Below are 41017 nucleotides of genomic sequence, written 5' to 3' on the forward strand. Positions count from 1 at the left end.
TCAACGTCCAGAGTCGGTGAAACATGTTTGCTCCTTAAAACGATCCTGACGACCTTGTAGGCCCGGTAAGCGTAGCGCCACCGGGCAAATCCCGCCGGGCGGCACGTTGTTTGCCCGGCCTACGTGTCCCGTAGGCCCGGTAAGCGCAGCGCCACCGGGCAAATCCCGCCGGGCGGCACGTTGTTTGCCCGGCCTACGTGTCCCGTAGGCCCGGTAAGCGCAGCACCACCGGGCAAATCCCGCCGGGCGGCACGTTGTTTGCCCGGCCTACGTGTCCCGTAGGCCCGGTAAGCGCAGCGCCACCGGGCAAATCCCGCCGGGCGGCACGTTGTTTGCCCGGCCTACATGTCCCGTAGGCCCGGTCAGCGCAGCGCCACCGGGCATAATCAATCCAGCCGCCGTTTGGTTTTCATCCACGTCAGGCCGATAAACATCGCCGCCGAGGCCACCAGAAACAGCGTATTGATCACCAGCACCGTCGGGATGTTTCCCGCCAGAAACAGGCTTTGCAGGGTACTGGCGAAATAACGCGCCGGAATAATGTAGGTCACCATGCGGATGGCGGCGGGCATACTGTCAATCTGAAAGATAAAGCCGGACAGCATTACCGAAGGCAGAAACGCGGCGTTCAGCGCCACCTGCGCGGCATTAAACTGGTTGCGGGTAATGGTCGAAATCAACAGCCCCATGCCGAGCGTGCTCAGTAAAAACAGACTGGTGATCAAAAACAGTATCAACAGCGAGCCGCGGTAGGGCACGCCCAGCACGAACACCGACACCAGCATGCACAGCAGCATCGCCAGCATGCCGAGAAAATAGTAGGGGATCAGCTTGCACAATAGCAGCTCGCCGCGCGTCACCTCGGTGGAGAGCAGCGCCTCCATAGTGCCGCGCTCCCACTCCCGCGCCACCACCAGCGAGGTAAGAATTGCGCCGATCACCGTCATAATGATGGTCACCGCGCCGGGAATAATAAAATGCTGGCTGATGGCCGCCGGGTTAAACCAGTAGCGCATCTGCACGTCGATCAGCGGTTCAAAGGTTTCCCCACGATCGCTGGCGCGCTGGGTCTGCCACAGCTGCCAGATGCCCTGCACATAGCCCTGCACAAAGTTGGCGGTATTCGGCTCGCTGCCGTCGGTGATCACCTGCACCGGCGCATCATCGCCGGGGCGCGCCATTTTTTCGGCGAAATCCACCGGGATCACCACCAGACCGCGAATGCGTCCCGCCTGCATCATTTCAATCAGCTGCGGACGGCTGTTGCTGATGGTGGCGTCAATATAGGGGGAGCCGGTCATTGCATGGGTGAAATCCAGCGCCTCTTCGCTGCGCTGCTCAAGCAACACGCCGACGCGCAGCTTGCTGGAATCAAGGTTAATGCCGTAGCCGAAGATAAACAGCAACAGCAGCGGAATGACAAAGGCGATCAGCCAGCTACTGGGATCGCGCACGATCTGCCGCGTCTCTTTCACGCACAGCGCGCGCACCCGCCGCCAGCTTATAGCGGAACTACTCATTGGCGTGCTCCTCGTCCCAGTCGTTGATCAGGCGGATAAACGCCTGCTCCATGGTCGGATCCGGCTGCTCCTCGTCGGCGGCCTGCGCTTTAAGATCGTCCGGCGTACCGCTGGCGATCAGCTTGCCGCGATACACCAGGCCAATACGATCGCAGTACTCCGCTTCGTCCATAAAGTGCGTGGTCACCATCACGGTGACGCCTTTTTCCACCATGCTGTTAATGTGCAGCCAGAATTCACGGCGGGTGAGGGGATCGACGCCGGAGGTCGGCTCATCCAGAAACAGAATATCCGGCTCGTGCATCAGCGAGCAGGCCAGCGCCAGCCGCTGCTTAAAGCCGAGCGGCAGAGAGTCCGTCGCCTGTCCGGCCAGCGTTTTCAGGCCGAACGCCTCGCTCATACGGTTGATTTTCTCCTCCTGCGCCCGCCCGCGCAGGCCATAGACGCCGGAGAAAAAGCGCAGGTTCTGTTCAACGCTCAGGTTGCCGTACAGCGAGAATTTTTGCGCCATATAGCCGAGATGCTGCCGCGCTTTGCCGGAGCTGACTTTCAGATCCATCCCCAGCACCAGTGCTTTACCGGACGTCGGCACCAGCAGGCCGCACATCATTTTAAAGGTGGTGGATTTCCCCGCGCCGTTCGGCCCGAGCAGGCCGAAGATCTCCCCGCGCTTCACGCTGAAATCCACGTGATCGGTGGCGGCGAAATCGCCGAATTTTTTGGTAAGCTGTTGCGCTTCGATCACCGTTTCGTCCGCGCTGCCAGTAACGGTGTGCAGAATAGCGCCGAGCGGGGATTCTGACGCCCCCGCGCCGCCGAGCAGGTCGATAAAGGCATCCTCAAAGCGCGGCGCGGTTTCAGCGATCTCAATGTCCGGCATACCGGGCGCCTGGCGAATGTCATCGGCAGTGGCCTCTTTTTTGAGGATCAGGCGTACCGATTTGCCCTGGATCATGCCGTCGCTCACCTGCGGTAGCTTCAGCGCGCGCTGCAACAGACGACGGTTATTTTCCTGCGGGCTGTGCAGCAGAAAACTGCGTCCGGCGATGGTTTGCGTCAGCGCTTTTGGCTCGCCCTGATACAGCAGTTCGCCTTCGTTCATCAGCAGCACATCGCGGCACTGTTCCGCCTCGTCCAGATAGGAGGTGCTCCACAAAATCAGCATGCCGTCCCCGGCCAGCTCATGCACCATCTGCCACAACTCCCGGCGGGAGATAGGATCGACGCCGACCCCCGGCTCGTCCAGCAGCAGCACTTTCGGCTCGCCCACCAGCGTGCAGGCCAGCCCCAGCTTCTGCTTCATACCGCCGGAAAGTTTTCCCGCCAGCCGCCCGGTGAAGGGGCCAAGGGCCGTAAATTCCAGCAGCCGGGCAAAAGTTTGTTTTCGCGCTTCGCCGGTGACGCTGCGCAGATCGGCATACAGATTGAGGTTTTCCATCACCGTTAAATCTTCGTACAGGCCGAATTTTTGCGGCATATAGCCCAGCACCGCATGCAGAGCGCGGTCGTCCTGGACAGGATCGAAGCCCAGCACCCGCGCTTCCCCCTCATCAGGCTTCATCAGCCCGGCCAGCATCCGCATCAGCGTGGTTTTGCCCGCGCCGTCCGGCCCGACCAGGCCGGTGACGTAGCCGGAGGCGATCCCGCAGTCCAGCCGCGCCACGGCGGGCTTGTCCATCCCGGCAAAGCGTTTAACCAGGCCGCTTAACTGGATCCCGTCATTACTCATGCGCCGCGGCATCCTGGAAGGTGGCGGTGATCGGCATCCCCTGGCGCAGGTTATCGTCGGCATCGGTGACGATAATGCGCAGGCGATACACCAGGTCGGTGCGCAGATCCGGCGTCTCGACGGTTTTCGGCGTGAACTCCGCCGTTGGCGAAACAAAGCCGATTTTGCCGTGATACGGCTTATCCGGGCGGCTATCGGTATAGAGCAGGATTTCGCGGCCAGGTCGCGCCTCGCCGAGGCTCTGTTCATTGATATAGGCGCGCACCCACACCGGGCGGGTGAGGGACAGGGTTAACACCGTGCTACCCGCATTCAGCATACTGCCCGGCTCCACGGCGCGGGTCAGCACCGTGCCGTCGGACGGCGCCACCAGCGTGGTGTCATGCAGATCCAGCTCCGCCTGGGCCAGCTGCGCCTGTGCCTGTTCAAGGCCCGCTTTCGCCTGGGCGATTTCCTGCGGCCGGTTCCCGGCGCGGAACTGGCTGAGCTTATCCTGCGCCGATTTCAGGCTGGCCTGCGCCTGATCCCGTGACGAACGGGCGTTCTCCAGATCGTTGGCGGAGATCACCCGGCTTTTCCACAGCCCCTGCTGGCGCTGATAAAAGTTTTGCGCATAGTCATAGGCCGCGCGCGCCTGATTGACCGCCGCCACCGCCTGGGCGATCTCCTCATCACGGTAGCCCGCAATGGTCAGATCGTATTTCGCCTGCGCGGTGGAGACATTGGCCTTCGCCTGCAACAGCGCGTTCTCATAAGGGGCGCGATCCAGCACGCCGAGCGTCTGGCCCGCTTTCAGCCGGTCCCCTTCATCGACGTTCAGCGTCTGCAAACGGCCGCCGACGCGAAAGCTGAGATTCACCGTGCGAATATCCACGTTGCCGTACAGCGTCAGCGGCTGATCCTGACGGCTCTGATACCACAGCGTGCCCGCGCCGATAACAGCGAGCACCGCCACCATCGCCAGCGCGATAATCACCGGTTTTTTCATGACTCCTGACTCCTTAACGTTAATCCTTCGAGGATAAGATCGAGATGGCAGCAGATGACTTCATAGATTTGCGCGCACTTCCCGGCGTCAAACGCCTGCCAGCCTGCGCGCAGTAAAATGGTTTCCCGTCCGAGACGGAAGGCGAGGATCTCGCCGAGCAGGGCGTGAGTGTGCAGAATCGTGCGCGTATCCCCGGCGTCGCGCCCGGTAAAGGCGGCGATCAGGCGCGTTAAATGGCTGTGCAGCGGATCGATCACCTGCTCATGGATCAGATGATAGGCGCGGGTGGGGGAGAGCTGCTCCCGGGAGATAAATTTGCTCAGCGGCAGGGTTTCATCTTCGGTCAGCAACTGGATCATATTGTTGCAGGCGCGGAGGATCAGCTCGCGGATGGCGGCTTTATCCGGTGCGGGCTGCGCCAGCAGACGCTCGGCGGCCTCGGCATGGGCACGGAAATTCTCGCCGATAAAGTCGGCAATCGACTGGGCGCAGGCGAGGTAAAGATCCTCTTTCGAACCAAAATAGTAAGGGATGGCGGCAATGTTTTGCCCGGCCTGCGCGGCGATCTCACGGGTGGTGGCATTCAGGCCATACTCACCAAACTGCGCCAGCGCTGCTTTGATCAGCAGGCCTTTTGCCTGTTCGCCTTTACTGGTTTTCAGGGATGCATTCATGGCGTCATTAAAAATTAATCAATCGATTGATTAACATTATGCTTGTTTTTTGACCTTGTCCAGTACAGTGATTTATTTTGCTGACAACCGCCTTCGGGATAATTTATGCGGTATGTCACAAAAGCTGCTACACTCCGCCTCTTCATGACATTGTGGTTTTTGTCATCCGTCACGTTACTGATCTCCCTGAAAACTACACCGGTAACGGTCGGGGCGGTTCGGAGTTGTTATGTCTTTTGATGAACTGGGTTTAAACCCTGAGATCCTGCGCGCCGTTGCCGAGCAGGGCTACCGCGAACCTACTCCTATTCAGCAGCAGGCCATTCCGGCCGTGTTGCAGGGGCGCGACCTGATGGCCAGCGCTCAAACCGGTACCGGCAAAACCGCAGGCTTCACGCTGCCGTTACTGCAGCACCTGGTGAACAACGAGCCGCACAGCAAAGCCCGCCGTCCGGTGCGCGCGCTGATCCTGACGCCAACCCGTGAGCTGGCGGCCCAGGTGGGCGAAAACGTCCGTGAATACAGCAAATACCTGAATATCCGCTCGCTGGTGGTCTTCGGCGGCGTGAGCATTAACCCGCAGATGCTGAAACTGCGCGGCGGCGTGGACGTACTGGTGGCGACACCGGGACGCTTACTGGATCTGGAACACCAGAACGCCGTGAAGCTCGACAGCGTGGAGATCCTCGTGCTGGACGAAGCAGATCGCATGCTCGACATGGGCTTCATTCACGACATCCGTCGTGTGCTGGCGAAGCTGCCGAAAAAGCGTCAGAACCTGCTGTTCTCCGCCACCTTCTCGGATGAGATCAAGGGTCTTGCGGAAAAGCTGCTGCATAACCCACTGGAAATCGAAGTGGCGCGTCGCAACACCGCCTCTGAGCAGATCACCCAGCACGTTCACTTTGTGGATAAAAAACGCAAACGGGAACTGCTGTCACAGCTGATAGGCCAAGGCGACTGGCGGCAGGTGCTGGTGTTTACCCGTACCAAGCACGGCGCGAACCATCTGGCGGAGCAGCTGAACAAAGACGGCATCCGCAGCGCGGCGATCCACGGCAATAAAAGCCAGGGCGCACGTACCCGGGCGCTGGCTGATTTCAAATCCGGCGATCTGCGTGTACTGGTGGCGACGGATATCGCCGCCCGTGGACTGGACATCGAAGAGCTGCCGCACGTGGTGAACTATGAACTGCCAAACGTGCCGGAAGACTATGTGCACCGTATTGGCCGTACAGGCCGTGCTGCCGCCACCGGCGAGGCTCTATCGCTGGTGTGCGTCGATGAGCACAAACTGCTGCGCGATATTGAACGTCTGCTGAAAAAAGAGATCCCGCGTATCGCCGTACCGGGCTATGAGCCGGATCCGTCCATCAAGGCGGAACCTATTCAGAACGGTCGCCAGCAGCGTGGCGGCGGCGGTGGACGCGGGCAGGGCGGCAATGGCCGCAGCCAGCAGCCACGCCGTAACGACAGCGCAGCGCCTGGCGCGCGCCGCAGCAGCGAAGCAAAACCGGCCGGTGAAAAACCGCGTCGTCCGCGTCCGCGCAAACCGGCGGCCCAGTAACCGGAACGCCCTCTCCTGCGGGAGAGGGAAAATCCGCGTTGTCACTTTGTCAGCGGATCGCTAACATACGCTTCACTCTGTGCGGAGCGCTCTGATGATCGATAAACATTCTGCCGTCCCGGTATATTTACAGCTTGAACAGTATCTGACCCGCCGTATCTGCGCCGGTGATTTACGTCCGGGCGACGTCATTCCGTCGGAAAATGAACTCTGCCAGCAGTTTTCGGTGTCGCGCATGACGGCGCGCAAAGCCGTGGATTATCTGGTGCGTCAGGGAAAAGTCGAGCGCCGTCGCGGGCAGGGCACCTTTGTCGCCCATCCGAAAAAAATCCTCCGCATTCCGTTACCTCTCGATCGTCATCTCTCCTCCAGCGAAGCCACGCTCGGTCTTGAAGAGCCGGTGATAAACCGCCTGATCTGCCTGTCGCGCCAGCCTGCGCCCGGCGATATTGCCGACAAGCTGCAATTGCAGGCCGGGGAAGAGGTCTGGTTTATGAAACGCCTGCGCCTGCTGGATGACATCCCCTTCGTGTTTGAGCAGTCGTGGATGCTGCTCGCCCCGTTTCGCGATCTGAGCGAAGCCGATCTCAACGCCTCGAAATACGCTTACATCAGCCGCAAGGGGCATACCGTCGCCCGCTCAGAAAAAGAGATCCGCGCCGAGCTGCCGTCTCAGGACGTGCGGGATATGCTCGGTATTAATCGTGACGAACCCGTACTCCATGCCACTTCCGTCGCCTGGCTTGCGGAAGGCATTCCCTTCGAAGTTTCTGAAATCTATTACAACCAACAGCATTACCGCTTCACGCTGACCGCTGAACGGCCGTAAATAACGGCGAATTTGTGATCCATCTCTGGTTATAAAATAAGTGGGCTAGACAACTATACATGTTGGCTGGCTATACTCATGGCAGGTTTTCGATCCGTAAATCACTTACTTCAATAAGGATCACGCTATGAGTCGCGCTGGCGAGTTTTTACAAGATTTAGGAAAGGCATTAATGATGCCGATTTCGGTGATTGCCGCCGCCGGAATATTTCTTGGCCTTGCAGCGGCATTGCAGAATCCGGCGATTGTCAGTGCCGAGATGATGAATGCGCAGATGATGCAGCACATCATCGGCTTTATACGCAAAGTGGCCGGATCGCTGTTTGCTAATTTACCCCTGCTCTTTGCCATTGCCGCCGCCATCGGGCTGGCGCGGGATGAAAAACCTACCGCGGCGCTGGCAGCGGTGATCGGCTTTATTACCTTTCACGTCGGCGTCAATTTCAGCCTGCTGGTGCAGGGCTTAACGCCCGCCACCACCTCTGTAGCCGCCTTTGTTGAAAAAGGTTACAGCCAGACCGAAGCGGTGATGTATTCCGCGGAATTCGCCAGCACGCTGGGGATATTTTCCTATCAGATGAGCGTACTCGGCGGGGTGATTGCCGGCATGGTCACGGTATTGCTGCATAACCGTTTTTATATGATTAAACTCCCGGCGGCCATCGCCTATTTTGGTGGCCGCCGCTTTGTCCCTATTATTACCGTGGTGGTCCTGCCGCTGGTCGGCGTCTTAATGTCGTTAATCTGGCCAGTTATTGCCACGGCGATTATTCATATCGGCGAATTTATTGGCGAGTCCGGGCCGTTCGGCACCTTTGTTTATGCCTTTACCGAACGCATTCTGATCCCGACCGGCCTGCACCATATTCTTAATGAAACCGTGCGTTTCACCCCGGTCGGCGGCATGGTGCATGTCGATAACGAAAGCGTGATCGGCGCGCTCTCTATCTTCAACTACGCGCTGGCGCATCCTGGCGCGCTGGCAGATGACATTACCCGCGAAGCCACGCGTTTCCTAGCGCAGGGCAAAATCCCGGTGATGATGTTCGGTTTACCTGCTGCCGCGCTGGCTATTTATCGCTGCGCCCGTCCTGAGCATAAACAGCGGGTTAAAGCGCTGATGATGGCGGGCGCGCTGGCCTCGTTTACCACCGGCATCACCGAGCCGCTGGAATTCAGCTTCATCTTTGTCTCACCCATTCTGTTCATATTCCACGCCATCATGTCCGGGCTTTCTTTTGCCAGCGCGCAGTTGCTGGAGGTGATGATCGGCAATATTCAGGGCGGCTTTATCGACTTTATGGTGTTCGGCGTACTGGGCGGCACGAAAACCCACTGGTGGTTCAGTCTGCTACAGGGCGCTATCTGGGCACCGGCGTACTACTTCGTTTTCAAATGGGTCATTTTGCGCACCAATGCCAGAACGCCGGGGCGTGAGGATGAAGAGAGCGTGCGCAGCGTACTGGCAGGGGCAGGGGAGCCGTCCGGTGAAACCGCGCTGATCGTGAAAGGTCTGGGCGGCAGCGAGAATATTCAGCACGTTGACTGCTGCTTTACCCGTCTGCGCGTGAAACTGCGCGATATGGCGAAAGTGGACGAAGCCGCGCTGAAACAGAGCGGGGCCAGTGGGTTTATTCGTACGACGGAGAACGATCTTCAGGTTATTTACGGACCGCAGGTGGAAAGCATCGCCAGCGCCGTAAAACAAAATTTAATTCAACAGACGCAATAAGAGAACTGATGATGAAAAACACTTTTAATATCGTATTAGTTGGCGGTGGTTCCACCTGGACGCCGGGTTTATTAAAAGCATTATGCAAACTCAAGGCGCGTCTGCCGCTGAAGAAACTGGTGATGTTTGACGTTAATGAAGAGCGCCAGGCGGTCATTGGCGAGTATGCGAAAGTGCTGTTCCGGGAAGAATACCCGGAACTGGAATTTACCTACACCACGGATAAAGACGTGGCCTTCACCGATATGGATTTCATCTTCTGCCAGATGCGCACCGGCGGCTACGCGATGCGCGAAAAAGATGAAAAAATTCCGCTGAGCCTCGGCGTGATCGGTCAGGAAACCTGTGGGGCAGGCGGCTTCGCCTACGGTATGCGCTCGATCCGCGACATGATCCAGCTGGTGGAAGATGTGCGCGCCCGCTCACCGAAGGCGTGGATCCTCAACTATACCAACCCGGCGGCAATTGTCGCCGACGCGCTGAACCAGCGTTTCCCGGACGACGATCGCATCATGAATATCTGCGACCAGCCGGTGAACCTGCTGCGCTCCTACGGTCGCCTGCTGGGACGCAATCCGGAAAACTTCGAGCCGGTCTATTTTGGTCTTAACCACTTCGGCTGGTTCACCCACCTGTACGATGAAAACGGTGTCGATCTGGTGCCGGAACTGAAAGCCATTATTTCCGACAACGGCTTTAAACCGGCGGATGCCGAGCAGCGCGATCAGTCCTGGCTGGATACCTACGCCGCCGTCGCCGATATGCTGCGCGATTTCCCGGATTATCTGCCGAATACCTATTTGCAGTACTACCTCTATCCGGAATACAAATTCTCGAAGCTGGATCCGAACTTTACTCGCGCCAACGAAGTGATGAACGGTCGCGAAAAACGCGTGTTTGAGGAGTGCCGCACGGCGGTGGCGGAAGGCACCACCCAAAACGTTAAAGTCGTGCATAACGACGCGCATGGCGACATGATTGTTGAGCTGGCGGAAGCCATCGCCTTCAATCTGAAGAAGAAATTTATCGTCATGCTGGAGAACAACGGTCTGGTGGAGAACCTTGACGACGACGTGATGGTGGAAGTGGTGGCGGAAATCGGCGTTAACGGCGCGCGTCCGTATGGCGTCGGCAAAATCCCGACCTTCTATAAAGGGCTTATTGAGCAGCAGTTTGCCTATGAGCGACTGACGGTGGAGGCCTGGTTTGAAGGCTCTTACACCAAAGCGTTGCAGGCGCTGACCCTCAACCGCACCATTGTGGATGCGAAAAAAGCCCGCAAAGTGCTGGATGCGCTGATCGAGGCCAACAAAGAGTACTGGCCTGAACTGCGCTAAGCGGAGCGGGAGAAGGTAACTTCTCCCGTTTTTACGAGCCGCCTTCCGGAGGCGGCAAAAAAAGGTACTGCCTGAACGCTAAAAATGCCACAATAGTGGCTGTTTATACAGTGTTTCAGGTTTCCCGATGGCCTTATCCGCCGCGCTAAAAACGCAGATTGCCGCCTGGTACAAGGCGCTACAACAACAGATCCCGGATTTTATTCCCCGCGCACCGCAACGGCAGATGATTGCCGATGTGGCGAAAACCCTCGCCGGTGAAGAGGGGCGGCATCTGGCGATCGAAGCGCCCACCGGCGTCGGTAAAACCCTCTCCTATCTGATCCCCGGCATCGCTATCGCCCGCGAGGAGCAAAAAACGCTGGTGGTCAGTACCGCTAACGTGGCGTTGCAGGATCAGATCTTCAGTAAAGACCTGCCGTTGCTGAAGAAAATCATCCCCGATTTGCGCTTTACTGCCGCCTTCGGGCGCGGGCGCTATGTTTGTCCGCGTAACCTTGCGGCCCTTGCCAGCAGCGACGCCATGCAACAGGATCTGCTGGCCTTTATGGATGACGAGCTGACCCCCGGCAGCAAAGAAGAGCAGCAGCGATGTGCCAGGCTTAAAGCCGATCTCGACAGCTACAAATGGGACGGCCTGCGCGATCACACCGATCAGAACATTGAAGACGCGCTCTGGGCGCGGCTCTCTACCGATAAAGCCAGCTGTCTGAACCGTAACTGCCACTACTACAAGGAATGCCCGTTCTTCGTCGCGCGCCGGGAAGTGCAGGAAGCGGAAGTGGTGGTGGCAAACCACGCGCTGGTGATGGCGGCGATGGAATCCGAAGCCGTGCTGCCGGAGCCGAAAAACCTGCTGCTGGTGCTGGATGAAGGCCATCATCTGCCGGATGTAGCGCGGGATGCGCTGGAGATGAGCGCGGAGATCAGCGCGCCCTGGTACCGTCTGCAGCTGGATCTGTTCACCAAACTGGTGTCCACCTGCATGGAGCAGTTCCGCCCGAAAACCACGCCGCCGCTGGCGACGCCGGAGCGGCTGAATGCCCATTGCGAGGAGCTGTATGAGCTGATCGCCTCGCTGAACAATATTCTGAATCTGTACATGCCCGCAGGCCAGGCGGCTGAGCATCGTTTTGCGATGGGCGAGCTGCCGGATGAAATCATGGAGATCTGCCAGCGGCTGGCAAAGCTCACCGACATGCTGCGCGGGTTAGCGGATCTCTTCTTAAGCGATCTGAGCGAGAAGACCGGCCAGCACGACATCGTGCGTCTGCACCGGGTGATCCTGCAAATGAACCGCGCCCTCGGCATGTTTGAAGGCCAGAGCAAGCTGTGGCGGCTGGCGTCTATGGCGCAGGCGTCCGGCGCGCCGGTATCGAAATGGGCGACGCGCGAGCTGCGCGACGGCCAGCTGCATCTGTTCTTCCACTGCGTAGGCATTCGCGTCAGCGATCAGCTGGAAAAGCTGCTGTGGCGCAGCGTGCCGCATATTATCGTCACTTCCGCCACGCTGCGCTCACTGAACAGCTTTACCCGGCTTCAGGAGATGAGCGGCCTGAAAGAGAAAGCGGGGGACCGTTTTGTGGCGCTGGATTCGCCCTTTAATCATGTCGAGCAGGGAAAAATTGTTATCCCGCAGATGAAGTACGAACCGCTGATGGAGCATGAAGAGCGGCACATCGCGGAGATGGCGACCTATTTTCGGGAACAGCTGGAGAGCAAAGTCCATAAAGGCATGCTGGTGCTGTTTGCCAGCGGGCGCGCCATGCAGCTGTTTCTGACCTTTGTCACCGACCTGCGGCTGTTGCTGCTGGTGCAGGGGGATCAGCCACGCTACCGGCTGGTGGAACTGCACCGTAAACGCATCGACGGCGGCGAGCGCAGCGTGCTGGTCGGCCTGCAATCCTTTGCCGAAGGGCTGGATCTGAAAGGCGATTACCTGACGCAGGTGCATATTCATAAAATCGCCTTCCCGCCTATCGACAGCCCGGTGGTGATCACCGAAGGCGAATGGCTGAAAAGCCTCAACCGCTACCCTTTTGAAGTGCAAAGTCTGCCGAGCGCTTCCTTTAACCTGATCCAGCAGGTGGGGCGACTGATCAGAAGCCATAGCTGTCACGGCGAAGTGGTGATCTACGATAAACGTCTGCTCACCAAAAGCTATGGCAAGCGTCTGCTTAACGCGCTACCGGTATTTCCTATTTCACAACCGGCCGTCCCGGACGTTATAGTGAAAAGTAAACCAAAAGCAGACGCAAAACAGAGCCGTCGCCGACGACGCTAACCTGGGGCACGGGAAGGAGATTTCATGGACTATCGCAAGATCATCAAAGAGGTCGGGCGCGGCAAAAATCACGCCCGCGATCTGGATTTTGATACCGCACGCGCGCTGTACACGCACATGCTGAACGGCGAGGTGCCGGAGCTGGAAATGGGCGGCATTCTGATCGCGCTGCGCATCAAAGGCGAGGGCGAAGCGGAAATGCTCGGCTTCTATGACGCCATGCAGCAGCAGACCATGCGCCTGACGCCGCCGGTGGCAAAGCCGATGCCGATTGTTATTCCGAGCTATAACGGCGCGCGTAAACAGGCCAACCTGACGCCGCTGCTGGCGATCCTGCTGCATAAACTCGGTTTTCCGGTGGTGGTGCACGGCGTCAGCGAAGATCCCACCCGTGTGGTGACGGAAACGATTTTCGCGTTGCTCGGTATTGAGGCCACGCATCTGGCGGGTCAGGCGCAGGCGAAGCTGGACGGTCATCAGCCAGTTTATATTCCCGTCAGCGCCCTCTGTCCGCCGCTGGAAAACCAGCTGGCGATGCGCTGGCGCATGGGGGTGCGTAACAGCGCCCACACACTGGCGAAGCTGGCGACGCCGTTCGCCGAAGACGCCGCCCTGCGCCTCTCCAGCGTTTCCCATCCGGAGTATGTGCCGCGGGTGGCGAAATTCTTCAGTGATATTGGCGGACGCGGCCTGCTGATGCACGGCACTGAAGGGGAAGTGTATGCCAACCCGCAGCGCTGCCCGCAGATGACATTAATAGACAGCCAGGGCGCGCGCGTCATCCTTGAGCGCCAGGCCGAAGAGCAAACCGGCGTCTCGCTGCCAGACGCCAAAGATCCACACACCACCGCGCGCTGGATCGAGCGCTGCATTGTAGGCAGCGAAGCGGTGCCGCAATCACTGAAAACGCAAATGGCCTGCTGCCTGTATGCCGCAGGTCAGGCCGATTCCATTGAGGCGGGGCTGGCGCAGGTCAACGCCCGTTTTTAAGGCAAAAAAAAGCCCGTCCAGGGCCGGACGGGCAACAAGGGTAATAACACTCTGGTATTGCAAAATACAACATATGATGAGGGTAAAACGCACCGGCGGGCGGGTAACCCGCAGGTGTAAAGCATTCAGTCGATTATTTGTAGATAACCGCGGTGCCGCTCATTTTGTTACTGGTGTTAGCGGAAGTGATGCTGTAACCGGTCGCGCCAGCTTCAGCCGCTTTCTGCGCCAGCTGTGCTTCCAGACCATCCAGCGTGGTCGCGCCGTCGGCAGCAACAACACCGATTTTGTTCATATTCTGCGCCTGTTCAGCAGTCACTGCCTGGGCGGCAAACGCGCCGAATGACAGGGTGGAAAGGGCGATGGCGGCAACAGCATATTTAATGGTTTTCATTGGTAATCTCTCGCAGATAATTCTGTTAAGGGGACGATGTTCCGTCGATGTGATAAGTATCACAGTATTTTGCGAAAGATAAAATCGAAGAGAATTGACGACCTTGTTCTAAAAAATTGAACGATCGTTAATTAATTGATAAACAATATATTTTTCAGATGAATGGGTACAAAGCCGGGCAGGACGACGCGACAGCGGCGTTAGCGGCACGATTTGCTACTTTCTGAGCGATTTTTTGTGGTCTCACCCGCAACCGCTTGCGCTGTCATATTACGTCAGGAAAGGTCAACGTAACTGGCTGTCCTTGGAACCTCTGCGATTATATCCTGAGTTAGCCTGATTTTTTAAATCTTTCTTCTGCTGACAGTTCACACACAGACGCACGCCGGGGATCGCCTTACGACGCGCGTCCGGAATAGGTTCGCCGCACTCTTCGCACTCCTTCAGGCTTTCGCCCTTCGGCAGATCGCGCCGTGCACGTGCCACGGCGTCTTCAACAGTGCTGTCGATTTGATCCTGCACTGCACCATCATTTGCCCAACCGGATGCCATCGCCTTCTCCTTCTCTCTGTACATACCTTAAGTTTAGACCATGTACAGACAAGCCAGGACGACAGGCTTAGCGCGCGTCGGGTCGAACCAGGTCGAAGCGCTGGGATTCGTCGATGGTATAGTAAGCCGACGGGCCGCCTGCACGCAGTACCGGACGGGCTTTAGCCGTCTGATAAATCCCGTTTTCCAGCAGGGATTCATCAATATGAATGCCGACCACTTCGCCCAGCACCAGCCAGCTGTCAATAGGCGTACCGTCGGCGGCGGTCAGCTGAATACACTGGGACAGGCGGCATTCGAAATTGACCGGGCTTTCGGCGACGCGCGGTACGCTCACCACCTGGCTTGCCACCGGCGTCAGACCGGCGCGCACAAACTCGTCCTCGTCGTGGGGCAGGGACGCGGAGCTTTCATTCATCCGCACCGCCAGATCAAAGGTGGTCAGGTTCCAGACGAACTCTTTGGTTTCAGTAATGTTTCGTACGCTGTCTTTCCAGCCGGTGCTGGAGAAGCCAATGATCGGTGGGCGATAGTTAAAGCAGTTAAAAAAACTGTAGGGCGCAAGATTACGCTGCCCCTGGCTATCCTGCGACGCGATCCAGCCGATGGGACGCGGGCCGATAATGGCATTCAGTGGATCGTGCGGCAGGCCGTGCCCCAGTGCTGGCTGATAAAAATACATAGTTCACCCGTTTTTACGATTAAATCAGAATAGCGAGCGTCACTTATTTACCGCGCCGCCGTCAACGGGTATCTTACGCCGCTGTTGAAAGGAGAATGCCATGACTGCCCAGAAGCCGGGATTACACCCGCGAAACCGCCATCACAGCCGCTACGATCTTGATGCCCTTTGTCAGGACTGCCCGGAGCTGCGTGGCTATATTATTGCCACGCCAACGGGTGAGGCGACGGTGAACTTTGCCGATCCCCTCGCCGTGAAAGCCCTGAATAAAGCGCTGCTGGCGCATTTCTATGGCGTCGCCCACTGGGATATTCCGCAAGGGTTTCTCTGTCCGCCGGTGCCGGGCCGCGCGGATTATATTCATCATCTGGCGGATCTGCTGGCGGAAAGCGCCGACGGTGCTGTGCCGCGTCAGGCGAGCGTGCTGGACGTGGGCGTGGGCGCGAACTGCATCTACCCGCTGATCGGCCATCACGAATACGGCTGGCGCTTTACCGGCACGGAAGTCAACAACGAGGCTTTTGCCAGCGCCCAGGCGATTATTAACGGCAATCCTGGCCTGACCCGCGCCGTGCGTCTGCGTCGTCAGAAAGATCCTGCGTCTGTTCTTAACGGGATCATCCACAAAAACGAACAATATGACGCCACGCTCTGTAACCCGCCGTTCCACGACTCGGCTGCCGCTGCCCGCGCCGGCAACGAGCGCAAGCGCCGGAATCTCGGTCAGAGCAGCGACGCGCTGAACTTTGGCGGTCAGCAGCAGGAACTGTGGTGCGAAGGCGGGGAAGTGGCTTTTATCACGCAGATGATCGCCGAAAGCCAGGCCTTTGGACGTCAGGTGCTGTGGTTCAGCTCGCTGGTGTCACGCGGGGAAAACCTGCCGCCGCTGTACCGCGCGCTGACCGAAGCCGGGGCGGTGAAAGTGGTGAAAAAAGAGATGGCCCAGGGGCAAAAGCAGAGTCGCTTTATCGCCTGGACCTTTATGGATGACGCCCAGCGTCGCCGCTGGGCAAATACCCGCTTTAAAGCGTAGGGGCGGCGGGCGGCGGCAGTTCCTGCGACGCGGCAGATGGCGGCGTGGCAGGCTGCGCCAGCACCTGGTAAGTCTGCACTGGCGGGCGTACCCCTGCCAGATCGAAGTATTTCTTCACCATGCTGTCCAGCGCAAAGCGCACCGTCCACTGCTTGAGCGGCTGCGTGGTGAAGGTCACGCGCAGGGTAAAGGCGGTGTTGGTCAGACCGACGATGCCGACAAAAGTTGGTTCGCCGATGATCAGCCCGCGAATATCCTCCCGCGCCATCAGTTCCCCCACCGCATCCTTCAGCGCCTGATTCGCTTTATCCGCATCTTCATGGCGATCGACATCGTAGTTCGCCACTATCGAGCCGATGCCGCGCACGAAGTTGGCGAAGGTGGTGATCGAGGACCAGGGAATAATGTGGTACGCGCCGGTATCCTGGCGCACGCCCACCGAGCGGATCGACATGCGTTCCACCGTGCCGGTCAGCGGCCCGATGGTCACCAGATCGCCGGTGTTCATCCCGTTTTCAAACTGAATAAACACCCCGGTAATAATATCTTTCACCAGCGTCTGCGAACCAAAAGAGATCGCCAGACCCAGCGCCCCGGCACCCGCCAGCAGCGGCGCGATGTTCACGCCAATCTCCGACAGCACAATCATCACCGTGATGGTGCTGATCACCACCGCCAGCGCATTACGGAACAGCGTCAGCAGGGTACGGGTACGGGCGCTCGGCAGCGGGCGGCCGTGAATATCGGAAGACAGGCGGTTTTCGATAAGACTGGCCAGCACCGTCCAGCCGACGGCGGAGAAGAACAGGATCAGCGCGATGCGGATCAGAATATCCACGGTTTTCTCGCCTGCGCCGTTATGCAGCCAGTTCCAGAAATCAAACAGACCCCAGGCATTGAGCAGCAGCATGATCGCCACGCAGACCACCAGAATACGCGCCACTTTCAGCGAGGCGGAGATCCAGCCATTAACGCGCTTTTGCAGCTCCGGATAGTTACGTTGCACATGGGGCGACAGGGTGATGGTCTTGGTGAGCCAGCGCGACAAAATTCCCGAAGCAAAGGCGGCAACGCTGATGATAGCCAGACTGTGCAGCGACGCGCTCATCATAAACTTCAGGCTGTTGCCGGGATCGAACAGCGAGAAGAAGAACAGCACCACGAAGTAAGCGCTGGCCAGCCAGTGCCACACCAGTGCAAAGGCGCGGATAAAGAGGCTGAAAAACGACAGCGAGCGATCCGCCAGATGGATGAGATTTTGCTGGACGGTGATCCTGTTATGAAAGATCAAATACAGCGCCCAGCTGGTGATGCAGAGCATGATAATGACGTTCGCCACCGCGCCCACCTGCACATTCACCTGATTGGAAATGATGGGCACCGCCACCAACAGGCCATAGCCGATCAGGCTGCTTAAGGCGCTCAGGCGCAGATGCCAGTATTTTGCCGCCTCATCTTTCACCGGAAACGGACGCAGATCGGGAAAGCGCGGGCAGAAAATCAGCCGCAGTATGGCTTTGAAAAACTCAATCAGTGCAAAAGCGTTCAGGAACAGTCCCTGCTGGAAGGCGATAGTGCGGTTGCCGCCGTTGAGGTTATCACTCAACAGCTGGCCGACAAACAGCGTCAGGGCCAGCAGCATGATGTCGATAATAAACGCGCCTATGATCATTGCCGGTAACTGTAACCAGTTGGCGTGCTCGCGGTTTTTACGCCGCGCCCAGGTGCCCATTTTGCGGTACAGCGGCGAGACGCTAAAGCGCACCACCCAGAAGAAGACGAACACGCTCACCGCCAGCATCAGAAAATGCGAGGCGGCGTTGTAAAAGGTCTGCGGATTAAACGCTTTATGCGGCGAACCGGTAATGTTGCGATACAGCTGCGCGAAACGGGAGGCCAGTTCATCGCCGTAATGGCGGGTGACGGCGGTGACGTTCTCCAGCACGGTGGTTTCTTCGACTACTACCGGAGGCGTGATGGTCGGCGCTTGCCCTGTGGCTGGCGTGGCGGCCGCATTACGTAACTGACCGATCAACTCCTCCCGCGACGCGCTGTTTTCCAGCACATCCGCCAGCGCGCCATAGGCGGCTTTTTTTTGCTCGGCATCTGGCTCTGCGGGGGTGGTTTCGGCCGGGGTGGCAGTAGCGCCTGACGTGACGCCAGGAATTGTCGCCGCGTGCAGCGGCATGAAGAACAGGCTAAGCAGCAACAAGATCCACTTCACGGACTCCTCCTGAGAAAAGCACAACAAAAGGATAAGTATAGAGGATGGCAGGGCGGCGACGGGAAATGGGAGAAATCCAGGCGGGGTGGAAAACAGCCCTCTCCGGGAGAGAGGGCCGGGCAGTTACGACACGTGCTGTAAGAATTCCTGCAGACGCGGGCTTGGCGGATTTTCAATCAGCGCCTGCGGATTGCCGTCTTCGGCAATGCGGCCTTTATCAATGAAGATCAGGCGTGAGGCCACTTTTTCAGCAAAGCCGATTTCATGGGTCACGATCACCATCGTCATGCCTTCTTCCGCCAGATCCTGCATCACCTTCAGCACTTCATGGCGCAGCTCCGGATCCAGCGCTGAGGTTGGCTCATCAAACAGCATCATTTTCGGCTTCACCGCCAGGGCGCGGGCGATAGCAACACGCTGCTGCTGCCCACCGGACAGCTCCGACGGGTAGTGATGCGCACGTTCAGCAAGGCCGACTTTCGCCAGCAGCGCTTTGGCCTGCACTTCGGCGTCTTTTTTGTTCGCGCCACGCACGCGCAGCGGGCCGAACATCACATTTTCCAGCGCGGTCAGGTGCGGGAACAGATAAAACTGCTGGAACACCATACCGGCTTCCTGACGGATCAGCCGCTCATCCACCTTCGGATCGTTCACTTTCAGACCGTCAACAATCAGATCGCCACTGGTGATCTCTTCCAGCTTGTTAATGCAGCGTAAGAGCGTCGATTTACCGGAGCCGGACGGCCCGATAATCACCACCACTTCACCCTGTTTGATGTTCAAATCGATATTGTGCAGCACCTGGGTCTGGCCAAAGTGCTTGGAAACATTTTTAAATTCAATCACAGGATTTTCATCCTTCTTTCAAGACGACGCAGAATAAAGCTCAGCACCAGGGTGATGATCAGATAGAAGACCGCAACGGCGCTCCAGATTTCCAGCGCACGGAAGTTGCCGGCGATGATCTCCTGGCCCTGACGTGTCAGTTCGGCGACGCCGATAACAATAAACAGGGAGGTATCTTTAATGCTGATGATCCACTGGTTGCCCAGCGGCGGCAGCATACGGCGCAGCGCCAGCGGCAGGATCACGTGGCGAATGGTTTCGCGGCGCGACAGCCCCAGCGCCAGACCCGCTTCGCGGAAGCCTTTATGGATAGACAGCACGGCGCCGCGGGTGATCTCGGCAATGTAGGCGCCGGAGTTGATCATAATGGTCACGACGGCGGCGCTGAACGGATCGATACGCAGGTCGTTAAACGCCATGGGCAGCGCAAAATAGATGAACATCACCTGCACGACGATAGGCGTGCCGCGGATCACTTCGATAAAGACCAGCGCGATGTGGTTAGCCAGCCAGCCGCCGAAACTGCGGGCGAAACCGGCGGCAAGACCGATAAGCAGGCCGCCAGCGAGACCGAGGACCGAGATCCACAGCGTCATTTTGGCGCCTTCTAAGAGAAGCGGAATGGCAGGCCAGATGGCACTCCAGTCAAACTGCATGATGAATTCCTGTAAACCGTGGTTTAAAAACAGCAGGGGCGAATGGCCGCCCCTGAACTAACTTGTTAAAACTTATGATTATTATTTAGGCTCGGTACCGAACCATTTTTTGTAGATTTCGTTATAAGTGCCGTTCTCTTTCAGGGTTTTCAGCGCGCCGTTAACTTTGTTACGCAGATCGTCGCTGCCTTTCGGGAATGCGATACCGTACTGCTGCGCTTCCAGAGAATCGCCTACCGCTTTGAACTTACCGTTACCGGCGGTTTTGATGAAGTAGAGAATGTTCGGGGTGTCATGCAGCACCGCGTCGGCACGGTTGGTGCCCAGTTCCATATAGGCATTGTCGATGTTAGGGAACTGACGCAGATCTTTGGTTTTGATGTTGGCTTTTGCGTAGTCAACAGAGCCGGTACCGCCTTTCACGGCAACGACTTTACCGTCCAGATCTTTTACGCTCTTCACGTCGTTGTTGTCGGCTTTCACCATCACCAGCAGACCGCTCTTGTAGTAGCCATCAGAGAAGTCGATCGCTTTTTTACGTTCTTCAGTAATAGTGATACCCGCCAGCGCCACGTCGACGTTTTTGGTTTGCAGAGCCGGGATAATGCCGCTGAAATCCATAGGTTTCAGCTGGTAATCCAGCTTCAGCTCTTTCGCCACGGCAGCCCACAGATCCACATCGAAACCAACGTATTTATCGCCTTGTTTGAATTCGAACGGAACGAAAGCAGTATCTGTTGCCACAACCAGTTTATCGGCGGCGTGAGACGAAACCGCAAATGCCAGGGTCAGAGCAGCCAGGGAAACTTTTAATACAGACTTCATAGCATTTCCTTTTATATCCACGGGGCGATCCCCTGAGAGAACCTGTGCAGTATGAAAAAATCGTGCCAGGTTTACAACCTGTTGTTTTGTAAAGACGTGTCATCGCCGGGGTGCACTAAAAGCAGCGCAACGGCAACGGAATGCACCATGATGGGGCGCTATTTTAGTGCAGTTACACCGGGCACCGGGAGACGTCTATTTTTAACGCAGGAAATGGGCAGGAAACAATCTTTTATTAACGATTGTGTGAAGTGATTATTACATCTTTTTCACGATTGACGGCGGGAGGGAATGAAAGGATGCACCATAAATGTGCAAAACCCCCCGCCGGGGCGAGGGGTCATAGCAAATCACAATACTTATTCGATATTGGATTCAATGAACCACAGATACTGATCCAGGTCGCGTGATGCGGCGGTCAGAATGTCAGCGGTGTCTTCATCCTGCGCTTCGCTGATGGCTTTACGCACATCGTTTGCCACTACCGCGTAGCGGTCGGCCAGCTCTTTCAGGTGTTCCTGAACGGAATGAATGTCCAGCGGGTAGCTTTTCAGCGGGGTTTTGCTGTTGATAACCTGAGTGGTACCCAGCGCAACACCGCCCAGCTGTACAGCACGTTCTGCCATGGTATCCAGATGATCCACCAGACCTGTACGGAAGCCATCCAGCATTTCGTGAACAGCGATAAAGTTTGCGCCGCGCATGTTCCAGTGCGCCTGCTTGGTGATCAGAGACAGGTCAATGAACTGGGCCACCTGACGATTCAGCAACTCGATAGTCGCTTTCTTATCGTTATCAGAGACATCATTGCGGGTATAAAGCAGATCGGAAGCTTTCGTTTTTACCAGTTTAGCGGTACTCATAATCTCATATCCTCTTGATGTTTATGTCCCGGGTAATTACTGGAACTAAGTATAGCAGCGGATCCTGGCTTTGCTTTTCGTCTCTGCCTATCGGTTTAATAGCGACGATGATAAGAAAAAATAAATTACATTCAATTTCAGTGTGTTGAGGATTTTTTTAGGAATGATTCTTAATTCTGTGCGGGACGGGAGAGTGTGAGTAAATATTACTGAAAATAAAGCGAAACAGCGCAGGGATTATTCCGGGCGCTTCGCCTGGCGCCCGGAAATATAATTTAACTGATATCCACTTTCTCAATTTTCGCTTCACGGCGCAGCGTCAGGGTCGATCCCATGGACGCCGTAATGATAGCGAGCAGAGCCAGCCACTGGGTCAGCGTCAGGTTTTCCCCCAGGAAAACCATGCCCGACAGCGCCGCCAGTCCGGGTTCCATACTCATCAGCGTACCGAAGGTGCGGGTCGGCAGACGGGTTAGCGCCACCATCTCCAGCGAGTAGGGCAGCGCCGTAGAGAGGATCGCCACGCCCAGTCCCAGCGGTAAGACCGACCAGTGCCACAGGGCATCGCCCGCCTGCCAGACGCCGACCGGCACAAACACCAGCGCGGCGATCAGCGAACCAATGGCCACCGTTGCCGGACCGTGTTCTTCCCCGGCACGCTGGCCGCTTAATATATAGATAGCCCAGCAGGCTCCCGCGCCAAGGGCCAGCGCCGCACCGGTCAGATCAACATGTGAGACATCCTGGCCGAGGGGCAGCAGAAACCACAGTCCGAGCACCGCCAGCGCCACCCAGATAAAATCCACCGCGCGCCGGGACGCAAAGAGCGCCACCGCCAGTGGGCCGGTGAACTCCAGCGCCACCGCGATCCCCAGCGGCACCGTCTGGATAGATAAGTAAAAGAGATAGTTCATCGCCCCGAGGGATAATCCATAAAGCAGCAGCGGCTTGCGCTGCGCTTTAGTAAAACGTAAGCGCCACGGCTTGAAGATGATCACAAGGATGAGCGTGCCGAGAGCCAGACGCAGGGCGGTGACGCCGGGCGCGCCAATTAACGGAAAGAGCGATTTCGCCAGCGAAGCCCCGCTCTGAATAGAGAGCATGGCAATAAGGATCACCAGTACGGGCATCCATACCGGCGTTTTACGGGACAATCCAGGCATCCTTTCTCCTGTCAATTTATGTCAAACGAAGTAAAAGAAGGCAGTGTAATGGAAATACCTGCCCACGGTTGAACCTTCGTTGAAAAAAAGTCGCCGCAAATCCGTACAATAGGCCATAGTTGATGGATTAATCGCCGTTTGATTAGGATTAATCTGGATGAATATGTTGCGTTTCTCGCGTAAAAATAGCGTCCTGTGTGGGAAAACCGCTGCATTTTGAAAGAGATAGTCAGTGCTGGAAACGTTCTGTTACAGGAAAAGAGCCCTTAGACAACGTAAACCGCCAGGAGTTTCCTGACTATTTTTGATATATTTAAAACTTAGGATTTACTTGAAGCACATTTGAGGTGGTTATGAAAAAAATTGCATGTCTTTCAGCGCTGGCCGCGATTCTGGCCGTTACCGCAGGTTCCGCAGTAGCTGCATCCACCGTTTCTGGCGGTTACGCTCAGAGCGATGCGCAGGGCGTAGCGAACAAAACAAACGGTTTCAACCTGAAATACCGTTACGAAAATGATACTCCGCTGGGCTACATCGGTTCCTTCACTTACACCGAAAAAGATCGTACCGAAGACGGCGCTTATAACAAAGCACAGTACTACGGCGTGACCGGTGGTCCTGCTTTCCGTATCAACGACTGGGCCAGCATCTATGGCGTAGTGGGTGTTGGTTACGGTAAATTCCAGCAGCGCGAAGATGGCTTCAAAACCGCTGACACCAGCGATTATGGCTTCTCTTACGGTGCAGGTATGCAGTTCAACCCGATGGAAAACGTTGCTCTGGACGTGTCCTACGAGCAGAGCCGTATCCGTAGCGTTGACGTTGGCACCTGGATCGCAGGCGTTGGCTACCGCTTCTAATCACTTCTGTGATGATAAAAAATCCGCCCACGGGCGGATTTTTTTTGCTCTATGGAAACGAATGGCTACGGTCACAGCGTTTACCGCGTTTTGGTCTCAAAAATATCCGTGCCCAGATGGGTGTAATCCACTTTCTGCAATTTGAAATTCGTCACCCAGGTGGTGCCGCTTTTTTGCGAGGACATAAAACGGTATTTATTGGTGATCTCTTTTGCGCTGATGCCGGTCCACTGTGAGAAAAAGTTCAGGAAATCATTGGCCGAGCGACGGGCTTTGATCACGCGATGGGTCTTGTCATCGCTGGAAAGCACCATAAAGGGCACCTGGAAGTTCTGCTGGAAGGTGTCGCCATGGGCCAGATACTGCACATCTTTGCCGCGCTCTTTAATGGCAAGGCCATGATCCGAGAAATAGACCATCGAGAAACTGTCCCCCGCGCCCTGCAACTGCGCATAGAGTTTGCCGAGCAATTCATCGGTCTGGGTGATGGAATAGAGGTAGCAGGAGGTCTCTTTCGACTGCACAAACACCTTATATTTACCTTCGGTGCGATCGCAGGCCTGCGGGTGAGAACCCATCAGGTGCAGGACGATCAGCTGCGGCTGGCTGCGCGGCGTGGACAACACCTGGGCCGTCATTTTCAGCAGCGCCTCATCCTTGACGTTTTTATCCGCTTCGAAATCGCCGTTTTTCAGGAACTGCACTTCATCGGCGCGTTTCGCGATGCTGGCGATGGCGGTATCGTATTCGCCAATTTGTCCCTGATTGGAGAACCACCAGGTCTGGAATCCGGCGCGGTTCGCCAGGGTGACGAAGTTATCCTGGTATTGCGGTTTATCGTCCACCACGCGGTTTAGCGTCAGGCCGAGGGATTTTTGCGTCGAGCCGCTGGCGGCCACGTAGTCGGTAAAGAAGGTGCCGTTAACCTGGCTGGCGAAGGGCGTGTTATTCCAGTACCCGCCAAAGGCGCCCATCGCGTCGCGACGCACGCTTTCGCCGATCACCACCACATAAGTGTGATATTTCGGCTTCACGCCCAGCACCGTCCAGGTATCTTTCATGCCGGACAGTTCCGCCATGCGGGTCTGTTCTTCCCGCACTTCGCGGTTATTCACCACCACATCTTTCACGAAGCGCACCACCGGATAACCGGTGTCTTTCAGGTGGAAGCCCCAGCCGTAGTAAAGATTACTTACCGGCTGCACGAACACCACCGCGAGACAGAAGGCGACACCCAGATGATCCCATTTACCCCAGGCCGCACGTTCCGCCGCTTTGCGGCGCACGGCGATCACGCCCAGGCCAAAAATAAACAGGCCTATCACGTAGTTGTACCACGGGAAAATCGTCAATATTTCCGTGGACTCTTCCATATTGGTGGAGTGCAGCGCCAGCAGGGTATTAAAGTTTGGCGCGCCATAAGCCTGACCGAACGGATAGTAGGACGCCGCCACCAGGGTACAAAGGCCGATCAGCACTTTCTGTACCCGCGGGGCGTGACGCCATAGCAGCTGTAAGACCAGGGCAAAGGCGACGGCATACAGCAGGCTGAAAGGATAGCCAAGGGCGTAGTTAATAAGTAAGGACTGCAAAAAATAAAAACCTGTCCACGGGCTGATGTTCAGCCCGCGCGCAGCGAGGGTTTCTTTTATGATTAAATTCATATGACACTATCGCGAAAACGCCATGTGCTCACCCTGGCGTCGAGGGTCAAAACCTGCGGGACAATGCGTGAAGAATGAGGAGGGGGCCGTCATCCGCAAGCCGCATTTGTGCAGGGCTGCGAGAAGATAGAGCGAGCCGTCATTAAGGTCAACAGGCGTCAGGGCAATGTTTTGCGATAATGGTTACAAAAGCGACAAATAATAAGAAAATTCTATAGAAACGATCAGTATGACGGGGGGATGTGACAGAAAAATGAAGCGGCGTACCGCGACGCCGCGTTAGCGTGAAGGTTTATCGTCCGGCTGCGGTTTGCTGTGGAACATGTCACACAACAGATTAACCAGCAGTAAACGCACTTTAAAAGGGGAGTGACTGAACACGGCCATACATCTCCTGAATTCGTTCATTAGTTACCTCCTGTCCAGATAAAAACCATTCCGTCCGTGAAGGGTGACTGCATTACATACAGATATAGCATAGGCTATATTTTATAGCTATGGCTAATGCGTTAATTTTTTGTACTCCTCAGGCGATGGTTTACAATGGCCGCTCGCTTAGAGGATGCGGTATTCGCGTCACGTCAATGAGGAAGCACTATGAGTCGTCGCGCAGGTACGCCAACAATAAAAAAAGTGACGCAACTGGTTAATGTTGAAGAACATGTCGAAGGATTTCGCCAGGTTCGCGAGGCGCATCGCCGCGAGTTAATCGATGATTATGTTGAGTTGATTTCCGATCTGATCCGCGAAGTGGGCGAAGCGCGTCAGGTGGACATGGCGGCGCGGCTGGGCGTTTCGCAGCCGACGGTAGCCAAAATGTTAAAACGACTGGCCAGCGTCGGCCTGATCGAACAGATCCCCTGGCGCGGCGTGTTCCTGACGCCGGAAGGGGAGACCCTGGCGCAGCAAAGCCGTGAGCGTCATCAGATTGTGGAAAGTTTTCTGCTGGTGCTCGGCGTCAGCCCGGATACCGCCCGCCGCGATGCGGAAGGGATGGAACACCACGTCAGTGAAGAAACCCTTGAGCGTTTCCGTCTGTTTACCCTGCAACAGGGCCAGAACGCAGAATGACGCTGCCCTTCGTGCGTGCGCTGGCCCGCGACCGATTCTTTCATCTGTTACTGCTGGTGGGCGTACTCCTCAGCTTTTTCGTCCCCTTTGCCCCGGCGGGCTGGGGTAAAGCCATCGACTGGCACACCATTATTACCCTCAGCGGGCTGATGCTGCTGACCAAAGGCGTCGAGCTGTCGGGCTATTTCGATGTGGTGGGGCGTCGCATGGTGCGCCGCTTCGCCACCGAACGCCGTCTGGCGATCTTTATGGTGCTGGCAGCCGCGCTGTTGTCGACCTTTTTAACCAACGATGTGGCGCTGTTTATTGTGGTGCCGCTGACCATCACGCTGAAAAAACTCTGTGAGATCCCGGTCAACCGGCTGATCATCTTCGAAGCGCTGGCGGTAAACGCCGGCTCGCTGCTTACGCCCATTGGCAACCCGCAAAATATCCTGCTGTGGGGACGCTCCGGCCTGTCGTTTGCCGCCTTCTGCGCGCAGATGGCGCCGCTGGCGCTGGCGATGATGCTGACATTACTGGCGCTGTGCTGGTTTGCCTTCCCGAAAAAAGCCCTCAATTACCACAGCGGCACCCAGGCTACAGACTGGCAGCCGCGGCTGGTGTGGAGCTGTCTGGCGCTCTATATCGTGTTTCTTATTTCACTGGAGCTGAAACAGGAGCTGTGGGGGCTGGCGGTCATCGCTGTCGGTTTTCTGATCCTCGCCCGCCGCGTGGTGCTGAGCGTCGACTGGACGCTGCTGCTGGTGTTTATGGCGATGTTTATCGACGTGCACCTGCTGATCCAGCTGCCGGTGTTGCAGGGGGCGCTGAACGATGTTGGCAACTTATCCGCGCCCGGCCTTTGGCTCACCGCCATTGGCCTGTCGCAGTTTATCAGCAACGTTCCGGCCACCATTTTACTGCTCAACTATGTACCGCCGGATCAGCTGCTCGCCTGGGCGGTTAACGTCGGCGGTTTCGGGCTGCTGCCCGGCTCGCTGGCGAATCTCATCGCGCTGCGCATGGCGCAGGATCGCCGCATCTGGTGGCGTTTTCACCTCTGGTCGCTACCGCTGCTCGTCTGGGCGGCGCTGGTCGGCTACGGTCTTTTTATTCTCAGTTAGTGCTCAATTGTCAGTTTTTCCTGGCAAATGTATAGCAACCTCCTAACTTTAGTTAACGGCGCACCTGCCGCGCCGTTAACTGACAGGAACGTTGTAACGCTATGGCTGAGAACATGAACGCGTCTGACGAGACGCACAAAGACGACAATAAAACCGACAATAATAACGAAAAAGCAGAACGTAAACGCCCCGGCAAAAAGCCGATTATTATCCTTGGCATCGTGGTGATCGTCATGGTGGTCGGCGCACTGGTGTGGTGGCTGCTGACCCGCAATGAAGAAACCACTGACGACGCCTTCACCGATGGCGATGTGGTGACTATTGCGCCCAAGGTCGCGGGCTACGTGACCGAGCTGCGCGTGAAAGATAACCAGCGGGTGAAGAAGGGCGATCTGCTGGTGACCATCGATCCGCGCGATACCCGCGCCCAGCGCGATCAGGCGCAGGCCCAGCTGGGTCTGGCGACGGCGCAACTGCATCAGGCGCAGGCGCAGCTGGCGCTCTCGAAAGTGCAGTATCCCGCCCAGCGGGATGAAGCGCGCGCCCAGGTACTGAAAGCGCAGGCGGATCTGGCCAATGCCGAGGCCGCGTACCGCCGTCAGCGCGGCGTCGATCCCCGCGCCACCACGCAACAAAATATTGATACCGCCAACGCGCAGCTGCGCAGTGCCCAGGCTCAGCTGGCCAGCGCTAAGGCGCAGGCGGAAGTGGCCGAGCAGGTGCAGCTGCAAATCCGTCAGCAGGAAACCAACGTCGAAGCGCGCCAGCGTCAGGTCGATCAGGCGCGGGCGCAGCTGGAAAACGCCGAGCTGAATCTTTCCTATACGGAAGTGCGCGCGCCTTTCGACGGTTACGTCACCAAACGTAACGTGCAGACCGGCACTCTGGTGCAGGCGGGCAGCGCGTTGTTCTCGCTGGTGTCGCCGGACATCTGGGTGGTCGCTAACTTTAAAGAGTCGCAGCTGGAGCGTATGCGCCCCGGCAATAAAGTCACCATCAGCATCGATGCCTGGCCGGATATGGAGCTGGAAGGGCATATCGACAGTATTCAGCAGGGCAGCGGATCGCGTTTCTCCGCCTTCCCGGCAGAAAACGCCACCGGTAACTTTGTGAAGATCGTCCAGCGCGTGCCGGTGAAAATCGTCATCGACAAAGGGCTGGATCCCAACAAGCCGATGCCGCTGGGTCTGTCCGTTGAGCCGAAGGTTACGCTGGAATGACCGATCACAACCATGAAAGCTGGAAACCCGCCAGCAATCCGTGGGCGGTGGCGATTGTCGTCACCCTGGCGGTTTTTATGGAGATCCTCGACACTACTATCGTTAACGTGGCACTGCCGCACGTCGCCGGATCGCTCTCCTCCAGCTACAGCGAATCGACCTGGGTGCTGACCAGTTATCTGGTGGCGAACGGTATTGTGCTGCCCATCTCGGCGTTTTTAAGCCGGGTTTTTGGCCGTAAACGCTTCTTCCTGATCTGCATCGTGATGTTTACCGTCTGCTCGTTTTTGTGCGGTATCGCCACTGAACTGTGGGAAATCATCCTGTTCCGTATCTTGCAGGGCTTCTTTGGCGGCGGTTTGCAGCCGACGCAGCAGTCGGTGCTGCTGGATTACTTTAAGCCGGAAGATCGCGGCAAGGCGTTCGGCCTGTCATCCATCGCCATTATCGTCGCGCCTGTGCTTGGCCCGACGCTCGGCGGCTGGATCACCGATAACTACTCCTGGCGCTGGGTATTCTTTATTAATATCCCGGTGGGGATTATTACGGTGCTGGCGATCTATCAGCTGCTGGAAGATCCGCCGTGGGAGCGTAAATCGGAAGAAAAACTCTCCATCGACTGGACGGGCATTGGCCTTATCGCGCTGGGTCTGGGCTGTTTACAGGTGATGCTGGATCGCGGCGAAGATGACGACTGGTTTGCTTCCGGCTTTATCCGCACCTTTGCAGTGCTGACGCTGGTGGGCATTATCGGCGCTATCTACTGGCTGATTTATGCCAAAAAACCGGTGGTCAACCTGCAGTGTATGAAGGATAAAAACTTTGCGGTGTCGAGCCTGCTGATGGCGGGCATGGCGATGATCCTCTACGGCAGCTCGGTGGTGATCCCGCAGCTGGCGCAGCAGGATCTGGGCTATACCGCCACCTGGTCGGGGCTGGTGCTGTCGCCAGGGGCGATACTGATCGTGCTGACCATTCCGCTGGTGCTGAAGCTGATGCCGGTGGTGCAGACGCGCTGGATCATCGCCTTTGGCTTTGCCTGCCTCGCGCTGTCGTTCTTCTGGTCGCGCACCCTGACGCCGGACATCGATTTTGAAACCCTGGTGCTGTTCCGCAGCGCCCAGTCGATTGGCCTCGGCTTCCTGTTTGTACCACTGACCACCATTGCCTTTATCACCATACCCCGGCAGCTGAACGCCGACGCCGCGGCGCTGTTCACCATGTTCCGTAACGTCGCGGGATCAATGGGCATTTCGCTCTCCACCGCCGCCATTACCGAACGATCCCAGGTGCACAGCGCCTATCTCAGCGAACATGCCTCGCCCTTTGACGAGCAGTTCCAGCAAGCGATCCGCAGCTCAGCAGAGGCGATACGCAATTTCACCTCGCAGGTGGGCGATCCCACCGCCATTGCCAGCGGGCAGATGTACCAGACCTTAATTGAGCAGTCGCGCTTCCTCGCGTATGTGGATGTCTTCACATTGCTCAGTCTGGTGGCCGTTCTGTTGATCCCATTTTGTTTACTGCTTTCGCCGGTGAAAAGCGAAGGCAGCGCAGGAGCACATTAAGATGCACAGGAAAACTCATCCCACTCTCACCCTGCTGGCGCTGTTGCTGGCAGGCTGCGCCGTCGGGCCGGATTATCAGCAGCCCGCCGCCCCGGCGGTCAGCCACTGGAATGACCAGGGCGACCGCAATGTGAAATCCCGGACGGCGTCCCAGGCGGTCAATCCCCGCTGGTGGACGACCTTCAACTCCCCGCAGCTCAACAGCCTGATCGAGCGGGCAATTGCCGATAACCTGTCGTTGCAGCAGACCGTGCTGCGCATCGCCGGGGCGCGGGAGCAGATCAATCAGGCGGGCGGGGCATTGCTGCCGGCGGTAAACGGCAGTCTGAAGGCCACCCGTCAGCAGCTCGGGCTGGAAGGGGAGCTGAAATCCCATGACGTTTACGGCCAGCTGAATGACGTTGATCCCGAATTGCAGGGGGCGCTTGGCACCCTGACGCAGCCGGTGAATCTCTATCAGGGTAGCTTTGATGCCCAGTGGGAGATCGATCTGTGGGGCAGAGTGCGCCGCCAGGTGGAAGCGGCGCAGGCGCAGCAGCAGGCGGCCATTGAACAGCGCAACGACGCGCTGGTATCGCTGGAAGCGGAAGTCGCCCGCGCCTGGCTGCAACTGCGCGGCGCGCAGAGCATTATCGCCACCATGAATACGCAGATTGCTACCGCCCAGGAAACCTTCACGCTGACGGAAAACCGCCAGCGCGGGGGATTGGCACCGCAGCTGGATGTGGAAAACGCCCGCGCCCAGCTTGGTAATCTTGAGGCGCAGCTACCGCAGTATCAGGCACAGGAGCGGCAGGCGATGAACGCGCTGGCGATCCTGCTCGGCAAGCCGCCGGGCGCGCTGGACGCTGAACTGCGCAACCCACAGCCGCTGCCGAAACTGCCGGATCTGGTGGCGACCGGCATTCCGTCCACCCTGGCGCGGCGTCGTCCGGACGTGCGCGAAGCGGAAGCGAATTTACATGCCGCCACCGCGCAGATCGGCGTGTCGGTGGCGCAGCTGTTCCCCAGCCTGTCGCTGACCGGCCAGTTTGGCCTGCGCAACAGTGAAACCAACTGGCTCACCGACTGGAGCAGCCATTTCTACAGCTTTGGCCCGCAGGTTTCGATCCCGATTTTCCAGGGCGGACGGCTGGTTTCCAGCGTCAAACTGGCAAGGGCGCAGCAGGGCGCGGCGGTGCTCAACTATCGCCAGACGGTGCTGACGGCGCTGGGGGATGTGGAAAATGCGCTGGTCAGCTACCGCACCGATCAGCAGCGTGAAGCCGGTCTGAGCAAAACTATCACCGCGCTGCAAAACGCCTTCGATCTGGCGAGCGACAGCTACCGGCAGGGGATCGCCACCTTTATCGATGTGCTGGATGCCCAGCGCCAGTTAGCCCAGGCGGAACAGCAGCGGGCGCAGGCGCGGGTGCAGACCAGCCTCGATCTGGTGGCGCTCTATAAAGCCCTCGGCGGCGGCTGGGAGCCATACCAGAACGTGCAGATGCCTGACTACGCCGTGTTTGGCGACGCGCCGCGCGGATAACTTTCAGAGGATTGGGCAAGAAACGCGCAGGATCGCCACATTCGCATAACCGGCAGGGCGGGTATAACTACAGAACATTCACGGCAGCATCTTTATGAGGAAGGTTCTATGCGATACCAGAAACTTGGCAATACCGGTCTGTTTGTGTCGGAACTGTGCCTTGGCACCATGACCTTTGGCGGCGAAGACGACATGTGGGGCAAAATCGGCAAGCTCAGTCAGAGCGATGCGGATCGCCTGGTGGGTAGCGCGCTGGATGCGGGGATCAATTTCATTGATACCGCCGATGTGTACTCCGGGGGCCGCTCGGAAATCATCACCGGGCAGGCGCTGAAAAACCTTAAGGTGCCGCGCGAGAACGTCATTGTCGCCACCAAAGTGTTCGGTGAAACCGGCACGGCAGGGGTGAACTCCCGCGGCAGTTCCCGCCACCACATTATCGCAGGCGTGAAGCAGAGCTTGCAGCGCCTGCAGCTGGATCATATCGATCTCTATCAGCTGCACGGCTTTGATCCGGCGACGCCCATCGAAGAGACACTGTACGCGCTGGATAATCTGGTGCAGCACGGCCATGTGCGCTATATCGGCGTCTCCAACTGGGCGGCCTGGCAGATCGCCAAAGCGCTGGGCATTTCCGAACGTTTAGGTCTTACGCGCTTTGCCTCGCTGCAGGCCTATTACACCCTCGCCGGACGGGAACTGGAGCGCGAGCTGGTGCCGATGATGCAGAGTGAAGGCGTCGGCCTGATGGTCTGGAGCCCGCTGGCGGGCGGCCTGTTAAGCGGGAAATACAGCCGCGACGGGCAGGCGGAAGCGGGCAGCCGTCGCCAGGAATTCGACTTCCCGCCGGTGAATAAAGATCGCGCGTTTGACTGCGTGGACGTGATGCGCACCATTGCCGATGCGAAGGGCGTGAGCGTGGCGCAGATCGCCCTGGCCTGGCTGCTGCATCAGCCGGTGGTCAGCAGCGTGATCATCGGCGCGAAGCGCGAAGAACAGTTGCTGGATAATATCGCCGCCACCGGCATTCGCCTGAGCGACGACGAGCTGCAACAGCTGGATGCGGTCAGCGCGCTGCCGCGGGAATATCCGGGCTGGATGCTGGAACGTCAGGGCGAATACCGCCGCAAGCAGCTGGCTGCGCAGTAATTTATTGCAATTTTGTTACATCCATAACATATCATCCATAAGAGCATTGCCAGCGCCGTCTGACCCGGCATCATGTCGCGAAAGAAAGGGGAGTGATGCTAATGGTCCGTGTCGTGCTGGTGGATGATCATGTTGTGGTACGGTCGGGGTTTGCGCAGCTCCTCGGCCTCGAAGAAGACGTGTGCGTGACCGGGCAGTTCAGCACCGCTGCGGAGGCCTGGCCCGCACTGCTTCAGGATGACGTTGACGTGGCGGTGCTGGATGTCGCCATGCCCGACGAAAATGGCCTCAGCCTGCTGAAACGCCTGCGTCAACAGCGCCCTGGCTTTCGCGCTATTATTCTCAGTATTTATGATACGCCCGCATTTGTGCAGAGCGCCCTGGACGCCGGGGCCAGCGGCTATCTCACCAAACGCTGCGGTCCGGAAGAGCTGGTGCAGGCGGTGCGATCCGTCGGCATGGGCGGTCATTATCTGTGCGCCGATGCCCTGCGCGCCCTGCGCGGCGGCGAACCCTCCGGTAAAGTGCTGAATATTCTCACCCCCCGCGAGCGGGAAGTATTCGATCTGCTGGTCAGGGGCGACAGCGTCAAAGAGATCGCCTTTAAGCTCGAACTGAGCCACAAAACCGTGCATGTCCATCGCGCTAACGTGCTGGGCAAGTTACAGTGCAGCAGCACCATTGAACTGGTGCATTTTGCCCTCGACCACCAGCTGCTGACGGGGCACTGATGTCGTCAGCGTCCCGGCGTTTTATGGTGCTGTCACTGTTTATCGTCCTGGCCTGGGGACCTGGCTGGCTGATGCTGTGGACGCTGAGTTTTTACCTCACCCATAACGGTCAGCAGGCGGTACTGTTTCTGCCGCAGGGCGTTTTTCTGGCGCTGCTGATTTTGCTGTCGCGCCGCTTCTGGCTGACGCTGTTACTTCCGTTGCTGGCGATGATTCTCTGGCTGCACAGCGAACAGTTGCTCACTGGTTACAACATGCTGGCCGCCCCCTTAATCGCGCTACCGGTGGCGCGTGTGGCGCACTATTACTGGCACCGTTTTCCCCTCTACTGGCATCGCCTGACGCTGCTGCTGACGGCGGTCACCGCCTGCGCCCTGCTGCAAACCCTGCTGCTGGCCCCCTTTCTGGAAAGTAAGGCGACGCTAATCGGTCTTGCCAGCTTCACCGGCGGCGTGCTGCTGACGCCCTTCGTCTACCTGATTTTTGAATTTCTGCGCCAGCAGCATCGCTATCATTTGCTGGGGCTGGACACCAGTAATCCGCCGCTGCGCACCTCGCTGATTATCTGGTGCAGCCTGTTTTTTATTATCGGTATTAGCACGCAGATGGTGCTGTCGCCGGAAATCGAACGGCTGCTGCTGATCGTGGTGTTTCTACCTAACGTCATCATGGCGTGGAAATTCGGCTGGCAGGGCGGGGTGCTGGCGGGGCTGCTCGGCAGCATGATGATCACCATCGCCCGTCAGGTGGGCATCGGTTTTGGCGATCTGCTGGAGCTGGAGATTTTCCTCGCCACCCAGGCGTTGCTCGGCATCGGGCTTGGGATCGCCATCAGCCGCCAGCAACATCTGGCGCAAAACCTCGATCGCTATCGCCAGCGGCTGGAGGTGGAGTTACAGGCGCGCCGCGCGCTGGCGGAGAAGCTGATCCACAGTGAAGAAGACACCCGCAAAAGCCTTGCCAGAGAGCTGCACGATGAGATCGGCCAGAACATCACCGCCATTCAGATCCAGTCGCAGCTGGTAAAACGCAGCGCGGGCAGCAGCCAGGCGCTGGACGCCGCCAGCCAGATTAACGATCTGGCCCGGCGTATTCACACCTCCACCCGCCAGCTGTTGCGGCAACTGCGTCCGCCGGTGCTGGATGAACTCTCCTTTCGCGAAGCGCTGCACCATCTGGTGAATGAGTTCGCCTTTGCCGAGCGCGGCATCATCTGCCGCTTTGATTACCGGCTCAGCGCGCCGCCGGAAAACGAAACCCTGATTTTTACCCTTTACCGCCTGTTGCAGGAGCTGCTGAACAACGTCTGCAAGCATGCGCAGGCCAGCCGGGTGAGCATTGTCCTTGAGCCGCGCGACGGGCAGATCTGGCTGACGGTCGCGGATAACGGTATCGGCCTACCGGCCGGGCAGTCCCCTGGCTTCGGCATTCAGGGGATGCGCGAGCGGGTGCATGCGCTGGGGGGCGATCTGGTGCTGGAGTCCGCTCAGGGGACGCGCGTAACTGTTAACCTGCCCACACTTTTGCCACAAAGCCCCCGTTAACCAGGAAAAAGTCTTAGTCAGTGCGGACTTTCTCTCATCCCCTTTTTCGTTCGCTTTCATATAGTCATTGTCACCGGAGGCCTTATGCAGGAACTGTCAGCCACTGCCATTAGCCAGCGCTACCGCCGTCTACGCCCGCGTTTATTGCTGTCGATGGTGGTGGGTTACGCGGCCTTTTACCTGACGCGCAAAAGCGTCAATTACGTGCTGCCCGCGCTGCAACTGGATCTCAGCTTAAGCAAGAGCGATATCGGCCTGCTGGGTTCGCTGTTTTATCTCAGCTACGGCCTGTCGAAGTTTGCCGCCGGACTCTGGCACGACAGCCACGGCAGCCGGGTCTTCATGGGTATCGGACTGTTTGCCACCGGGCTGTTAAACGTGCTCTTTGCGTTCGGCGATTCGCTGCCGATGCTGCTGTTCATCTGGACGCTGAACGGCTTTTTCCAGGGCTGGGGCTGGCCGCCATGCGCGCGCCTGCTGACCCACTGGTATTCGCGCAACGAGCGCGGCTTCTGGTGGGGCTGCTGGAATACCTCCATCAATATCGGCGGGGCGATTATCCCGCTGATCTGTGCCTTTGCCGCCCACTGGTGGGGCTGGCAGGCCGCGATGCTGACACCAGGGATCATCAGCATGGCGCTCGGCGTGTGGTTAACCATGCAACTGCGGGGCACACCGCAGGAAGAGGGGTTACCTTCCGTCGGGACGTGGCGGCAGGATCCGCTGGAATTACGTCAGGAGCAACAAAGCCCGCCGATGGGGCTGTGGCAGATGTTACGCACCACCATGCTGCAAAACCCGATGATCTGGTTGCTGGGCGTCTCTTATGTGCTGGTGTACCTCATCCGCATTGCGCTCAACGACTGGGGGAACATCTGGCTGGCGGAGAATCACGGCGTCAATCTGCTCAGCGCTAACGCCACCGTCATGCTGTTTGAAGTCGGCGGGCTGCTGGGGGCGCTGTTTGCCGGATGGGGATCGGATGTGATGTTCAGCGGGCAGCGCGCGCCGATGATTTTGCTGTTCACGCTCGGCCTGATGGTCTCCGTCGCCGCGCTGTGGCTGGCGCCGGTGCACCATTACGCGCTGCTGGCGATGTGCTTTTTTACCGTGGGCTTTTTTGTTTTCGGCCCGCAGATGTTGATTGGTCTGGCGGCGGTGGAGTGCGGTCATAAAGGGGCGGCGGGCTCCATCACCGGTTTTCTGGGGCTGTTCGCCTATCTGGGGGCGGCGCTGGCGGGCTGGCCGCTGTCACAGGTGATCGAAGGCTACGGCTGGTCGGGGATGTTTACCCTGCTGTCCGTCGCGGCGGCACTGATGGGTTTACTGCTGATGCCGCTGTTGATGGCGGGCATTACGGCTTCTAACACGCAAAGGATAAAAACATGAAAGTGACTCTGCTCTCTACGCTGGTAGCCACCGGCATTGCTTTAGCAACATTAAGCGGCGGCGCACAGGCAAAAGGCCGTCTAGTGGTCTATTGCAGCGCCACCAATGAAATGTGTGAAACCGAAACCAAAGCCTTCGGCGAAAAATACGATGTGAAAACCTCGTTTATCCGTAACGGCTCCGGCAGTACGCTGGCGAAAGTGGATGCGGAGAAGAAAAACCCGCAGGCGGATGTCTGGTACGGCGGCACCTTAGATCCGCAGTCGCAGGCCGGTGAAATGGGGCTGTTGCAGCCGTATAAATCCCCGAACCTTGAGCAGATCATGACGCAGTTCCGCGATCCGGCCAAAGTGAAAGGCAACCTGTCGTCGGCGGTGTATGTCGGCATTCTCGGCTTCGGGGTTAATACCGAGAAGCTGAAAGAGAAAAACCTGCCGATCCCGAAATGCTGGAAAGATCTGACCAAACCGGAATACAAAGGTGAGATCCAGATTGCCGATCCGCAAAGTTCCGGCACCGCCTATACCGCGTTCGCCACCTTCGTACAACTGTGGGGCGAAGATCAGGCGTTCGATTACCTGAAGCAGCTTAATACCAATATCTCTCAGTACACCAAATCCGGGATCGCCCCGGCGCGTAACGCCGCCCGCGGCGAAACGGCTATCGGCATCGGCTTCCTGCACGATTATTCGCTGGAAAAGGAGCAGGGCGCGCCGCTGGAGCTGATCTCGCCGTGCGAAGGCACCGGCTATGAAATCGGCGGCGTCAGTATTCTGAAAGGCGCGCGCAATGCCGACAACGCGAAGCTGTTCGTTGACTGGGTGCTGTCAAAAGAAGCGCAGGAGCTGGCGTGGAAGAAGGGCAAGTCCTATCAGATCCTGACCAACACCACGGCGGAAACTTCGCCGAACTCGCTCAAGCTCGACGATCTGAAGCTTATCAGCTACGACATGGACAAATACGGATCAACTGATGTGCGTAAGGCGCTGATCAATAAATGGGTCAGCGATGTGAAGATGGGGAAATAACCCCACGGCGGTCAATGCCGGGTGGCGGCGTTAACGCCTTACCCGGCCTACAACTTTCCCAACACCGGAACACTTATGTCACACACACTTGCACTCCATCCCGCCAGAAAGCGGGATGCGGTCTTCCTTTGGCTGCTTTTAGGCTGGCTGGCGTTCGCGCTGCTGCCGAGCTGGAGCCTGGATTATGGCCTGTTTGAATCCACGGCGGACGAAATTCTTGATGCGTACGCCTGGTCGCATCTTAACGTCAGCCTGCTGTGGTACCTGTTCCCCAGCCTGTTGCTGCTGCGCCCGTTCAGCGCGGCCAGCCGCGATCAACGCCGTCGCCACTGGTTTGACGCCGGCTGGGCGCTGGCCTGTATGGCGTTTATCGTTATCAGCGCGACGCTCGCCGGGCGTGGGCTGGGCTATGCCACCATCGTGCTGTTCATCTCCCTTGGCGCGATCATGACGCTGGCGTTGACCCGCCTTGAATGGCTGAGCGGCGACCGCTTTGTGATTGGCTCGCTGATCGCCATTATCGCGCTGATCGGCATTTTTATCGTCTGGCCGAGTATCGCCATCTTTATTCCGATGTTCACCACCGACAGCGGGGAATTCGCGCCGCTGGCCTTTATGACGGTGCTGTCGCAGGCGCATATCGTGCAGGTGATCGTCAACTCGATCCTGCTGTCGATGGCGGTGGGCGTGGGCTGTACCTTCTTCGGGCTGGTGCTGGCGATCTACACCACGCGCATCGCCCGGCGCAGCGCCATTATTGGCCGTATTTTCTCTATTCTGCCGATCGTTACGCCGCCCTTTGTGGTCGGGCTGGGCGTGACGCTGATGATGGGCCGCTCCGGTTATGTGACTGAACTGATGGTCGACTGGTTCGGCCTGACCAACACTAACTGGCTGTACGGTTTTACCGGTATCTGGATCGCGCAGGTGCTGGCCTTTACGCCGATGGCCTTTATGATCCTCGATGGCGCCATCAAAACCATTCATCCGTCGCTGGAAGAAGCCTCTTACACCCTGCGCGCCAGCCGCTGGCAGACCTTTAACGGCGTCTTTGTGCCGCTCTTAAAACCGGCGCTGGCAAACGCCTTTCTGATCGTCATCGTGCAGTCGCTGGCGGACTTCAGTAACCCGCTGGTGCTGGGCGGCAACTTCGACGTGCTGGCGACGCAGATCTATTTCTATATCACCGGCTCGCAGCTGGATTATCAGGCGGCCAGTACGCTGGGCGCCTTCCTGCTGCTGTTCTCGCTGCTGGTGTTCTGCATCCAGTACATGTGGATCGGTAAACGCTCCTACGTCACCGTCTCCGGGAAATCCTACCGTGGCGACGTGCAGCCGCTGCCGGTGACGCTGGTGTGGGGCGTGATGGCGCTGCTGGCGGTGTGGGTGGCATTCAATGCGCTGCTGTACGGCAGCATTTTCTACGGCAGCTTTACCGTCAACTGGGGCGTGGATTACACCCTGACGCTGGATAACTTTATCAAGCTGTTCGGTCAGGGGATGAGCGATGGCGCGTGGCCGTCACTGCTCGATACGCTGCTGTACGCCGGGATTGCCGCGCCTATTACCGCCATCTTTGGCCTGCTGATCGCCTGGGTGGTGGTGCGCCAGCAGTTCCGCGGCAAAAAGACTATCGAGTTCACCACCATGCTGTGTTTTGCCGTACCGGGCACCGTGGCGGGCGTTTCTTATATTCTCGCCTTTAACAGCGCCCCGGTGTACCTGACGGGCACCGCGGCCATTGTGATTATCTCCATGGTGATGCGTAACGTGCCGGTGGGTATTCGCGCCGGGATCGCGGGGCTGGGGCAGATCGACAAATCGCTGGATGAAGCCTCCCTCAGCCTGCGCGCCGGATCACTGCGTACCATTACGCACATTCTGCTGCCGCTGCTGCGCCCGGCGATCCTCTCGGCGCTGATCTACAGCTTTGTGCGCGCCATTACCACGGTGAGCGCCATTGTGTTCCTCGTCACGCCGGACACCCGTGTGGCTACGGCCTACATCTTAAACCGTGTTGAGGACGGCGAGTACGGCGTGGCCATTGCCTACGGCTCGATCCTGATTGTGGTGATGCTGGCGATCATCTTCCTCTTTGACTGGCTGATCGGTGAGGCGCGTATCTCCCGTTCAAAAGCTAAAAACCAGGCGTAAATTTATGACTCAGAAACATTTTGTTGAGCTGCGCAACGTGGGTAAAACCTTTGGCAGCAATGTGGTGATTGAAAATATCAACCTGGCGATCCCGCAGGGGGAGATGGTAACGCTGCTCGGCCCGTCCGGCTGCGGTAAAACCACGGTGCTGCGGCTGGTGGCAGGGCTGGAAAAACCAACCTCCGGGCAGATTTTTATCGACGGTGAAGACGTGACCGACAGTTCGATCCAGCAGCGTGATATTTGTATGGTGTTCCAGTCGTACGCGCTGTTCCCACACATGTCGCTGGGCGAGAACGTCGGCTATGGCCTGAAGATGCTCGGCGTGTCGCGCGCGGAGATCAAAACCCGCGTCAAAGAGGCGCTGGCGATGGTCGATCTGGATGGGTTTGAAGATCGCTATGTGGATCAGATTTCCGGCGGTCAGCAGCAGCGTGTGGCGCTGGCGCGCGCGCTGATCTTAAAGCCCAAAGTGCTGCTGTTTGATGAGCCGCTCAGTAACCTCGACGCCAACCTGCGGCGCAGTATGCGCGATAAAATTCGCGAGCTGCAAAAGCAGTTTAATATCACGTCGCTCTATGTCACCCACGATCAGAGCGAAGCCTTTGCGGTATCCGATACCGTGCTGGTGATGAATAAAGGCCACATCATGCAGATGGGCTCGCCACAGGATCTCTATCGTCAGCCTGCGTCGCGCTTTATGGCCAGCTTTATGGGCGATGCCAACCTGTTCCCGGCGACCTTCTCGGCGGATCATGTGGATATTTACGGTTACCGGCTACCGCGCCCGGCGCAGTTCGCCACCGTGGGAAGCGGGCAGGTGGGCGTGCGTCCGGAGGCGATCACGCTTGGGCAGCACGGCAGCGAAAGCCAGCGCTGCGTGATCCGCCATGTAGCCTATATGGGACCGCAGTATGAGGTGATTGTTGCGTGGCATGGGCAGGAGATTTTGTTGCAGGTGAATGCGACGCGATTGCAGCCGGACGTGGGGGAGAATTATTTCCTGGAGATCCATCCGTACGGGATGTTTGAGATGCGGGAGGCGGGTTAATCAGGGTGGCTTTTAGTGGAATGTTCCGTTCAATGGAATGTTCGGTTTAGTGGAATGTTCGGTTTA

Annotated in this window: 36 protein-coding genes (1 of these 36 only partly in view); 20 read left to right on the forward strand and 16 right to left on the reverse strand. The window is 57.7% G+C overall.

What is annotated here, in order from left to right; genetic code table 11:
• The 5 genes from ACQUTD_RS18490 to cecR form a co-directional block, all read right to left on the reverse strand.
• On the reverse strand, positions 1–25 hold the 5' portion of the coding sequence (locus ACQUTD_RS18490; protein WP_072567902.1) for an ABC transporter permease. The gene continues 1082 nt to the left of window position 1, outside the view; the window shows 25 of its 1107 coding nt (coding positions 1–25); it begins with the start codon at positions 23–25; its stop codon lies off the left edge, out of view.
• Positions 26–386: 361 nt separating this feature from the next.
• Entirely contained in the window at positions 387–1520 is a 1134-nt protein-coding gene (locus ACQUTD_RS18495) for an ABC transporter permease (protein WP_318363587.1), read from the reverse strand.
• Positions 1513–3249, reverse strand: coding sequence for an ATP-binding cassette domain-containing protein (locus tag ACQUTD_RS18500; protein WP_473276980.1), 1737 nt, complete (start codon positions 3247–3249; stop codon positions 1513–1515). The genes ACQUTD_RS18495 and ACQUTD_RS18500 overlap by 8 nt, the downstream gene beginning before the upstream one ends.
• Positions 3242–4237: a secretion protein HlyD gene (hlyD, locus tag ACQUTD_RS18505; RefSeq protein ID WP_072567905.1), complete on the reverse strand. Its 996-nt coding sequence runs from the start codon at positions 4235–4237 to the stop codon at positions 3242–3244. The genes ACQUTD_RS18500 and hlyD overlap by 8 nt, the downstream gene beginning before the upstream one ends.
• Positions 4234–4911 (reverse strand): transcriptional regulator CecR, encoded by a 678-nt coding sequence (gene cecR, locus ACQUTD_RS18510; protein ID WP_072567906.1) that lies wholly within the window; start codon positions 4909–4911, stop codon positions 4234–4236. Before cecR ends, hlyD begins: the two co-directional genes overlap by 4 nt.
• A 229-nt stretch (positions 4912–5140) precedes the next feature.
• Here cecR and rhlE point away from each other — a divergent pair, with 229 nt between their 5' ends.
• The 6 genes from rhlE (at position 5141) to ybiB (ending at position 13650) form a co-directional block, all read left to right on the forward strand.
• Positions 5141–6478, forward strand: coding sequence for an ATP-dependent RNA helicase RhlE (rhlE, locus tag ACQUTD_RS18515; protein ID WP_318363585.1), 1338 nt, complete (start codon positions 5141–5143; stop codon positions 6476–6478).
• Positions 6479–6572: 94 nt separating this feature from the next.
• Positions 6573–7307, forward strand: coding sequence for a GntR family transcriptional regulator (locus tag ACQUTD_RS18520; RefSeq protein ID WP_318376523.1), 735 nt, complete (start codon positions 6573–6575; stop codon positions 7305–7307).
• 127 nt (positions 7308–7434) lie between these two features.
• Positions 7435–9039 carry a PTS transporter subunit EIIC gene (locus ACQUTD_RS18525; RefSeq protein WP_318363583.1) on the forward strand — a complete coding sequence of 535 codons (1605 nt, stop codon included), beginning with the start codon at positions 7435–7437 and terminating at the stop codon, positions 9037–9039.
• Between the two features lie 8 nt (positions 9040–9047).
• Positions 9048–10376, forward strand: a complete 1329-nt coding sequence (locus ACQUTD_RS18530) for a 6-phospho-alpha-glucosidase (RefSeq protein ID WP_234007181.1) — start codon at positions 9048–9050, stop codon at positions 10374–10376.
• Between the two features lie 127 nt (positions 10377–10503).
• Positions 10504–12660: an ATP-dependent DNA helicase DinG gene (dinG, locus tag ACQUTD_RS18535; protein ID WP_473276981.1), complete on the forward strand. Its 2157-nt coding sequence runs from the start codon at positions 10504–10506 to the stop codon at positions 12658–12660.
• A gap of 24 nt (positions 12661–12684) precedes the next feature.
• On the forward strand, positions 12685–13650 hold the full coding sequence (gene ybiB, locus ACQUTD_RS18540; protein WP_473276982.1) for a DNA-binding protein YbiB: 966 nt from the start codon (positions 12685–12687) through the stop codon (positions 13648–13650).
• A gap of 133 nt (positions 13651–13783) precedes the next feature.
• On the opposite strand, the gene ybiJ is transcribed toward ybiB, so the two are convergent.
• From ybiJ to ACQUTD_RS18555, 3 genes are all read right to left on the reverse strand, one after another.
• On the reverse strand, positions 13784–14044 hold the full coding sequence (gene ybiJ / locus ACQUTD_RS18545) for a DUF1471 family protein YbiJ (protein WP_473276983.1): 261 nt from the start codon (positions 14042–14044) through the stop codon (positions 13784–13786).
• A 285-nt stretch (positions 14045–14329) separates the two neighbouring features.
• Positions 14330–14596 carry a DksA/TraR family C4-type zinc finger protein gene (locus tag ACQUTD_RS18550; RefSeq protein WP_072567912.1) on the reverse strand — a complete coding sequence of 89 codons (267 nt, stop codon included), beginning with the start codon at positions 14594–14596 and terminating at the stop codon, positions 14330–14332.
• Positions 14597–14663: 67 nt separating this feature from the next.
• On the reverse strand, positions 14664–15278 hold the full coding sequence (locus tag ACQUTD_RS18555; RefSeq protein WP_318363579.1) for a flavin reductase family protein: 615 nt from the start codon (positions 15276–15278) through the stop codon (positions 14664–14666).
• 100 nt (positions 15279–15378) lie between these two features.
• On the opposite strand from ACQUTD_RS18555, the gene rlmF reads away from it, so the two are divergent.
• Complete coding sequence (rlmF, locus tag ACQUTD_RS18560; RefSeq protein WP_473276985.1) at positions 15379–16311, forward strand: 23S rRNA (adenine(1618)-N(6))-methyltransferase RlmF; 933 nt, start codon at positions 15379–15381, stop codon at positions 16309–16311.
• On the opposite strand, the gene ybiO is transcribed toward rlmF, so the two are convergent.
• From ybiO to rhtA, 6 genes are all read right to left on the reverse strand, one after another.
• Positions 16301–18535 (reverse strand): mechanosensitive channel protein, encoded by a 2235-nt coding sequence (gene ybiO, locus ACQUTD_RS18565; RefSeq protein WP_473276987.1) that lies wholly within the window; start codon positions 18533–18535, stop codon positions 16301–16303. The genes rlmF and ybiO overlap by 11 nt on opposite strands.
• Positions 18536–18658: 123 nt before the next feature.
• Positions 18659–19381 (reverse strand): glutamine ABC transporter ATP-binding protein GlnQ, encoded by a 723-nt coding sequence (gene glnQ / locus ACQUTD_RS18570; protein WP_318376515.1) that lies wholly within the window; start codon positions 19379–19381, stop codon positions 18659–18661.
• Positions 19378–20037 (reverse strand): glutamine ABC transporter permease GlnP, encoded by a 660-nt coding sequence (gene glnP / locus ACQUTD_RS18575; protein ID WP_072567917.1) that lies wholly within the window; start codon positions 20035–20037, stop codon positions 19378–19380. Before glnP ends, glnQ begins: the two co-directional genes overlap by 4 nt.
• 81 nt (positions 20038–20118) lie before the next feature.
• Positions 20119–20862: a glutamine ABC transporter substrate-binding protein GlnH gene (gene glnH, locus ACQUTD_RS18580; RefSeq protein WP_072567918.1), complete on the reverse strand. Its 744-nt coding sequence runs from the start codon at positions 20860–20862 to the stop codon at positions 20119–20121.
• Positions 20863–21221: 359 nt separating this feature from the next.
• The gene (gene dps / locus ACQUTD_RS18585) at positions 21222–21725 is read right to left on the reverse strand and encodes a DNA starvation/stationary phase protection protein Dps (RefSeq protein ID WP_072567919.1); all 504 of its coding nucleotides are present in this window, start codon (positions 21723–21725) and stop codon (positions 21222–21224) included.
• A 275-nt stretch (positions 21726–22000) separates the two neighbouring features.
• Complete coding sequence (rhtA, locus tag ACQUTD_RS18590; protein WP_473276991.1) at positions 22001–22888, reverse strand: threonine/homoserine exporter RhtA; 888 nt, start codon at positions 22886–22888, stop codon at positions 22001–22003.
• A 353-nt stretch (positions 22889–23241) separates the two neighbouring features.
• Between rhtA and ompX the strand changes: the two genes are divergently transcribed.
• The gene (gene ompX, locus ACQUTD_RS18595) at positions 23242–23748 is read left to right on the forward strand and encodes an outer membrane protein OmpX (RefSeq protein ID WP_072567921.1); all 507 of its coding nucleotides are present in this window, start codon (positions 23242–23244) and stop codon (positions 23746–23748) included.
• 80 nt (positions 23749–23828) lie between these two features.
• Here ompX and ACQUTD_RS18600 read toward each other — a convergent pair whose 3' ends face one another.
• Both ACQUTD_RS18600 and mntS read right to left on the reverse strand, forming a co-directional pair.
• Positions 23829–25412, reverse strand: a complete 1584-nt coding sequence (locus tag ACQUTD_RS18600) for a sulfatase-like hydrolase/transferase (RefSeq protein ID WP_473276993.1) — start codon at positions 25410–25412, stop codon at positions 23829–23831.
• Between the two features lie 279 nt (positions 25413–25691).
• Positions 25692–25820, reverse strand: coding sequence for a manganase accumulation protein MntS (gene mntS, locus ACQUTD_RS18605; RefSeq protein WP_072567923.1), 129 nt, complete (start codon positions 25818–25820; stop codon positions 25692–25694).
• 189 nt (positions 25821–26009) lie between these two features.
• Between mntS and mntR the strand changes: the two genes are divergently transcribed.
• From mntR to fbpC, 12 genes are all read left to right on the forward strand, one after another.
• Positions 26010–26483 (forward strand): manganese-binding transcriptional regulator MntR, encoded by a 474-nt coding sequence (gene mntR, locus ACQUTD_RS18610; RefSeq protein WP_072567924.1) that lies wholly within the window; start codon positions 26010–26012, stop codon positions 26481–26483.
• On the forward strand, positions 26480–27589 hold the full coding sequence (locus tag ACQUTD_RS18615) for an anion transporter (protein WP_318373431.1): 1110 nt from the start codon (positions 26480–26482) through the stop codon (positions 27587–27589). The genes mntR and ACQUTD_RS18615 overlap by 4 nt, the downstream gene beginning before the upstream one ends.
• Before the next feature lie 101 nt (positions 27590–27690).
• A complete protein-coding gene (locus ACQUTD_RS18620) occupies positions 27691–28809 on the forward strand; it encodes an HlyD family secretion protein (RefSeq protein ID WP_473276996.1) in 1119 nt (372 codons plus the stop codon).
• Positions 28806–30377, forward strand: a complete 1572-nt coding sequence (locus tag ACQUTD_RS18625; protein WP_072567927.1) for a DHA2 family efflux MFS transporter permease subunit — start codon at positions 28806–28808, stop codon at positions 30375–30377. Before ACQUTD_RS18620 ends, ACQUTD_RS18625 begins: the two co-directional genes overlap by 4 nt.
• Before the next feature lies 1 nt (position 30378).
• The gene (locus ACQUTD_RS18630; protein WP_473276999.1) at positions 30379–31905 is read left to right on the forward strand and encodes an efflux transporter outer membrane subunit; all 1527 of its coding nucleotides are present in this window, start codon (positions 30379–30381) and stop codon (positions 31903–31905) included.
• Positions 31906–32013: 108 nt separating this feature from the next.
• Positions 32014–33054, forward strand: coding sequence for an aldo/keto reductase (locus tag ACQUTD_RS18635; protein ID WP_473277003.1), 1041 nt, complete (start codon positions 32014–32016; stop codon positions 33052–33054).
• Between the two features lie 101 nt (positions 33055–33155).
• Complete coding sequence (locus ACQUTD_RS18640) at positions 33156–33785, forward strand: response regulator transcription factor (protein WP_318373434.1); 630 nt, start codon at positions 33156–33158, stop codon at positions 33783–33785.
• Positions 33785–35329 (forward strand): MASE1 domain-containing protein, encoded by a 1545-nt coding sequence (locus tag ACQUTD_RS18645; RefSeq protein ID WP_473277004.1) that lies wholly within the window; start codon positions 33785–33787, stop codon positions 35327–35329. The genes ACQUTD_RS18640 and ACQUTD_RS18645 overlap by 1 nt, the downstream gene beginning before the upstream one ends.
• Before the next feature lie 84 nt (positions 35330–35413).
• Complete coding sequence (gene uhpC, locus ACQUTD_RS18650) at positions 35414–36718, forward strand: MFS transporter family glucose-6-phosphate receptor UhpC (RefSeq protein WP_473277005.1); 1305 nt, start codon at positions 35414–35416, stop codon at positions 36716–36718.
• Entirely contained in the window at positions 36715–37746 is a 1032-nt protein-coding gene (locus ACQUTD_RS18655; RefSeq protein ID WP_473277006.1) for an extracellular solute-binding protein, read from the forward strand. The genes uhpC and ACQUTD_RS18655 overlap by 4 nt, the downstream gene beginning before the upstream one ends.
• A gap of 75 nt (positions 37747–37821) precedes the next feature.
• On the forward strand, positions 37822–39900 hold the full coding sequence (locus tag ACQUTD_RS18660; RefSeq protein WP_318363568.1) for an ABC transporter permease: 2079 nt from the start codon (positions 37822–37824) through the stop codon (positions 39898–39900).
• Positions 39901–39904: 4 nt separating this feature from the next.
• Positions 39905–40951: a ferric ABC transporter ATP-binding protein gene (fbpC, locus tag ACQUTD_RS18665; RefSeq protein WP_473277007.1), complete on the forward strand. Its 1047-nt coding sequence runs from the start codon at positions 39905–39907 to the stop codon at positions 40949–40951.
• The last annotated feature ends 66 nt before the right edge of the window (positions 40952–41017 follow it).

The sequence above is a fragment of the Enterobacter sp. K510 genome (genome assembly GCF_055804875.1).

Excerpts from the sequence above, each read along its gene's own strand:
- ompX (WP_072567921.1), top strand. The coding sequence starts at position 23,242 with ATGAAAAAAATTGCATGTCTTTCAGCGCTGGCCGCGATTCTGGCCGTT.
- cecR (WP_072567906.1), bottom strand. The coding sequence starts at position 4,911 with ATGAATGCATCCCTGAAAACCAGTAAAGGCGAACAGGCAAAAGGCCTG.
- ACQUTD_RS18620 (WP_473276996.1), top strand. The coding sequence starts at position 27,691 with ATGGCTGAGAACATGAACGCGTCTGACGAGACGCACAAAGACGACAAT.
- ACQUTD_RS18500 (WP_473276980.1), bottom strand. The coding sequence starts at position 3,249 with ATGAGTAATGACGGGATCCAGTTAAGCGGCCTGGTTAAACGCTTTGCC.
- ybiB (WP_473276982.1), top strand. The coding sequence starts at position 12,685 with ATGGACTATCGCAAGATCATCAAAGAGGTCGGGCGCGGCAAAAATCAC.
- rlmF (WP_473276985.1), top strand. The coding sequence starts at position 15,379 with ATGACTGCCCAGAAGCCGGGATTACACCCGCGAAACCGCCATCACAGC.
- ACQUTD_RS18495 (WP_318363587.1), bottom strand. The coding sequence starts at position 1,520 with ATGAGTAGTTCCGCTATAAGCTGGCGGCGGGTGCGCGCGCTGTGCGTG.
- dinG (WP_473276981.1), top strand. The coding sequence starts at position 10,504 with ATGGCCTTATCCGCCGCGCTAAAAACGCAGATTGCCGCCTGGTACAAG.
- ACQUTD_RS18550 (WP_072567912.1), bottom strand. The coding sequence starts at position 14,596 with ATGGCATCCGGTTGGGCAAATGATGGTGCAGTGCAGGATCAAATCGAC.
- mntS (WP_072567923.1), bottom strand. The coding sequence starts at position 25,820 with ATGAACGAATTCAGGAGATGTATGGCCGTGTTCAGTCACTCCCCTTTT.
- ACQUTD_RS18640 (WP_318373434.1), top strand. The coding sequence starts at position 33,156 with ATGGTCCGTGTCGTGCTGGTGGATGATCATGTTGTGGTACGGTCGGGG.
- ACQUTD_RS18530 (WP_234007181.1), top strand. The coding sequence starts at position 9,048 with ATGATGAAAAACACTTTTAATATCGTATTAGTTGGCGGTGGTTCCACC.
- ACQUTD_RS18525 (WP_318363583.1), top strand. The coding sequence starts at position 7,435 with ATGAGTCGCGCTGGCGAGTTTTTACAAGATTTAGGAAAGGCATTAATG.
- mntR (WP_072567924.1), top strand. The coding sequence starts at position 26,010 with ATGAGTCGTCGCGCAGGTACGCCAACAATAAAAAAAGTGACGCAACTG.
- glnH (WP_072567918.1), bottom strand. The coding sequence starts at position 20,862 with ATGAAGTCTGTATTAAAAGTTTCCCTGGCTGCTCTGACCCTGGCATTT.
- hlyD (WP_072567905.1), bottom strand. The coding sequence starts at position 4,237 with ATGAAAAAACCGGTGATTATCGCGCTGGCGATGGTGGCGGTGCTCGCT.
- ACQUTD_RS18615 (WP_318373431.1), top strand. The coding sequence starts at position 26,480 with ATGACGCTGCCCTTCGTGCGTGCGCTGGCCCGCGACCGATTCTTTCAT.
- ACQUTD_RS18660 (WP_318363568.1), top strand. The coding sequence starts at position 37,822 with ATGTCACACACACTTGCACTCCATCCCGCCAGAAAGCGGGATGCGGTC.
- ACQUTD_RS18655 (WP_473277006.1), top strand. The coding sequence starts at position 36,715 with ATGAAAGTGACTCTGCTCTCTACGCTGGTAGCCACCGGCATTGCTTTA.
- ACQUTD_RS18635 (WP_473277003.1), top strand. The coding sequence starts at position 32,014 with ATGCGATACCAGAAACTTGGCAATACCGGTCTGTTTGTGTCGGAACTG.
- ACQUTD_RS18600 (WP_473276993.1), bottom strand. The coding sequence starts at position 25,412 with ATGAATTTAATCATAAAAGAAACCCTCGCTGCGCGCGGGCTGAACATC.
- ybiJ (WP_473276983.1), bottom strand. The coding sequence starts at position 14,044 with ATGAAAACCATTAAATATGCTGTTGCCGCCATCGCCCTTTCCACCCTG.
- fbpC (WP_473277007.1), top strand. The coding sequence starts at position 39,905 with ATGACTCAGAAACATTTTGTTGAGCTGCGCAACGTGGGTAAAACCTTT.
- ACQUTD_RS18645 (WP_473277004.1), top strand. The coding sequence starts at position 33,785 with ATGTCGTCAGCGTCCCGGCGTTTTATGGTGCTGTCACTGTTTATCGTC.
- uhpC (WP_473277005.1), top strand. The coding sequence starts at position 35,414 with ATGCAGGAACTGTCAGCCACTGCCATTAGCCAGCGCTACCGCCGTCTA.
- ACQUTD_RS18630 (WP_473276999.1), top strand. The coding sequence starts at position 30,379 with ATGCACAGGAAAACTCATCCCACTCTCACCCTGCTGGCGCTGTTGCTG.
- dps (WP_072567919.1), bottom strand. The coding sequence starts at position 21,725 with ATGAGTACCGCTAAACTGGTAAAAACGAAAGCTTCCGATCTGCTTTAT.
- glnP (WP_072567917.1), bottom strand. The coding sequence starts at position 20,037 with ATGCAGTTTGACTGGAGTGCCATCTGGCCTGCCATTCCGCTTCTCTTA.
- rhtA (WP_473276991.1), bottom strand. The coding sequence starts at position 22,888 with ATGCCTGGATTGTCCCGTAAAACGCCGGTATGGATGCCCGTACTGGTG.
- ACQUTD_RS18520 (WP_318376523.1), top strand. The coding sequence starts at position 6,573 with ATGATCGATAAACATTCTGCCGTCCCGGTATATTTACAGCTTGAACAG.
- ACQUTD_RS18555 (WP_318363579.1), bottom strand. The coding sequence starts at position 15,278 with ATGTATTTTTATCAGCCAGCACTGGGGCACGGCCTGCCGCACGATCCA.
- rhlE (WP_318363585.1), top strand. The coding sequence starts at position 5,141 with ATGTCTTTTGATGAACTGGGTTTAAACCCTGAGATCCTGCGCGCCGTT.
- ACQUTD_RS18625 (WP_072567927.1), top strand. The coding sequence starts at position 28,806 with ATGACCGATCACAACCATGAAAGCTGGAAACCCGCCAGCAATCCGTGG.